Origin of the sequence: Micromonospora sp. WMMD1076 (genome assembly GCF_029581475.1) — a bacterium.
Lineage (GTDB): Bacteria > Actinomycetota > Actinomycetes > Mycobacteriales > Micromonosporaceae > Micromonospora > Micromonospora aurantiaca.
In genome coordinates this window covers 3,333,015-3,390,685 of record NZ_CP120862.1, presented here as the reverse complement: position 1 = coordinate 3,390,685, position 57,671 = coordinate 3,333,015, and the positions used below count along the sequence as shown (strand labels likewise).

Below are 57,671 nucleotides of genomic sequence, written 5' to 3'. Positions count from 1 at the left end.
ACCCTCGGCTTCACGATGAGCCGCCTCGCACCGCGTCCTCACCGCGCTTGATCGAGGCCCGCACTTCCCGGTTCGACGTCGTGGGGTCGGCGCCGGCGGCCCGGAGCAGATCACTCGCCGCGGTACGCAGCTGGGTCACCACCGCCTCGCCGAAGGCGTCGAGCCCGTGCGCCTGCGCCCGGCCGGCCGCCTGTACGGCGTCGTCGATCTTCTGCTGCGTCCGCCCGCGGTGACGCGCGGACCGGTGCTCACGGCGTAGCAGTTCGACGGCGTCGGCGAGCTGGCCGACGCCGGCGCAGAGATCGGCCGGGATCCGTTCGTCGTACTGCAGGGCCATCGCAGACCGGCGGGCCACGCCACGGGCGTGCTCGATCACCCGCTCCAGGTACAGGCTCGCATCAGCGAAGCGCTCCACATCCTCTCGACGCCGCCAGCGGGCAGGCGCCAGCCGGACGACCTCCTCGGCGCCGTTGAGCGACTGGTGCATCCGGGACAGGTCAGGACCCAGGCCGCGCAGCGTGTCCAGCGCCCGGATCGCTCGCGGCTGGTCATGGGTGCGCAGGGCCGCGGCGACCTCCCGGAACTGGTCGGCGAGACACCGGTAGATCGGCGCCGCGTCGCGGTCCAGGATCCGCATCGGGTTGAACGGCAGCAGCAGCACGACCACCACCAGGCCGACCACGCCGCCGACCGTCGCCTCGACGATGCGGGGCAGTTCGACGTCCTTCTGGACCGGCCCCAGGGTTGCCAGCAGCACGGCCGTGCCGCCGGCCTGCCCGACCGCCGATCCGCTGCGGCCGAAGAGGACGAGCGTGGCGAGGATGGCGCCGGCGACGGTGACCCCGACCTGCCAGAATCCGTCGCCCAGGAGGGCCAGGAGGAAGTCGCTCGCCGCGATCCCCAGCCCCACCCCGATGAGCAGTTCGAAGGTACGCCGGGCGCGTTGCCCGAGTGCGGCGACGATCGTGCCCACAGCGGCGGAGGGGGCGAAGACCGGCGAGGGGTTGCCGAGCACGTTGTGCCCGATCCACCAGGCCAGCGCGGCGGCGAGCCCGGCCTGCACGGAGATCACCAGGGCGACCTCCATCTGGTGCAACCGGAGCCGACCGGCCCGGCCGCCGCGCTGGCGGAACCGCGTCGTGCCGGTCCTCACCCGCTGCGCGGCCCGCGCGGACCAGTAGCCACCGGCGCCGGGTTCAGCACTCACCAAGCACTCGTATCACGGCGAGCGCGGACGTCCCCGGCGAACTTCACCGGCTTCCACCGTACGGCGCCGCGGCCGAAGCATTCGGTGGCCCGGACCGTCCAGCCTGTAGCCGGTCACGGGTGACCCACCGGCTGTCCGCGTCGACGATCTGCTTCACTGCGCCGGGACCGCTGTCGCCCGCCGAGGCCATCGATCGCGGCCACGGCCACCGCAGGTTGTTCGGTACCCTCTTACACGCCCTGACACCGCCTGACGACGGCTTCGGACTGGGGGTTGGATGGAAGGCCAGCGCGCTGCCGCCGGGTCGGTTCACGACGGCATGGCCACCGAGCGATTCGCCGAGCAACTGCGGGCACTGCGGACCGCGGTGGGCAACCCGTCGTTCCGGAAGATGGCGGGGCGGTCGGGCCGGATCTCCCATACGACGCTGCACGAGGCTGCCGCCGGGACCAGGTTTCCCTCCTGGGAGACCACCCGCGAGTTCGTCCGGGCCTGCGACGCGGACGAGGTCCAGTGGCGGTGCCGTTGGGAGGACGCCCAGCGCGCCGGGCCGATCCAGACCCTCCCGGAGGGCGGTCTCGCACCGGCCGGCACCGACTCCCCGGACGGGGAGGGCGCTCCGGGGACCACCGACGCGACGACGGTCGGCGCGGTGGCCGTCCAGACGTCCGGCGCCGTGGGGATGGCCGCCGTCGACGGGCCCGCCGGGTCCGGCGTCGCCGCGTCCCCGGACCTCCCGCCGGCGGGCGAGCGCGCGCCGCGGGCGCGGCGGGCCCGGTTGCCGTGGCTCGTGACGGCAGCGACGGTGGTGGTGTCGACGGCCGTCGTCCTGGGTGTCACCGTCCGCGACCGGTCGTCCCTCGACGGCTCCGGTGCCGCTGCGGCGCCGACGTCGGCGGCGGCGTTCTCGGACTCGATGGTTCCCGGGGACTCGAGCCAGTTCGTCGCCGACGTCACCATCCCCGACGGTGCACGGGTGAAGGTGAACGCCCAGTTCGTCAAGGTGTGGGCGCTTGCGAACGTGGGCACGGTCCACTGGCACAACCGCTTCCTGGCGCGGACGAGCCCCGCTCCGGAGGAGGACGGTTGCCAGGTGCCGGACCGGGTGGCGATCGGCGACACGCCACCCGGCGCACAGGTGATGATCAGTGTTCCGGTCACCGCGCCGAGCCGTCCCGGGCAGTGCTGGGTCAGCTGGAAGATGGTCGACGAGCACGGGCAGGCGTACTTCCCCAGCCGCCGGCCGGTCTACTTCATGGTCACCGTCACGGACTGACCGCGCCCGGCGGCGGCCGCGGCCAGGGTCCGCCGGGCCCTCGACGGGCCGGCGTGCGGTGTCAGTCCGCACGCGCTCCATGTCAGTCCCGCGCGTAGTCAAGCTGACAACGCCGCATCCATCGAGGTCGGTGATGATCTGACAGATCTGACGGATCGGCGGGGTACCGAACAGCAGGTCCCTTCTCGCAGGGTGAGGTCCGATCCGAACAGGGCTCACCATCACGGAGGAGGACCGAGCATGCGCCGTCTCTGGTCAGCCGTCGGGCTCACCGCGCTCTGCGTCGCGGTCGGTGTCCCGGCCCCGGCGGGGGCCGCAAGGTCCGGCGCACCGGTACAGCGGACCGCCGCCGCGCGCCCCGTCGTGGACATGGCGGTCACCGTCCTGGCCGCCCAGATCGACCCCCGCCGCGACGACCACACACTGACCCCGGGTGCGAAGGGTTCCGTGCTCGCCGTCGAGCAGGCGCTCCAGGCCAGGAAGCTGCTGAACGCGCAGTGGGTCGACGGCTACTTCGGCACCGAGACCATCTCGGCGTACGCGGCCTACCAGCGCTCGCTCGGTTACACCGGACTGGCCGCGAACGGGCTGCCCGGCATCACCTCGCTGACGAAGCTCGGGCAGGACCGGTACACAGTGGCCAATCCGATCGGCCCGGGCCCGAAGGTTCCGCGTGACGGGTACGTCGTCAACACCCGCACCCAGGCGATGCTCGCCGAGGCCCAGCGTCTGCTCGGCCGAACCCTGGTGCTCGACCAGGGTTCCTACAACCCCGGGGGCGATCCGACCTCGGCCGGCACGCACGACGGCGGAGGCGTGGTGGACATCTCGGTCACCGGCATGACCTCGGCCACCCGCACGACAGTCGCCCGGGTCCTGCGCCAGGTCGGCTTCGCCGCCTGGGTACGCAACCCGGGCCAGGGTGACTGGCCGTGGCACATCCACGCCGTGGCGATCAACGACACGGACCTGTCCAGCCAGGCGCAGCACCAGGTCGGCGACTACCACCTCGGCATGAACGGCCTGGCCAACCGTGGCCCGGACGACGGCCCCCGGGTGCCGATCAGCACCTGGGAGCAGTACCAGAGCGGGAAGTGACCCGCACCGGGTCCCATCCCGTCCGCAACCACCCCCAACCGTCCGGAGAGGACACCATGACCATCCGCAGGAGCCTCGCCGCCGTCGGCGCCACACTCGCCATGACCACCTCCATCCTCATCGTCGCCACGCCGGCGTCGGCCGCGTCCCGGGACGGGGTCTGCGACAGCGGCGAGTTCTGCTACTACTACAACAGCAACCAGGCCGGCTCCGTCTCCGACTTCACCACGTCGATCGACGACTACGGCACCACGCAGCCGACGTGCTACGAGTTCAAGGGCGCGGGCAACGGCAAGGGCCTGTGCGTGAAGAACAACGCCGCCTCGGTGTGGAACCGGACCAGCAAAACCGTACGGGTCTACTACAACAGCAACTTCGCCGGCGCCACCCAGGACTTCGCCGCCGGCGCGAAGGGCAACCTCAACGCCACGCTGAAGAACAACAACGCCTCGCACGACATCGGCGGCGGCGGCACGTTCCCCGCCGACCCGCGGGCGGCCGAGGCCGTCGCGTTCGCCAAGGCGCGACTCGGCCACACCGACTGGAACAACCAGTGCGAGCTCTTCGTCGAGCGGGCGTTCGGCACCAGCGGCCGGTTCGCCACGGCGCGCACCCACTACCAGTGGCAGCGGGACAACGGCCGCATCCACACCGGCTCGGTGCCGCCGGCCGGCACGGCGGTGTTCTTCACCTCCACGACGTCCGCCGGGCACGTGATGCTCTCCATCGGGGGAAACAGCGCCATCAGCACGGGGCCGACCGTCTACCAGACCAACTCGTTCCGGGACCGGTCCGACTACCTGGGCTGGGCGTACGTCCCGAGCGGCTGGTGACCCGGCATGCGCTCACGGATACCGATCGGCGGCCGCGGGTGACCGTCCTGAAACGAGTTTCGAGCGTCCTGACGGTTCTGGTGGTGGCGCTCGGCGGGGTCGCGGTGGCGCCGGGAGCGGCCTCCGCCGCCCCCCGCGACGGGGTCTGCGACAGCGGCGAGTTCTGCTACTACTACAACAGCAACCAGGCCGGCTCGATCTCCGACTTCACCGACTCGCAGGACGACTACGGCACGACCCAGCCGACGTGCTACGAGTTCAAGGGCGCGGGCAACGGCAAGGGCCTGTGCGTGAAGAACAACGCCGCCTCGGTGTGGAACCGGACCAGCAAAACCGTACGGGTCTACTACAACAGCAACTTCGCCGGCGCCACCCAGGACTTCGCCGCCGGCGCGAAGGGCAACCTCAACGCCACGCTGAAGAACAACAACGCCTCGCACGAGCTGCTGTCCGGAGGGCCGACGGGTTGCAGCACCGACGGCACCAACAGCAAACTACCGAGCACCATCCTGGTCTACCGGGTCGGTCTCGGACGGGTCGACCGGGTCGACTTCAAGACGTACGTCAAGAACGTCCTCCCGAACGAGTGGGTGCCGAGCTGGCCGAACGCCTCGCTGGACGCCGGTGCCGTGGCCGTCAAGAGCTACGGCTGGTACTGGGCGCTGCACTCGACCCGGAAGACCTCCGGCGGACAGTGCTACGACGTCCGTGACGACACCGGCGACCAGGTCTACCGGCCGTCGTCGGCGCAGGCGTCGACGTCCTCCGCGGTGGACCGCACCTGGTCGACCCGGCTGACCCGCAGCGGCAACATCCTGCGGGCGCACTACTGCGCGACCACGACCGCCTGCGGTGGCTGGGTGGACGGGGACTGGATGTCACAGTACGGCTCGCGTGACCTCGCGAACGCGGGCAAGACCTACCAGGCGATCCTGCGCTACTACTACAGGGACGTGACCGTTTCCTGACGCCGTCCACCAACCGTGCCGCCCGCCGCAGTCCGCGGCGGGCGGCCTGCCGGTGACGACGGCACCTCCCCCGGACGCCGGGTGGCACCGGAGACCCGCCTAGGCCATCGTCGCAGGTGACCTGCGCAGGGTCGCGGCCGTGACGACGGTGATGACGGCGGTGATGACCGCGAGGGAGTAGAACGCGTTGGCGATCTCCGTGTGATCGGCGACCGCAGCGACCAGCACGGTGACCACGGCACTCAGGCCGAGACCGGCCGCGTTGGCGGCGCCGAAGACCTGGCCGGCCCTGCGCTCGGGCACGCTGGCCAGCAGCAGGCTGCGGGTCGCCACCCGGGCCAGCCCGACCAGAGCGCCGGCGAAGGGGATGCCGGCCAGAAGAACGGTCAGGTGCAGCGGCTCCACAGCCACGATGACCGCACAGCCGACGATGCAGACGACGGCGATCCGGAGATGACCGAACCGGGCGGGAAGCCGGGTGTAGAGGGCGGCGGCGGCCACGAACCCGACCCCGGCCAGCGCGTCCACCAGCCCGTAGATGCCCGCGCCCCGGTGAAAGCCCTGGTACACCAAGACGATCAAGACGGTGTTGCCGACCATGGTCAGCACCGTGCAGGTGGCATAGAGAAGGCCGAGGCGCAGCAGCGGTGCGGTGGTCCGGCCGGTCGGCGTGCCGGTGCCGGTGGCCGCCGGCTGGGCACGCTCGGTGTGGGCAGGGCCGCGGCCGAGCAGATACATGGCCAGCGCCGAGACGAGGAAGGTGACGCCGTTGAAGAAGAACAGCGGCGTGGGCCCGAACAGGTGGATGGCGAGCCCGCCCACCGCTGCGGAGAGCAGGCTTCCGGCCTGTAGGGCGATCTCGTAGTGCGCGCTGAACCGCACCAGCCGGCCCGGGGCCACCCGCTCCTTCACCAGCGCGTTGCTCGCCGGCATGAACATCGCGGACAGCGCGGCGAGCGAGAGACTCACCAGGTAGGCAACCGGAGTGCTACCCCCGCCCAGCAGCAGCCAGACCGGCAACACCAGTGCCGCCAGGGCGCTGGCCACATCCGCGATCAGGCAGAGCGTCCGCCTGTCGTAACGGTCAGCGATCCGCCCGAACACCAGCGACAGTAACGCCGGTGGCACCGACGCCGCGATGAACAGCCACCCCACCGACAGTGCGCTGCCCGCGGTCGTGAAGACCAGAATCGCCGAGGCGACGAGCTGGATGCCGTTGCCCAGGCTCGTGACGAAGGTGGCCGGCAGGAGCAGCCGCTCGGCCCGGCGTCCCGTCGGGGGCGCAGCCGACGATCCGACGAGCGGTACGCGGGGACCGATCGATGCGGTCGGCGTCCCCCGCATCGGCGTGGGCGGGGTGGTGGTGGTCATGCGGACAGCCTCGGCAGCTTCCCTGACAGGCTGCGTCAGTGAAGTGGGGTGGCCTCGGCCACCCCGGGCGTTCGACGGCGGGACGACCTCTTGACTTCAGGTCGACCTGAAGTCGGACCCCGCTGCGGCACTGCAGGACCGGGACGCGCTGATGATCGACTCCTCGACGCCGGATTCCCGGACGTCACGGTCGAGGCGCAGACCGGGTGCGACCAGGTCCACGCGGTGACGGAGCACTGTCTCCCGCCGCGCCGACACTAGTCCCTTCGACATGCGCCGAGCCGATTGACGAGCCCGGATCGTGTGGTGAACCTGATGTCGGGAAGCGCCCGGAGACGCGCGATCGTCTCCTGGTCGGCGTTGCGGGTCCGGGCGTGTCGGATCAGGTCGTGCCGGTGCACGGGAAGCTCGAGATCGTCCAGGTAGCTCGTGATGTCCTGCGGGGTTGCCGTCACCGGATCGGGCTACCCGTCGTCGACACCGGTACACCGCACGGGAAGGTTTCAGGCCGGCGGGTCGGGGTGCTTCCCGTCCGTGCCGACATCCTCCGTGGCGCCGTCGGCGTTCACGTAACGCGAGGGCAGGTGCTCGTCCGGCTGCCCGGCCTGCGCCACCGTGTGGTGCGGGTCGCCGTCGGGCGAGAACAGCACCTGATCGGTCTTGGCGCTCTTCTCCTGCTCTTCCTCCGGTGCGGTCACGGGTATCCCCTCCAATGCGCGGGTCGGCACCCTTGAGCGTAGGCAACGCGCGACGGCAGAACAGCCGATCCGGCAAGGCGCCGCGGATCCCTCGCCGTGGACGCGCCGGTTGGTCAGTTGTCCTGACCCGGCTCGTGCCTGACGGCCCGGCGGACGAGACGGTTGGCGTCCGTGCGGGGGACCGTGGTGGCGCGGAGCAGGTCGCCGGCGATGGTGGCCACGTGGGCCATGACGACGGCGCCGGACAGGCCGAGTCCGTCGCGTCCGGCCTGCCCGGCCTTCGACACGGCGATGAGTGCCGTCCGCCGGGCGATGGTGGGTCTGCGGCCGGCGACGAAGTCGGTGTGCAGCCTGCTGACCGCCGTGCCGAGCGTGACGACGGCGCCGCCGAGGACGTCGAGGTTCCGTTCGTGGTCATCGATCGCGGTCTGGGCGCGGCGGGCGAGGCCCCGGCTGGTCTGGATCGCCCGGACGAGATACTCGGTGCCGTCGACATACTGCCGCAGCGTGTTGCGCAAGCGGCGCCGTTGCGGGGAATACTGCACCACCTCGCCGGCCCCCTGAAGCGCCTCGGACAGCTGCTGCAGTTGCCCGTCGATGGCCCGCAGCCGCAGCAGCGCCGACTGCACCGCGTCCGCATCACGGCGGCGCAGGGCGTTGCCCGTGGCGGTGAGTTCCTGCGACAGGGTGGCCAGGGCGGGGCCGGCGGCCCGCTCGACGGTGCGCAACGGGTTCAGCGGCAGCAGGAGAATCACGACGGCGAGCGCGGTGATCCCGCCGATGACCGCGTTGACGATCTGCGGGCCCTCGACACGCGTGCCGGCGGGCGTCACCGTCGACACCAGCACGGCGGTTCCGCCAGCCTGCGTGATCAGCCCGCCGCGCCCGGACAGGGCGATGGCCAGCAGGATGGCGGCGGTCACGATTCCCCCGGTCTGCCGCGTCCCACGGCCGGTGAGCTGGATCAGCACGTCGGCGACACCGATGCCCAGCGCCACGCCGAGGATCAGCTCGACCGTACGGCGCAGCCGCTGACCCACCGCGGCGGCCACGGTGCTCACGGCGGCGATCGGCGCGAACACCGGATTCGTGCTCACACCCACTTTCCGCGCCACCGCCCATGCCGCGGCGGCGGCCAGCCCGGCCTGCACCGCGACGATGCAGTACATGCGCAACTGCCGCCACCGGTCTCGCTCGGTGGACCTGCTCCGCGCCTCCCACCGCCGTAGCAGCGCATCGGCCCGAGCGGCGTGGACGTTCCCGTCCTGCGGGTGCGCCCGCGCCGAGGACCACACCGTCGCCGGCCATCGCATGCGCGCTACTACCCGGTGAACAGGCCGGCTATGACTCGACGAGCCGACGGCTTGGTCCTCGCACCGGCGGACGGCCCGGCCCACCACGGCGGAGCGGGAGGCACCTGCCCCGGCCGAGTGCGGCGAGGGCTGCCGGCGCGGCGGCGGAGACCACCGCGCGACCAGGTCAGGCCGGTTGCGGGCGGGGGCGCGGCTGGCGCAGCGCCCCGACGAGCGCGACGGCCCCGAACACCGACAGGAACAGCCCGGCGCCGACGCCGGTGACTGTGCTCGGCGCGACCGCGGTGGCGAGGCCCGCGATCAGGGCCGCGACCGCCGTCGCGGTGAGCAGGACGCCGAGCGCGATGAGGTTGCGGTCCCGCAGTACCGCCGTCAGCGGCAGGAAATGGACCCCGACCACGGCGCAGATCCATACCGGGATGTACGCCGGCAGGCCGAGCACGCCCAGGAGCGCCGCGCCGAGGCCGGCCAGCGCGAACTCGACGCCCACGATGATCCCGTAGCGCCGGCCGGCGGCCCGGTTGTTGATCGCGGCGGTCGAGGCCGGGCTGGTGAAGCCGACCACCGCGCCCACGGCCGCGACCAGCAGCGCCGCGATGCTACCGACGGTCAGCCACGGCGTCAGCCAAGCCGGCGGGTCCGCCTGCCCCCACCCGAACCAGCTCGCCGCGAAGAATCCCTCCACCAGAGCGGTGATTCCGCCGTCGCGGCGCGACTGGGGTGCTGTCTGCATGGCGGCCACTCTAGCGCCGTGCCCGAGCCGCGCGAGCGGGGTCATGTGCGGCCGGAGGAGTCAGGCGCCGAGCGACGGGGCGGCGGCCAGCAGGGCGAGGGCGGCCTGCTTGGCGTACCTGCCGGCGCCGGTCCGGTCGTGGTGCGCGGCGATCAGGGTCGCGCCCTCGACCAGGAGGAGCAACTGTCGCCCCACGGCGTCCGGGTCGGCGGCACCGGCGCGCCGGGCGACGGCGGTCAGGAGGTCGAGGCGGCGGTCCAGGTGGCGCGCGGTGATGCCCGTGACGGGCTGGGCCTGGTGTTGCGCCGCGGCGTTGTGCATGGCGCAGCCGCGGAACGCCGGCTCCTCGTACCACCGCTGGAGCTCGTCGAACACGGCGGCGAGCTGGGCGCGGGGATCCTCCCCGGCGGCGGCCGCGGCCGCGGCGATCCAGGAGGTCACCCGGTCGCTGCGCGCCTCCAGCACCGCTTCGATCAGGCCCTCCTTGGTGCCGAAGTGCCGGTAGAGAGTCTCCTTGGACACGCCGATGCGGGAGCACAGCTCGGCGACGCCGATGCCGTCGAGGCCCCGCTCGTACAGCAGCGGTGAGGCCGCGTCGATGATGCCCGAGCGGGTGCGCTCCGGGTCGATCGTTGATCCCTTGGGAACTGGCACGGGATAGATGGTACCGAGCGGTCCCTTCTGCTGCTAGCATCTCCCGGGTTCGTACCGATCGGTTCGATCAGGGGGGAGGGCAGATGACGTCGACGACGCCCATCGGGTGGTGGCCGGCCCTGCGGCTCGCCCTGGGCACCGCCTCCGCTCTCGGCTTCGCGCGCTTCGCCTACGGGCTGCTGCTGCCGGCGATGCGGGAGGACCTGAACTGGACGCTGGCAGCCGCCGGCGCGATGAGCACGGCCAACGGCTTCGGCTATCTGCTCGGCGCGCTGCTGACCCGCGGGCTGGTACGCCGCCTCGGTGCGGCCACCGCGTTCCGCCTCGCCATGGCGCTGACCGCCGCGTCGCTGGCCGTCACCGCCGTCAGCGGCGACTACCTGACGCTTGTGGTCCTCCGCACGCTGTCCGGTGCCACCGGCGCCGTGGTGTTCGTCGCGGGCGGGGTGCTCGCGTCGCACCTCGCGGCCGGAGCCGCGTCGGCAGTCCCCATCACCGTGTACTTCGCCGGCGCCGGGCTGGGCATCGTGCTCAGCGGCGTGGCCGTACCCCTGCTCGGCACGCACTGGCGGCTGGCCTGGCTGGTCCTCGGCGCCGCTGCGGCGCTGGCGACGGCGGTGAGCTGGACCGCGGCCCACAGCGAAGCCGGCGCGCCCGTGACCGGCCGGGCACGGCTCGGGCCGCTGCTGGCGCCCGCCCTGGCCTACCTGCTGTTCGCCGCCGGCTACATCACGTACATCACCTTTCTCTCCGCCTACCTGGCCGACCACGGCACCTCCGCGGGGCGGGTCGTCCTCACCTGGGCCGTGCTGGGCTCGGCCGTCGCGGCGGCACCCGCGGTGTGGAGTCGCCCGATCGCCAGGTGGCCCGGCAACCGGGCGCTGGCCACGCTCCTCGCCGTTCTGAGCGGCGGTGCGGCGCTGCTGCTGGTGTCGTCCGCGACACCTGTCGTCCTGGCCTCCGCGCTCCTGTACGGCGCGACCTTCATGGGCGTGCCGGCCGCGGTCACCGCCCTCATCAGGGCCCGCACGCCGGCCGCCGACTGGACCGCCACGCTCGCCCTCTTCACCGCCGTGTTCGCCGCCGGTCAGACGGCCGGCCCGTGGCTCGCCGGCCTGATCGCCGACCACACCTCGACCACCGCCACCCTCGCGTGGACCGCCGTCCTGGGCACCGTTGCCGCACTGACCGCCCTCGTCGGCGCCCCGACGCGCCGCACCCGCACCACTCACGACCACCCGAAGGAGCAGGATCATGACGAACTTCGTACTCGTCCCCGGGATGTGCCACGGCGGTTGGTGCTTCGAGCACCTCACCCGACGGTTGCGCGGCCTCGGGCACAGCGTCCACCCGCTGACGTTGACCGGCGTGAGTGAACGCAGGCACCTGTTGCAGGGCACGGTGAACCTCGACACCCACATCCAGGACGTGGTGGCGGCTCTCGACGTCGAGGACCTGCGGGACACCGTGCTGGTCGGGCACAGCTACGGCGGGATGGTGATCACCGGAGCCGCGGACCGGGCACCCGACCGGGTCGACTCCCTGGTCTACCTGGACGCCGTGGTGCCCGGCGACGGCGACTCCTGCTGGTCGCTGGTGTCGGAGCAGGAGCGGAGGTGGTACCTGGACGTGGACGAGACCGGCTGCGCGTCCCGGCCCCTGCCGTTCTTCGACGCCCGGGCGACGCCCCACCCGATCGCCTCGTTGCTCCAGCCACTCCGGCTCACCGGCGGACCGGCGCCCGTCAGGCGCCGGGACTACGTGTACGCCGCCGGCTGGGCGGACCAGTCCCCGTTCACCCCGACCTACCAGAGGCTGAGTGCGGACCCCGGCTGGACCACCCACGCCCTGCCCGGAGGACACAACCTCATGCGCGACACGCCGGACGAACTGGCGAAGATCCTGCTCGACGTCGCCGGCTCCCGCTGAGCCGCTCGTCCCCCACGGCCGGTGGGGATGCTGCCAAGATCTCCGTCGACTATGGTACGGGTGCGGTCAGCCAGGGTAGGTGGACGGCATGGACTCGGTGCGGATGCACTTCGACGACGGCGCGGACAGCGCGCTCGTCCGTCAGGCCGCCCGGGAGGTCCTCGCCGGCTGGGAGGCCGCGCACGTCGCCGACGACGCGCTCACCGTCATCACGGAGCTGATCCACAACGTCATCAAGCACACCGACACCGGAGGCAGACTCGATCTGACCCGCCAGGCGGACGCGATCCTCATCGAGGTGTTCGACGGCTCCACCCAACCACCCCGGCGCTTCGAACCGGACTCGCATCGCATCGGCGGGCGTGGCCTGCTGATCGTCGACGCCATGGCACGCGACTGGGGCACGCAGGCGATCCCTCACGGCCGGCCCGGCAAGGTGGTGTGGGCAGAGATCCCCCTCGACCAGTCCGCCTGACTCCTCACGTGCCCGGCACGGCGGGACGCCGGTGCACCGGTCACGTCCGGGTCCGTCGAGACGGACGATAATGGCCAGGGTCCACACGGGGCGTGATCACGTGTCGTGCTCGTGTCGACGTGCGGCCGGGGAGGGAGCTGCCGTGATCAGTGAGGCCGACCTGCCGGCGGCGCCGTCGGCCGAGGCGTCGCCGGCTCCGGTGGCGGCGGATCTGGCGGTGCTGCTCATCGAGGACGATCCCGGTGACGCGCTGCTCACCCGCGAGATGCTGACCGACAGCGGTATCAGCAGCCGGTTCGCGCAGGCCAGCAGCATGGCCGAGGCGTCGGTCTCACCGGTGGCGCCAGACTGTGTCCTGCTCGATCTGCACCTGCCGGACTGTCGCGGGCTGGAGGCGCTGCGCCGGGTGCTGCACCGGTGGCCGGACGCGGCCGTGGTGGTGCTGACCGGTCTGGACGACGCCGCCACCGGCACCGCCGCGGTCGCCGCCGGCGCCCAGGACTACCTCGTCAAGGGCCACATCGACGGTGCGCTGCTGGGCCGCACGATCGAGTACGCCATCCAGCGCCGGCGTGCCGTCATCACGGAACGGCAGCTACGGGACAGCCGCATGCAGGCCAGCGAGAACATCCGGTTGCAGCGCGGCCTCCTCCCCACACCGCTGACCACCGATCCCACACTGGTGGTCGTCAGCAGATACGTACCGGGGCGGGGGCGGTCGCTGCTCGGCGGCGACTTCTTCGACCTGGTGCAGGACGACGACCACACGATCCACGCCGTCATCGGTGACGTCTGCGGCAACGGCCCGGACGAGGCCGCGATCGGCGTCGGCCTGCGGGTCGGCTGGCGCACCCTGACGCTGGCCGGGGTGGACAAGACCTCCCGCATGAGGCTGCTGGAGCAGGTGCTGGTCGCCGAGCGGCCGCACGAGGCGATGTTCGCGACCGCCTGCACGATCCGGATCGCGCCGGACCGCTCGACGGCTGTCGTCGTCAGCGCCGGTCATCCCCCGCCGCTGGTGATCACCCCCGGCCGCGCCCACCCCGCACCGATCCGCCACCACCTCGGGCTGGGCATGTTCCCCGGCCTGGGCCGATGGCACGAATCCGTCGTCACGCTGCCGCCCGGCGCGGGTCTGCTGCTCTACACCGACGGCGTCTACGAGGGGTTCAGCGAGGACGGCACCCGCCTCGGCGAGCAGCGCTTCGTCGAACTCGCCGGCGAGCTGAGCACCGTCACCGACCCGGGCCGCTACCTCACGGCCCTGCTCGACGAGATCCGGCGCGGCGACGGCGGCCGGCACAGCGACGACACCGCCCTGCTCTACCTGGCCTGGCCGTCATCGCCGACCGGCCACGCCTGACACGCCGAGACACCTCGCGGCGGCGGTGCGCCACAACGGCGGCCGAGCACATTCCGAGTACATTCTCCGCCCATCAGCGGTCAGCGTCTTGACTTCGTTTTCGTGCGCCCAGATAGTCGAGCGACGGCGAAATGAGATTCGCCTGGATGAATAGTTCGTGGCGATCCCCCACCCCCGACGGAGGGCACGTGATTACGAGAAGGAGCCTGCTCCTCGCCGCCGGCGCAGCCGTGGCCACCGCCGGGCCCCTGGCCCGTCCGGCCGCGGCCGCGCTGCCTCAGGTCGACATGGAGGCGCTCATCAAGGCGGCGCAGATCGACCCGCGCCGGGCCGACACCGCGCTCACCGCGGGAGCCCGGGACAGCGTCCTCGAGGTCGAGCGCGCCCTCCAGGCCAGAGGGCTGCTGTCGGCCACGTACGTCGACGGGCATTTCGGCACCAGCACGATCGCGGCGTACGCGGCGTACCAACGGTCGCTCGGCTACACCGGTCTCGATGCCACCGGCCTGCCCGGCCCGACGTCGCTGCGGCTGCTCGGCGAGGGGCGCTACACAGTGGTCAGGGCGATCTCGCCCGGCAGTGTGGTGACGTTGCGAGGCGTGCTGGTCAACACCCGGACCAGGTCGATGCTGTTCGAGGCCGAGCGTCTCCTCGGCCGCCAGCTCGGCATCACGCAGGGCTCGTACAACACCGGCGTGGGCACGTCCGCGGGCACGCACGACGGCGGGGGCGCCCTCGACCTGTCGGTCAGCGGGCTCTCCTCGGCCACCCGGACGGAGGTGCTGCGCCGGCTGCGCACGGTGGGCTTCGCCGCCTGGCTGCGCACCCCGGCCCAGGGTGACTGGGGCTACCACATCCACGCCATCGCGCTCGCCGACACCGACCAGTCGACAGGCGCGCAGAACCAGGCCGGCGACTACTACCTCGGCCGCAACGGACTGGCCAACCGTGGCGCGGACGACGGCCCGGCGGTCAACCCCAAGCGGACCTGGGAGGAATACCAGCGAACGCGCTGACGGCGGCGCCGAGCAATTCGCCACAAGTGCCGTCCTCTTTCTCTCCTATTGATGCCGACGATCCCGGAGGAAAAATTGTCCATGCGCAGCAGCCGCATCCTGCGTGGCGTCGTGGCCGTGCTGACCACGGCTCTCACGACCGCCGCGGTCGGGGCCGTCAGCGCCACCGCCGCCTCGGCAGCCGTCAACACGTCCCCCGCCTTCCTGGTGGTCTACAACAACAACATCGAGAACTGGCTGCCCAGTTCCTGCGCCGACGGCAAGATCTGGGACCGGCTGATCACCTACATCAAGGGCCGGCCGTTGAGCCCGGACATCTTCACAGTGCAGCAGGTCTCGAACCAGACACAGCTCAACGCGCTGACGCAGCGTCTCTCCGACGAGCTGCCCGGCACGTACGCCGGCCAGATCGCGATCGCGAGCCCGGGGTCGATGGGCTACACGAGCACCTGCGGCAAGATGAAGAACCAGCAGACCAACGCGGTCGTCTACCGCTCGGACCGGTTCACCTACGAGGACGCCACCCGGTGGCGCTCCGACGCACCGGCGAACTACGACGCGGGCACCGGCGGGTGCCAGAACCTCGAACCCACCAGGAGTAGCCAGGACCGGGTGCACAACATCGCCGTCCGCCTGCACGACAAGGTCGCCAACCAGGACGTCTCGGTGGCCTCGATCCACTGGCCGACCAACACCTGGCACGGGCCCAAGTGCGCGGACGAGAACATCAAGGAGGCCGACGAGGCGATGGGCCGGCTCGGCGGTGACCTGAAGATCGTCGCGGGTGACGCCAACGCCGAACCCGACGCCGCGGGCTGGTGGAACGACGCCAAGGCCGACGGCTACCGTGACCCGATCGCCGAGAAGTGCGGCAGCCGCAACTGCTCCTCGGCGTACGACACCAACGGCAGCCGACGGATCGACTTCCTGCTGGTCAAGAGCGGAGGCGGCTTCAACAACGCCGGCACCATCAATACGTCGCTGACCGGCGGCGCGTACTCGGATCACCTCGCCGTCGCCGCCTACGTCAACTACTGACGACCGGCCACGCGGCACCGCACCGCCCGCCGACCGCCCCGGAGCCGGTCGGCGGGCGGTCGCGGCCGTCCGGCGGCGGCGATCTCCCTGCCACGCCGCGCGCGCCAAGGAGTACCGGCCGGGCCGGCACCGCACCTTGACCGGGCGTCTAGGCTCACCACGTCCGTGCGTGGACGGCGGTCCAGGGGTCGTGGGGGTTCGCGGGTATGGCGCTCGGTTTCGGCCTGCTGGGGCCGGTCACCCTGTGCGTCGACGGCGTCCCCGCCGCGCTGCCGAGCGGCCGCCCGCAACTGCTGCTGGCCGCGCTGCTGCTGAGCCGGAATCGGCGGGTGCCGGCCGACCGGCTGCGGGCCGGCCTGTGGGCCGCGCCACCACCGTCGGCCCAGGTCAACCTGAGGACCTACGTGAACCGGCTGCGCGTCGCGCTGGGGCCCTACCGCGATCGGCTGACCTGGGTGAACTCGGGTTACCTGCTCGTCGTCGAGCCGGCCGAGCTGGACGTGGACCGGTTCGAGTCCGATGTGCAGGACGCCCTCGACGCGGGCCACCAGGGCGATCCCGGCCGCTCCGCGGACCTCCTGGCCGCCGGGCTGCGACGGTGGTCCGGCGAGGCGGCCGAGGGACTCCCCCGCCACGGCGCGCTCGGCCGGCGCCTCGACGCGCTGGACGAGAGCCGGTGGGCGGCGGTCGAGCGGTACGCGGTCGCCTGCACCGCCGCCGGCCGCTTCCGCGAGGCCGCCACCACCCTCCGTTCGCTGCTCGCCGAGCATCCGGCGCGCGGGTCCGCCTGGGAGGCGCTGGTCCGGGTCCTGATCCGCGCCGGTGAGCAGCCCGAAGCCTGGGCGGCGCTGGCCGCCGCGGAGGCCGCGACGGCCGCCGACGCGGACGGGAGTGCGGGGCGCCGCCTCCGCGACCTCGCGGACGAGTTGCGCGGTGCCGCATCGGGCCCGGTCGCCGGGCCGCCGCCGGTCCACGGCGGCACCTCCGAGCGGGACGCGCCGTGCACGCTGCCGCCGCCGGTCGTCCTCGTCGGACGGGAACGCGTCCTGGCGGACCTCGAGGCCGAGGTCGTCCGGGCGAACATGATCCTGTTGCACGGGCCCGCCGGGGTGGGCAAGTCGGCGCTGGCCGTGGCCCTGGCTGCCCGGCTGGCCCCGGCCTGCCCGGGAGGGCGGCTCTACCTGGACCTCTGCGGTAGCAGCCCCGGCCTGTCCCCGATGACGGTCGAGGAGGCGATCGGCGGTCTGCTCCGCGCGCTCGGCGCCGATCGGACCGGCGGCACCCCGGGCGCCGAGGCGGCCGAGCTGCGGGTGCGCGTCGGCGGTCGCCGGGTCCTGGTGGTGCTGGACAACGTCGTCGACGCGGGACAGGTACGCCGGCTGCTGGCCGTACTGGTCGACGCCACGGTGATCGTGACGAGCCGGATGACGCTGCCCACGCTGGACATCGTCACGCTGCCGGTCGGTGAACTCGGCCCCGACGACTCGGTGGCGCTGCTCGCCCGCCACGCCGGCCCCGACCGGATCGCGGCGTCCCGGCCGGAGGCCGAGGTGCTGGCCACACTGTGTGGCCACCTCCCGCTCGCGCTGCGGATCGTCGGCGCCCGGCTGGCCGGCCGCCCCGATTGGACCATCTCGGCCATGATTGCGCGGCTCTCCGACGAGCAGTACCGCTTGGACGAGCTGAGGTGCGACGACCTGGCCGTGCGGGCCAGCCTCGCGGTCTCCGGCGACGTGCTCGTCGAGCGGCCGGGCGGGGCCGACGCGATGGAGGTGTTCGACCGCTGGGGGGCGGTCCGCTCGCCGACGCTCGGCCTCGACCTGGCCCGGGCGCTGACCGGGACCACCGAGCGGGAAGCGCGTGCGGCGCTGGACCGGCTCGCGGACGCCGGACTGGTCGAGGCGTGCGGACCGGACCGCTACCGGCTGCACGACCTGGTGCGCATCTACGCCATGGAGCGCGCTCGTCGTGATCCGGCGATCCGAGCGGCCACCGTGCACACCGCGAGGTGCTACTTCCTCGACACGGCACGGCGGGCCCGCGACCTCATCCGTCCCGCCACGGACCGGCTGTCCGACGGATTCGTCGAGGAGTCCGCCACAGTCACCCTCTCCGACCAGCGGGACGCGCTGCGTTGGTTCGAGCAGGAGCGGGAGAACCTCGTCGCGGCGGCCCGCACGTCGGCGGGCGAGGGCACGGCGGAGGCGGACCTGTTCGTCGTGCGACTGTGTGCCGAGCTGTATCCGTTCCTGCCGATGCGGGGACACTACCGTGCGTTGCGGGAGGTGGCCGAGGGCGCACTGGGCTGCGCCCGACGGCTCGGCAGCCGCCGGGACGAGGCGACCTCGCTCACCTACTTCGCGGTGGCCCAGTCCCGGCTCGGCGAGACCGACCAGGCCGTCGGGAGCCTTCGGATGGCACTCGCGTTGCACGAGGCCGGCGGGGAGGGCCGGGCGGTCGCCGTCACCCTCGACCACCTCGGCGTCCTGCAAGCCGCCGCCGGCCGGCTGGACGAGGCCGAGGCGGCCTTCCTGCGGGCGCTGGACATGCACCGCCGGCGCGACGACCGGCAGCGGCTGGGTGTCACGCTGAACAACCTGGCCGACGTGCTGTTGCAGCTCGATCGGACCGAGGCCGCGCTGGTTCATCTACAGGAGAGCCTGCGGTTGCGGCGGGAGCTCCGGGACGAACTCGGCCTCGGCATCACCATGCTCACCATCGGTCAGGCCCACGCCCGCGGCGGACGGTGTCAGCAGGCGTACGAGTGGCTCGGCACGGCGCTCACCACCGTTCGTGCCACCGGGAACCGCGAGGCCGAGTGGCGGGTGCTGACGGTGCGGGCCGACGTCCATCGCGCCGCGGGACGGGCGGCAGCGGCCCGCGACGACCTGCACCTGGCGCTGGCGCTCTCCGAGCAGATCGGCGACGCGAGCGGAGCCCGTGAGGTGCGCAGCGTGCTCGCCGGCCTGTCCGCCCAGGTTTGATCGACAGTAGCGGGCTCATAAACAGTTTTGATGTCACGAAACATCGACGACTGTTAACCGGCCTGCCCCCGTGGCGCGGCGCGCTCCTACCTTCGGCCCACGGCTCTCCCACGGTCGCCGTCACCGGGACGCGACAGCGGAGAGCACGTGGAGGAGGAACCCGTGTTGCAACGTCTCACCGCCACCGGCTTCGCGCTGGTCCTGGCGCTGGCCGGCACCATGGGCGCCGGTGGCCCGGCCCAGGCCGAGCCGACCGGTGTCATTCAGAACGCGGACGGCCCGGACGCGGTGGCCGGCCGGTACATCATCACGCTCAAGGACACCGCCCTGGCATCGACCACGGTCGGCGCGAAGGCTCGCGGGTTGACCGACCGCTTCGGCGGCCGCACCCGGCACGTGTACGGCAGCGCCCTCGCCGGCTTCTCGGCGGAGATGTCCGCCCAGCAGGCGCGGCGGCTGGCCGCCGACCCGTCCGTGGCATCCGTCGAGCAGGTCCAGCGCATCGGGGTGCTGGACACCCAGACGAACCCGCCGAACTGGGGCGACGATCGGATCGACCAGCGGAGCCTGCCCTTGAACCAGACTTTCACCTACCCGGCCAATCCGGGGCAGGGAGTCGCCGTCTACGTGCTCGACACCGGCATCAACGCCAACCACAACGAGTTCACCGGCCGGGTGCGGCAGGGCACCGACATCGTGGACAACGACAGCACCCCACAGGACTGCCACGGACACGGCACGCACGTCGCCGGCACCGCTGTCGGCACCACCTACGGCATCGCGAAGAAGGCCAGTGTGGTCGCCGTGCGGGTGCTCAACTGCCAGGGCACCGGCACGAACGACGACCTCATCGCCGGGATCAACTGGGTTCGCGCGAACGCGCAGAAGCCGGCGGTCGCCAACTACAGCATCGGCTGCGGCAGCCGGTGCACCAGCCAGGCGATGGACAGTGCCGTCACCAGCCTGATCAACTCGGGCGTGCAGTTCGTACAGGCGGCCGGCAACTCCTCGGACGACGCCTGCTACTACAGCCCGCAGGCGGTCGCCGCCGCCATCACGGTCGGCAACAGCACCAGCTCCGACGGGCGCAACAGCACCAGCAACTACGGTAGGTGCCTGGACCTCTTCGCCCCCGGCACCAGCATCGTCTCGGCCTCGTACGCGAGCAACAACGGCAGTGCCACGATGACGGGCACCTCCATGGCGTCGCCGCACACGGCCGGCGCGGCGGCGCTCTACCTGGGGGCCAATCCGGGTGCGACGCCCGCCCAGGTCCGCGCCGCGCTGGTGGACAACGGCACCACCGGAAAGATCACCAACCCGGGCAGTGGTTCGCCGAACGTGTTGCTCTACACCGGCTTCATCGGCGGAACCGATCCCGGCCCGGGTGATCCGACGGTGACCAGCCCGGGTAACCAGACCTCGGCGATCGGCCAGGCCGTCGACGTCCAGGTCAGTGGCAGCGGCGGCAGCACCCCGTACACCTGGAGCGCCTCCGGTCTGCCCGCGGGCCTGAGCATCGGGGCGTCGACCGGCCGGATCACCGGCAGCGCCACGACGGCGGGCACGTCCACCGTGACGGTGACCCTCACCGATGCCTCGCGCCGGACCGCCACCGCGAACTTCACCTGGACGGTGACCGACGGCGGCGGGTGCACGCCGGCACAACTGGTCGGCAATCCGGGCTTCGAGAGCGGGACCTCGCCGTGGACCGCCACGACCAACGTGATCGGCACCTGGTGGCAGTATCCCGCCCGCTCCGGTAGCCGCAACGCCTGGTTGAACGGCGGCGGCACCGTGCAGACCGACACCGTCGCGCAGCCGGTGACGATCCCGGCGGGATGCGCCAACGCCACGCTGCGCTTCTGGATCCGGATCACCACCGCCGAGTACGAGAACCTCGCCTACGACACACTGACCGTCTCACTCGGCGGGACGCGGGTGGCGACCTATTCGAACCTGGATCGGACCAGCGGTTACGTGGAGAAGGTGATCAACGTCGGCCAGTTCGCCGGACAGACCGCCACGCTGACCTTCAAGGGGGTGGAGGACTGGTCGTACCAGACCAGCTTCGTCATCGACGACGTGACCATCAGCGTGAGCTGACCCACCCTGCCGGGATGAGGGGAGTGAGCGGCGTCCGCTCACTCCCACTCCCAGCGCATTCCCACGATCCCCGGAGGCACGTCCCCGGCGATCAGATGAGCGCCGTGGGTGGAGCCGATCCACGCCTCCCAGACGCCCTGGTCCGGGGCGTTGAGGCCGCGTCGCTCGAAACGGTGGCACCGGGCCGGTACGGCGTCGTGGTCGAACTGAACCTGCAGCACGTACTCCCCGACCGGCGTCGAGAAGGCCCGGTAGTAGTTGTCTGTGGGACGCTGCGAGTCACTGACGAACTCGTACTCGATGACGACCGAGTCGCCCTGGGCCAGCATGCGGTCGAAGACGACCTCCGCGACGAGCAGGCCCGACCCCTGGTCGGAGCGGACCCGGCCGAGCCGGCAGTTGCGTACCGCGTTGATCCTGGTCGAGGCGGTGAGGTCGTCGCTGCGGAAGATGCCGACGGTGCGTGACACCCGGTCGGTGTTGGCCCGCAGCACCTGGCGGCAGGTCAGGCTGATCTCCTGGCGCCGGTCGCCCACCAGATAGAGATCGTGCAGGCTGAGCCGGGTCAGCTCGTGGTACTGCCACCGGTCCACCTCGGCGATCATCTTGACGACACTGGCGCCCTCGCGGAACAGCCGGTCGATCTCGATGGTCCCCGGCGGCTGCCGCAGCCAGCGGCCGCGCGGCCGGCGCGGGCCGAGCTGGACGATCAACGACTCGGACGGCAGGGAGAGGATCTCCTCCAGCAGCCGCACCGCCCGGATCGAGTCCGGGCGTTCGGGCCGGCTGCGGCCACGCCGCCAGTAGCTCAACGTGGTGAGGCTGACGCTCACTCCCGCCGCTGACAGCCGTTCCTGTATGTCCTCCAGCCTCATCCCGCGGTCCTCGATGGCGAGGTGAAGCGCAGCCGAGAACGGACCGGTACGCAACGCGTGCGCCAGGTCACGACCCACCTTCGAGGGCGCCTCCTCCATGATGGCCGAGTATCGCCATCGAACCGCCAACGCGCCAGCCGGGCCGGTGCGGGTCACGGGCTCCTCCTTCGGTCTCGAGAAGGCACTGAGCGCCACCCCGCCTGACGCCGCCGCCACCGCCACCGCCGCTCCCTGGTCGCGGTGATCGCGGGCCGGGAGATCGGCGCGAGTCCGGAGGAGCTTTTTCTCGATCTGGTCCTCGTGTACGGGTTCATCCACGAACTCCCCCTGCCGGTCGTCGGGACAGCGCGGATTGGACGCCGTTCTGCGAGGGGATACGGTCCCTCATGGGCAAGCTGGGTTGGCTACGGGCGAGGTCGCCGGTGAAGCGGCAGGTCCGCATGCCGAACGGGTGCAGGGCCTGCTGGACAGGTGGCGCCAGCAGACACGGACCACGCAGCGGGATCGCCCGCGACAGTTTCCCTGATCGATGACGGGGAGCCGCTCCCACCAGCGCTCTCGGATGCCGTGACCAGCCTCGGTTCGGCCGTCAGGATTCTGGACCGCGACTTCATCGCGGGCCGCGAACCCGATCAGTCGCGCCAGTACGCTCTGACCGCTGTCTGTCAGGCGAGTGAGGCATGCCGCAGTGGCCTCGGGTTGTCCGGCACAGTGGTCCTGGGACTGATACGGACCATCGCCGGGGAGCTCCTGCAGGCGACGACGATCGAGCGCGCCGACGCCAACCGCATGGTCCGCCAGGCGGCGAGCTGACACGCCGATCCGCCGTCGGTGGCGACGAACGGTGGTCCTGGCCGGGGTTCGGGGTGGGTGGCGGGTCAGGCTGGCCGGCTGCGCAGCCAGGTGCGGTATCGGCGGAGCGCGAGAGCCTGCAGCGCCGTCTCCCTGGCGAGGGCGAACGTGGGGTTGCCGCCGGGTCTCGTCCGCCGCCCCGCGCCGAGACGGCGTAGCTGCTGCCGCACACGCGCCATGCTCGCGGCCGAGGCGACCGCCTTGTCCTTGATCCGGACCGGCTTGAGCTCGACCCTGGCGTCCGCGTCGCTCCGCCACCTGGCCGGCAGGTCCGGATCGATGGCCAGGGCGCTGCCCATGCCGACGAGGTCGACACCGCTGGCCAACACCTCCTCTGCGACGGCACGGCGGGCCACCCCGCCGGTGAGCATCAGCGGGATCGCGCTCGTCCGCACGAGCTGTTCGGCGAGGGTCAAGAAGTAGGCCCCTCGCGCGCGGGTACGGTCGTCGCCGGACTGCCCGGTCATCGCCGGACTCTCGTAGCTGCCACCCGACAGTTCGACGACGTCCACGCCGAGCGGCGCCAGCATCGCGATGACCGACCGGGCGTCGTCGGCGTCGAAGCCGCCGCGCTGGAAGTCGGCGGAGTTGAGCTTCACGGCCACGGCGAACTCGGAGGGTACGACGGCACGCACCGCGCGGACGACGTCGAGCAGCAACCGGGCGCGGTTCTCCAGGCTGCCGCCCCACCGGTCGGCGCGCCGGTTGGCCAGCGGTGAGAGGAACTGGGAGAGCAGGTAGCCGTGTGCGGCGTGGATCTCCACACCGTCGAAGCCGGCCTCGTGGGCGCGCCTGGCCGTGGTGGCGAACCGGGCGATCGTCTCCTCGATCTGGTCCGGTGTCATCGCGACCGGCTCGGCGAACCGCTTGCTCTTCCGGCCGAGGTTAACGCGGATCGCCGACGGTCCCCAGGCGACGCCGGGCATGTCGGCGCGAACCTGCCGCCCGGGGTGGTTGATCTGCATCCAGACTCGCGCGCCACCGCTCCTGGCGGCAGCCGCCCACTGCCGGAAGGGCGCCAGCGGGGCGTGCGCGTCGAGGACGACGCCCGCCGGGCCGGTGAGCGCTTCGGCGTGGACCATGACGTTACCCGTGATGATCAGGCCCACCCCACCGTGACTCCAGCGTCGGTAGAGCCGGAACAGAGCATTGTCCGGGAGTTGGCCGTACGCGGCCATGTTCTCCTCCATGGCGGCCTTGACCAGGCGATTGGGAAGGACCGACCCGCTCGGGAGCGGGAACGGCGTGAAGATCGGTGAAGGGACCGCGGATGACATCGCTGCTCCTGGACTGCTGTATGTTTACGACGCTCACATAAGCGTAGGAGGCGATGTAAGCAGTGCCAACTTCGGCGAGGAGTGGCTACCATCACGGTGACCTACGTGCGTCGTTGCTGGTGACGGCGATGAACATGCTCGAAGCCGGCGCGCCGTTCTCGCTGCGCGCCGTGGCGCGAGAAGCGGGCGTCTCGGCGACCGCGCCGTACCGGCACTTCGCCGACCGCGAAGCCCTGGAGTCCGCCCTGGCCGCGCAGGGTCTGCGCGATCTGACAACGGATCTCACCGAGGGTCGTACGCGCCCGGCATCAGCGCAGGATCTCGGCAACCTCGCGGTGGTGTACGTCGAATTCGCGCTCCGCCGCCCCGCCCTGTTCCGGCTCATGTTCGGCAACGCCTGCGACGAGGGGAGCGAGGAGAGAGCCGAGGCCGCCGCCGAGATCCACGAGTTGCTCAGGCTCGCCATGGCGAACGTCTTCCCCGCCGGCGACGCCGAGAGCCTCGCCTCGGCCGGGTGGGCCCTCGCGCACGGGCTGGCCTACCTGTACCTGGACGGCAAGCTCGGAGCGGACTCGAACGCCGAGATCGCCGAGCACGTCCGCGCGGCGGTCGCCGCGATCCTGTCGGTCCGGGTCGGGTAGCCACGCCGGGCACCGGCACCGGGCCACCGGGCACATCCACGACGTGCCCGGCGACCCGGCGTGGCGTCAGCGCCGGCCGGTGAGACGGAAGGCGTCGAGGACGGTCTGCTCGACCGTGTTGCCGCCCGCGTCCTGCGCCCGGGCCCTGATGCTGACCGTGCCTGTGGTGTCGGCCAGCCGGGGTACCTGGTAGCTCGCCGTGTGGTTCCCACCGCCCGTGGCGGTCACCCGGAGCTTCTTCCAGGAGGCCCCGCCATCGGTGCTGATCGAGAGGTCGACGCTCCGCACCGCCGGCGCGCCGGCCACCTGGTGGTAGGCGGTGACCCGGATCCGGTGCCGGCCGGGGGCGGTGACCGCGTCACCGACGTCGGTGCCGGCGTCGTACCGCAGGAACAGCAGGGGGTCGGCGCGGCACGGGCTGCCCGATCCCTCGGGGCACAGGAACCCCTTCGGCGGCTCGTCCCGGGCGACAGCACCGGACGTGAAGGTCCACGCCGTCGTGGTCGTCCCGTTCTCGGCCGTCAGCCGGTAGCGCCGGGACTCGGCGGGGAGTTCGTAGGTGGCACCCCAGATCATCGAGCCGGCCTGGGGCAGTTCGCGGCCGTCGGCGTACAGGTGCAGGTTCTCAGGCTCGAACACGTACGCCCCGGTGGCGTGGTCCGGTTGCGCCCCGGAGACCAGGAACGTCAGCGGGTAGAACGTGTCGCCCTGCCGGCAGAAGCCGCAGACCTCGGTGGACCAGTCCCCCTCCCACTTGCCGGGCTGGGATCGGAAGACCCGCGGGGACAGCTCCGGCACGCCGGGCACGAGAGGCCGCGCGGTCCACCGCGTCGTGGCCGGCCCGGCCCGGTCCGTGACGTCGACGCTACGAGCACCCGGCTGTCCGCCGAAGGGCTCGTAGAACTGGTTCCGGACGAGGTCGGGTGAGACCGGACCCCGGTAGGTGGTGAACCGGACGCTGTCGGTGAGGTAGTTGTACGGGACTCCGGCGACAGCGGTCTCGTTCGGCCGGAAGGCCGAGTAGATCAGACTGGCCGGCTGCGCCTGGGTGCCGTGCAGCGCGGTGTCGGCCCGCACGAGCTGCCGGTCGGTGACCTGCGTGTGCAGGGCGGGCGGGATCCGTCCCTCGTGATAGACGTGCAGGGTGTAGACGTACGGGCTGACCGAGTCGTAGCCCGAGACGTCGATCTTCACGGGGCCCCGGCGCAACAGGCCGCGCAGGTTCTCGGCCTCCCTCGGTGAGACGGAGGCGTACGGGATGTCGGCCGCCTCCTGGGACTCGTCGTACCACCAGTCCGGCTCGGTCGGCAGGAGGCAGGTGGCGGTGGGCCAGGGCCCGCCGGTCGAGATCGGTTCGACGAGCACGCCGGCCGCGCCCGCTGCCCGCGCCCGCATCAGCTGCGCGGGTCCGATCTGGCACTGCCCACCGGCGGGCTTGGCGGCGTCGATGCGCACCAGGACCAGCCTGCCCCGGGCGTCGACCCGGCTGAGGTCGGCGTCCCGCCCCAGCCCGGCATCGACCAGTTCGAGGGTGTGCCGGCCGCTGAACCGGGCCACCTCCCAGCCGGGGCGCCGGTACCACTCGGCCGGCAGCGTGGCCTTCAGTTCGACCCGCTTCGGCCGGGTGACCGCCATGGTCACCATCGGCTTGCCGAGCACCCAGTTGACCCCGAGGTGGAAGGTGCCGACAGTCACCGGGGCACTGGGGATGGCCCAGAACCGGGAGTTGCCGTACCCGGTGAAGCTGAGGGTGCCGCCGCCCCGGCCGTCACCGTAGGTGCGGAAGGTGATCCGGGAGCCGATGAACGTCTCGGTCGGCCGGGGCGTACCGACGGTCAGCTCCCGGGCGGCGTCGGCGTCGCGCGTCAGGGTGGTGTCGCCGGTGACTGTGAACTCCGGCAGTTCCAGGTTGAGCTGCTGTTCCCGGCCGTCGAGCCGGAAGATCGCGTGGCCGCCGGCCTCGTAGGTGCCGGGCGGCACCTCGAAGGTCGCCTCGAACGTCGTGCACGGATCGCTGTCCAGGCACCGTGCGCTGACCGAGTCGTACGCGGACCCGGTCGCGGTGCCGGCGACCTGCACGAGCTGGAAGCCGAATATGGGGCAGATGGTCATGAGGAGGGTGCCGCACTGGAACGGCTCGCCGTTCTTCCTCTTGTAGACCTGGGTGACCCGGTACTTCGGCTGTCCCGTGTCGGTCTGCGGTGCGACCCGCTCGGACCTGAGCCCGGTGGGCCAGACCGCCACCGCGCCGCCGCCGAGCTTCGGGGTGACGCGGCCGAACAGGTAGTCACTCAGCCCGCCTGGCGAGTTCGTGCCGCGGAGTGCGGCCCAGAACGCGGTGGCCCGGCCCGGTTCGACGCCCAGGTCGACGGTGCCCTGGTCCGGGTGCTTCGCGGCAGTGGTCGCGCCGGGCAGGCCCGACACACGCTTGTCCAGCGCCGCCGCGTCCAGCCGGTCACCGAACTTGGCGGTGACGCCGAGCGGGGTGTTCTCGCCACGCTCCAGCCGGGCGGCGAGCCAGCCCACGTCGAAGATCTTCCGGTCGACGACGCCGCTGGTGACCAGCGCCTGCGCGTCGCTCGGCAGCGCGTGCAGGCGAGCGTCGGTGCCGCCCGGTCCGGTGCTGACGGTGACGTCGATGGTCGGGTGGGTTCCGTCGGCCCGTGCCGTCGGGAACGCGGTGACGGTGTACCGGCCGCCGTCCCGGGTCAGGGTGACCTCGTCGCCGGTGATCAGCGTGATCCGGTAGGTCTGCCGGGTGAGCCCGGGCAGCGAGAGCGCTCGCAGGCCGTCCTGGGCCACTCCGGCTCCCGCCGGGGCGGGACGTGCCGGCTCGTCGGGCCGCGCGGTCGCGGCGGTGGGCACGCTCATCAGGGTCACGATCGCCGTGGCGGCGGCGAGGAGGCGTGGCCGATGTCTCCGCCGGAGGTGACGGTCGGTGCGTGAGGTGTTCACGAATGGCTCCTTGGGGCAGGTGGGCTGGCGAAGTGGCGGAGCGCGGCGTCGTCCGGCACGTCAGCCGCCGGCCCGCACGAGTGACCAGTCCCGGGTCACGACCGCGTCCCTACGGACGAGGACCGTCGCGGTGGCGGTCCGGTAGCCGGTCGCGCTCGCGGTGAACGCGGTGCGGCCGATCGCTGAGGAGAACACCCAGTACAGGCCGTCGCCGACGGCAGGGTCCACGGGCGTGGTGACGCCGGTGCCGGCCTCCTGGGGCTGTCCGGTGCGGCCCACAGTCGCGAAGACCGGGGCGCCGCTGTCGTGGTCACCGGCGAACCCGACGACCAGTCCACCCTCGACCGGGCGGCAGGCGCGGGAACCCACGAACACGTCGTCGACCGCCCACCACCAGGCGTCGTGACCCCGGTAGTGGAACCGGATCCGGACGTCCTTGCGACCGGCCGCCTGCGGCAGCGGCAGACTGACGGTTCCGAACGCGTGACCGTTGGTCTGCCGCCACACCGTCGTCCAGGTCCGGCCGCCGTCGGTGCTCACGTCGACCTCGGCCCGCTGGCCGGTGCCGTCCGGGTAGTAGGAGGTGTCGAAGGTGAGCCGCGGCGCGGCGTCACCGGAGAGGTCGAGCGCCGGCGAGGTGAGGCTGGTGTCGAACCGCTGTCCGGCGCCGAACGCCGAGTCGGCGACGGCGAACCGGCCGCCACCGCCGTCGGGCACGGGTCGATGGCCGGGGTTGTCGAACCGCCAGCCCGGCCGGCCCGAGGTCTGCCAGCCGCCCCTCGTGCCGGTGTCGGACCAGTCGTCGAAGCTCACGCCGACGCCGCTGAAGCGGTAGCCCGGGGCGGTGCAGGCCGACACGTCGACGGTCAGCGCCACGTCCTGGACGAGGTCCGCCCCCGCCAGCTCGATCGTCCGCCGGGCGGTCTGGTAACCGGGGTACTGGGCGGTGACCTGCACGGTGTACGACGAGGCACGGGGCAGCCGGACGCGGTACCGCCCGGTCACCGGGTCGGTGAAGACCGGCCCGAGCGGATAGCCGCCGATGACGAGCTTGGCGTACAGCGGCCAGCCGTGTCCCGATCCGTCGGTGACGGTGCCGCTGACCGTGCTCATCGGCTGGGACACGAGCCCGACGTCGGCGGTAGTGGTCGCGCCCTCGCGGACCTGCGCCTGCGTCCTGCCGGAGGCGTAGCCGTACTTGCGCGCCTCGATCGTGTAGCTGCCGAGAGGCAGGGCGCCCGACTGGTACCCGCCGTCCGCGTCGGTGCTCACCTCGCGGCTGACCGGACCGGTGATGGTGACTGTGGCGCCGGGGACCGGCTTCGCCGTCGCGGCGTCGGTGACGGTGCCGCTCACCCTGCCCGTGGGGCCTCTCGGCGCCTGGTTGACCAGTGCGAGCGCGTCCAGCCGGCCCTCGCCGAAGGCGTTGTTGTCGTCGTCGGTGCCGCCGCACTGGCCGTCCGGGTTGTCGACGGCGGTGCCGTCCAGCAGGGACCTGGTGGCGTCGAGGTCCCCCACCATGGCCCCGGCCGCCGACCAGACCAGGGCGACTGCGCCCGCGACGTGCGGCGCGGCCATCGAGGTGCCGTTGAGGTTGCCGTACGCACCGCCCGGCATGCTCGACCGGACGTTCACGCCCGGTGCCGCGATGTTCGGCTTGATCTCGCCGTCCTGCCCCTCTCCGCGGGACGAGAACGGCGCGAGGGCGTGCGCCGAGTCGTACGCGCCGACCGAGTAGTTGATCTTCCGGCTGCCCGGGGCGCCACTGGTCCGGCAGCCCGGCCCGTTGTTGCCGTTGGCCCAGACAGAGAAGATGCCCGACGCGCTCCACGCCAGACTGATGTCCTCCAGGAACGGGTCGTTCGAGGGGCTGGTGGTGCCCCACGAGTTGTTGATGATGTGTGGCCGCTTGCCGGCATCCGGGTTCTGCCCGTTCAGGTCGGTCGGTTCGAGCAGCCACTGGCCGGAGCGGATCAGCGCGGCGTCGTCCGGGCAGCAGCCGTTGGCGGCGATCCAGCGGGCCTTCGGCGCCACCCCGATCCGGTTCCCGGCGCCGTCGTCGCCGACGATGGTGCCCATCGTGTGGGTGCCGTGCCCGTCGCCGTCGCAGGGCGCGGCGCCGCAGGTGCCGGCCGCGTCGAACCAGTTATAGTTGTGGTCGAACACCCCGTCGCCCCGGTTGCCGCGGTACTGCCGGACCAGGGCCGGGTGGTCGAACTGGACGCCGGTGTCGATCGAGGCCACCGTGATGTCCTCGCCGCGTACGCCGAGCTGTTCCCAGACGTCGTCGGCGTGGATGTTGGCGATCCCCCACTCGACCGCGTCGGCCGCCTGCCGGCCGGTGCCCCTGGTGACAGGTGGCGGGGCCACTGTGAACGACGGCAGCAGCGAGCCGACCTCGCTCCTGGCGGCCAGCCGCTCGGCGAGCGCCTCGTCACCGGTCACCTTGATCGCGTTCGTCGCCCAGAAGCTCTGGTACCGGACGCCCGATGCGGTGAGTTCCGTGCGTACCGCGCGCTGGCTCTGCTCGGCCGTGCGCTTCAGCGCCGCGGCCACCGCCGTGCCGCGCGCGTTCCAGTCCTTGATCACGCCGGCCTCGGCCAGGTCTGCCTTTCCGTCGAAGTAGACCCAGAAGTCCACCGAGGAGCTGGCGGTGCTCAGCTGGGCCTGCAACTGGGGACGGATCTTGGCTTTGATCGCGGCGGCCGCCCCCGGGTCCGGTGCGGCCGAGGGGATCGCGGTGGCGGCGCCGCTCAGGGTGAGCACCGTGGCGATGGTGGTCGCCACCACTGTCGTGAGTCTTCGTCGTGACGGATGGGCGGGGCGCATGCGGGTTCCTTCCCTGAACGGGCTGTGCGAGTTGCGGACTGTCACAACGGCAGGTAGCGGTCGTCGTCCTCGGCGTCGGTGGTGTCGCCCGGTCCGGCTCCGGCCGGGGATTCCCCAGGTGTGGCCGCGGGGCCGGTGGGCTCCGGCGATGTCGTCTCGTCCTCGTCCGGGTCGTCTCGTTGCGGCATGCCAGCATCGTGGTCAACCGCGGGATGGTGCTGCGATCCCCCAGGTGAGGGAAACAACCCCGAGCAGCCGGGGGGTCAGTCGGCCGCGGCGGTGCCGGACCCGGGGACCAGCCCCGCGGAGATCGCCCGCGCGGAGAGCGCCGCACGGGAGGACACCCCGAGCTTGCGCATCGCCGACTTCAGCTGGCTGGCCACCGTGTGGTGTGAGCGGTGCAGGGCAGCCGCTATCTCCCGGTTCGTCCGCCCCTCGGCCGCGAGGGCGACGGCTTCCAGCTCACGGGGCGACAGTTCGGATCCGTAGCCCTTCCGGCCACCACGCCAGACGCGCGGCACCGCGCGACCGTGTGCGCGGAGGGCACGGGCGACCCGGTCCACGTCGAGACCCGCCGGCAGGGCCGACAGCCGGCCCAGGACCTCGGTGAGCAGGTCGAGCCCTTCCGGGACGGCCCCGGCCCGGATCAGGCACCGTGCCTGCCGCTCCGCGGAGAGCGCCGCGCTGTACGGCCGGGGAAGCGCCGCCCATGCCGCCGCGGCTCGCGCGAACAGGCCGGCCGCCGAGTCGTAGCCGCCCGCGGCCTCGGCGAGCAGGCCGCGGCAGTCGAGCACGGCGGCACGCGGTGCCGGCAGCGGCCCGTCCCGCAGTCCCTCGGCGAACGTGTCGACCAGGTCCCTGGCCTGCGCCAGGGCGCCGGTGGCGAGCAGGGCCTGGACCCGTGCCGGCACCACATCCGTGCCCCAGAGCCACACCCCCTTCGCCAGGACGGCCTCGCAGGGGTCACGGGAGATCGCCACGGCCTCGTCGGGCCGTCCCTCGCGCAGCCGGATCTGTGCCAGCGTCGCCACCGCCTCCGCGACTGTGTCCCAGGCGCCGGCGTCCCGGGCGCCGGCCACGACGAGGTCGATGTCCCGGCCGGCCCGGACGAGGTCGCCGGCTGCCATGCGCAGGAGACCGCTGACCATGATCGGCTCGACCCGGCTCACCGGGTGGAGGTCGTCAGTGGCCGCCATAGCCGCCGCCCGCTCCGCGAGGCCGTCCCAGGCTCCCGTGAACCAGTCCAGGTGCAGCTTCGTGGAGTCGACGAGTTCGGTGATCCGGACCTGCTCGTACTCGACGGCGAGCCGGCGCCCGGCGGCGAGCCAGCGGCCGGCTTCCGCGTACCGGCCCCACCGCATGGCAGCGTCGCCGATGTTCAGGTGAGCGACGGTGATGATCCGGCGGTCCCGGGGGGCCTGCGCCACGGCGGGAATCTGCCCGGCCTCCACCCATCCTCGCCGGTCACCGAGTTGCAGCAGGGCGGCTGCCCGGCCGGCCGCGACCCGCAACCGGTCCGACGGCTCCAGGAAGCGCGCGAACTCCGCCGCCCGGTCCAGCCAGGTCAGGTGTCGCGCCGCCGGTGAGCGGCCACGCGGCCAGCCGAGCACCATCATGGCGACCGCGGGCGAGGCGCGCTCCCGGTCGAGGTGCGGTAGCGCCCGTTCCAGCTCGGCGTGCGCCCCGTCGAACTCCTCCATGTCGTTGAGGATCCGGGCGAGCTGGAATCGCAGGTTCGCCTCCACACCCGGATCGGGTACGCCCCGGCTGAGCACCCGGCGTACGGCGCCGACGAGATCCCGCAGACGGTCCGCGCCGGTGAAGGACCCGAACGGCACCTTGTCCACCAGCGCGCACATCTGCTCGGCCGGCACGTCACCGTTGGTCAGGACGTCGTGCAGCAGCGCGCCCGCGGTCGTCTCGTCGCCGGTCTCCAGCGCCACGTCGGCGGAGAGCTGCGCGTACCGGCTCCACCTCTGGCCGTCCCCGGCCTGGCGGAAATGCCTCGCGAGTTGCGCCAGCGGTCGTGGGGTCGAGCTTTCGAGCACCCGTCCAGCGCGTTCGTGCAACGTCCGGCGGTCCCGTTCCGCAATGGCGTCGTAGATGGACCGACCGGCCAGCACGTGGCGGAAGGACACCCGGAGGTGGTCCCGTTGGCGCAGCAGCCGATGCGCGACGGCTTCGGACAGTCCGTCGGCGAACTCGGCCGGCGGCAGGCCGCTGACCTGCGACAGCACGTGCTCGGCGACCGGGTCGCCGAGGACCGCGGCGGCGCGCAGCACCGCCTGGGTGGGCGGGGCGAGGCGGCCGGCGTGCTCGAGCACGGTGTCCCGCACGGTCGGCGGCACCACGATCTCGTCCAGCGGCAGCCGCTTCCAGTCCTGGCCGCGACGGATGAGGTCGCCTCGCCGGGCCATGAGCCGCACGCACTCCTCCACGGCGAGCGGCACCCCCTCGGTGTGCGCGTGCAGGTGCCGGGCGAACTCGTCGGAGACCTGCTGGTGGGCCAGCATCGACGAGGCGAGAGCCGCGGTCTCGGACAGGTCGAGCGGGCGGAGGACGAGCCGGAGCCGCGCGCGGTGCGGCCGGAGCCGCCCCGACAGGCGCAGCAACCAGGGGTCTCCCACCAGGTTCTCCGGACGGTAGGCCACCACCAGGCCGGGCCCCCGGGGATGCTCGGCCAGGAACAGGAGGAACTCCCGGGTCGCGTCGTCGGACCACTGCGCGTCGTCGACGACGAGCAGGGTCACCCCCAGCTTGTCGAGCAGTTCGGCGAGCGCCCGGAGCACCCGGTGCCGGGCGGTGCTCGCATCGGCCGCCGGCTCCGGAGCCGGCGGAAGGTGCTCGGCCCATTCGGGGAACAGCGGTCGCAGGGCTCCGGCCAGGCCACTGAGGCTCAGGCCGGCCACCGTCTCGACGTCGGTGGTGAGCAGCGCCTCGACGATCGGCCCCAACGTGTACGGCTCGCGAAAGGGCGGGCAGACCGCGGTCAGCGCCGAGTGCCGGGCACCCGCGGGCGACGACAGGAACTCGTCCAGGAGCCGGCTCTTGCCGACGCCGGCCTCGCCCTCGATGAGGACCAGCGCCGAGGTGCCGCTGAGCACCTGACCGAGTCGGAGCAGGTCCGGCTCGCGGCCGATGAGCAGGGGTGCCGCTACCCCACCCGCGTCCGGGTCGGCCGGTTGGACAGCGACCTCGTCGACCACCGCCGCCCCCTGCCGTCGCCTGCGCACGTCTCCACAACTGTCTTTGATCATCGCGGTGGCGGTGGCGGGCGACAAGAGCCTCGGCCCGATCCGCCCACCCGTCGGTGACGGCGCGCGCGCACCGCCGACTTGACACGCACCGGCACGACCGCCCTAATATTCATGATCTCGGATGCCACAGTGGCCGGGTCGTGAGCGAGGAGTCAGATGCGGACGCTCGGCGAGTCACCCCCACGGGACGGCGCGGCACCGGCCGGCATCAACCGTCGTCACCTGCTCGGCCTGGTCACCGCCGCGCTGGCGGCCGGCGTCATTCCGGAGGCGTGGCTCGCGGAGGCCGCGTACGGCGCGACGCCGCGATGGAACCGGCCGTTCGACAAGTGGGTTCCGGTGACGTCGCCCTTCGGCCCGCGGACGGACCCCATCACCGGTGAGTCCAGGATGCACAACGGCACGGACTACAGCCACTCGGGAATCCTCGGCTACCCGGTCCGGTCGATCGCGGCAGGCACCGTGACCGGTGTCTCGTACAGTGCGGGCGGCCTCGGCCACAACGCCACCATCACACACGCGGACGGCTGGCGGAGCGTCTACGGACACATGCGGGAAGCTCCCCGGGTCGGGACGGGCACCCAGGTCGCAGCCGGGCAGCACATCGGCAACGTGGGCTCCACCGGCCACTCCACCGGCCCGCACCTGCACCTCGAGGTCTTCCAGCCGAACGGTCAACGAGTCGACCCCGAGTCGGTTCTCAGAGGCGCCCCGTACGCCGGGGCGCCCGGATCACCCCCCGAGATCGTCACCAAGGACGGACTGATGTACCTCATCTGGAGCACCGGCGGAACCGGCTACCTGGTCACCCCCAACCGCGTCATCGGACTGCGGTCGATGGCGCACTACAACCTGTTCAAACGGATCATCAACTCGAACCAGGCCGCCGACCAGCCCGAGGTCTTCAACGCGCTGGAGATCGACCAGATCAACGCCTACCTCAACGGCACAGTGCCCGCCTGATCCGGCGCTTCCCGGTGCCGCACCTCGGCCGTCGTCGGAGGCGGCGGAAAAGCGCCCGTCCCTTCGTCGCCGCACACCGGCCGCCACAGGTGCGTCAGCCGGCCGGTGCGCCTGTCCGGCCGGCGAGGTCGCGTGTCGAGGTGACGCGGGCGACGTCGAGCGACTCGGCCGTCAGGCGGGCACCAAGTGCACGCCAAGTGCATTGCCGCAACGTCGAGTCCGACGACGAGCGGCCGCTGCGGGCGGCGGGGAGACGAGATGGACACCAGAACCGCACACACCACGCCGAACATGACCGGCTTCCAGGTCAACCACCGCACCATGCGGGCCGACACCCGGCGCCTGGCCGAGTTGCTGGCCCGGGTCGCCACCGGGCAGGTCGCGTACGACCGGCGCCGGGCGGTCGCGCTTCGGACGTACCTGCGGCTGCTCTGCGACGGCATCCACCACCATCACCGGATGGAGGACGAGGTGCTCTGGCCCGTGCTGGAACGCTCGGCCGGGGCCGAGGTGGATCTCCGGGAGCTCAGCGAGGACCACGTCGCGCTCGACCCGGTGCTGGACGAGATCCGGGCCGCCGCGCACGATCTCGTCGGGGCGTTCGCCGCCGCCGACCTGCCGGCGACCCGGCAGGTCGCGACGCGGCTCGCCGACGTCCTCGCCCGGCTGCGGGACCTCCTCGACGAGCACATCGAGGAGGAGGAGCGGTTGATCTTCCCGGTGATCCGGCGCTACGTCGGCGTCGACGACTGGAACACCGTCGAGGCGGCGGTGCGCAAGGGCGGGGCGCTGCGCTTCGAGCTTCCCCGCATGGAGCGGTACGCCCGGCCCGAGGAGCTGGCCGAGCTCAAGGCCGTCGCGGGTCCGGTGCTGCGGATCATGTTGGCCGTGCTGCGACCGGGGTTCCGGCGTCGGGAGGCTACGGTCTTCGTCGGGTGAACCGGCCGGCGGACACGGCCGTCATGTCAGCCGACACCGGCGTACGCCGACTCGTCCGCCCAGGGCACCGCGCCGACGGCACGGGCCAGCCTCAGCCCGGCGGCGCGGTGCGCCGCGGCGGCCGCCGGGTCGGCGAGGACGACGGCGAGCGCCGCCAGGGTCTGATCCACCGGGCCGAGCGAGATCGACCCGCACTCCAGCCCGGCGAAGTGCCCGGCCCACGGCAGCAGTTCCGCGTAGCAGCGACGGGCCGCCTCCTGGTCGGCCAGTCCGGCCGCCACCTGGCCGCGCAGCGTCATCCAGTAGAGCCACAGGTAGTCCGGGCGGATCGGCTGCCCGGGCCGCCACACCTCGCGGGCGCCCGCGACGTCACCGGCGGAGAGCAGCGCGTGGGCCAGCACGTCGTGGGTGTCCTCGGGAACCCGGCGGTGCACCCGCCGGAGCGGCTCGATCAGCTCGTGCCCCCGGCCCGCCGTGGTCAAGACCGTGAACTGGCCCATCAGCCCCATCGCCGCGGCGTTGGGTCCACCGATACGACCCATTCGTTCACTGACCTCGGTGTACCGGTGCATCGCCGCATCGAGGTCACCGGCGAACAGGGCGGTGAGGCCCTCGAACCAGCCCATCACCGCGAGGACCAGCCCCAACTGTCCCGAGGCGGCCTGGGCGACGGCCTGGTCGACGTGGTGCCGCGCCTCGGTCAGGTCCGCCCGCAGCAGAGCCGCCTGATAGAGGATGTGGTGGGCCTCGCACTGGTACGCGGTGAGCCCGGCCGCCTCGCCGACCGCGAGCAGTTCGGCACCGATCTCGGCCAGCTCCGCGCGGAACGACGGGGCGATCGCCACGAAGTAGCGGGCGTTCAGGGCCCGGCACAACAGCTCGGGATCCCCTGCGGATCGGGCCAGCGCCACCGCCTCCCGGGTGATCGTGTCCGCTCGTCCGAGGTCGGTGCCCTCGATCTCGAACGCGAGCGTGGCGAGCAGCCGGCTGCGCAGCCCGGCCCGATCCGGCCCGACCCGCCGCAACGCCTGCTCCAGCCGCCGCACCAACGGCTCGTCGACGATCCGGTCCGGCCGGATCGTCCAGGTGACCGGCGCGTCGAAGCAGGTCAGTGCGGTGTGCAGCGCGTCCGGCTCGCCGCCGTCCGCGGCCAGCCGGATCGCCCGGTCGCGGGCGTCGCGGGCCGCCAGCACGTCGCCCGCGAGCGCGCTCTGCCCGGCCAGCCCGCAGAGCACACCCAGCCGTACGTCCGCGGCGACGTCGTCGGGCGCGAGGTCGGCGGCGCGTAACGCCCCGGCCCACAGCGTCGCCGCCTCCCGGGGCGCGCCCAGCGCGGCGGCGTGTCGCGCGGCGCCGGCGGCGTGGCGTACCGCCTCCGGTGCGCTCGCCGGGGTCAGCGCGGCGAGCGCGTGACGGCCCAGTGCCGCGACGTCGTCCGGTCGCTGCTCGCGCAGCACCGCCAGGACACGGCTGTGCATGCGGGTGCGGCGCAGCAGCGGCACGGCGCCGTAGAGGGCGTCGTGCATCAGCGCGTGGGCGAACCGGACCCGGCCCGGTGCGGGTTCGACCAGCAGACCCGCTGTGATACCGGCCTCCAGGCCGTCCAGCACCGTGTCCTCCACGCCGCCGTCCACCGCCACCAGCACGTCGACCTCCGACTCCGGTCCGAGGACGGCGGCCTGCCGCAGCACGGTCTGGGCCGCCGCCGGCAGCCGGGCTAGCCGCCGGTGCAGGACGTGACTCAGCCCGGCCGGCACGCCGTCCAGTGCGGACTCCCGGCCCTCGGCGGCGATCAGCTTCGCCAGCTCCACCACGAAGAGTGGATTCCCGCCCGAGCGTTCGCGGACGGCGTGCAGCACCTCCGCGTCGGCTCCCGGTACACCGTGCCGGTGCAACAGGTCGACGACGGCACGGTCGGGCAGGCCGCCGAGGCTCAGCTCGACCGCCGGAGCGCCGGCCAGCGCCGCGCGGGCCGCGCGCAGCTCGTCGGTGACCTCGGTGGGGCGGTACGTGACAACGACCAGCACGGCGGTGGAGCCGATCGTCGTGGTGATGTGACGCAGGATGCGCAGGGTCTCTCCGTCGGCCCGGTGGACGTCCTCCACCACCACGAGCAGCGGCTGGTCGGTCGCCGTGCGACGGAGGTAGTCGGCGAGGCTGCGCCGCAGGTGGAACTCGGCGTGGCGGCCACCCGGCCCGTCACCGGCGGCGTCGGGCGTGCCCGGACCGGCCGGGCCGCCGGAGCCGTCCGGGACGTCGGAGCCCGGACCGGCCGGCCCGTCCCGTCCCAGCAGCAGCCGCAGGCCGCGCTGTTCGGCCGCGCCGAGCGGAACCTGGGCGTCGAGTCGCTCGACGATCTCGTGCCACGCCCATCCGGGCGGCGCGCCCGCCACGTCGGGGCACGTGCCGGCGGCGGCTGCCCAGCCGGCGGCGGTGAGTTCGTCGACGAGGTGGCGGACCAGCGTGGACTTGCCGGCGCCGGGATCGCCGTGCAACCAGCACACCGTCGCACCGGCGGTCCGGGCACGGTCGGCGGCCCCGCGCAGCCGGGCCAGTTCGCCGTCCCGGCCCAGGGGCTCGTCGGCGCGGCCGGGGCCGGGCGAGCGGTCCGGACGGACGGCCGCGGCGGGCAGGCGTACCGTCCGGGCCGGTGCCGCGACGGGCGCGGGACGCGACGGCGCGACGCGCAGCCGGGGGTGATGCTGCAGCAGGTCGACCTCCAGTGCCCGCAGCGCCGGGGTGGGGTCGACGCCGAGCTGCTCGGCGAGGGCCGCACGGGTCGCGCGCAGGACCGCCAGCGCGTCCGCCTGCCGGTCTACCCGGTAGAGCGCCGTGGCGAGCAGGCAGGCCGCTGCCTCGCGAAGCGGATGTTCACGGACGTGCGTGTCCAGGTCGAGGATCACCCGATCCGGCCGGTTCAGCGCGAGCAACGCCTCGGCCCGTCGCTCGAACGCGGTCGACCGCATCCCGGCGAGCCGGTCGCTCTCCCGGTCGGCCCACGGTTCGCCGGCGAACTCGGCGTAGGCGGCGGGGCCGGACCAGCAGGCCAGGGCGGCATCGACGGCGGCGAGCATGTCGGCCGGGTCCGCGTCGCCCGTGATCGCCGAGCGGCGCAACATAGCCTCGAAGCGCCACGCGTCCACCGCGTCGGCCGGCAGCCGCAGCGCGTAGCCGGGGGCGGCGGTCACCAGCAGCCGGGCGGGCACGCGTGGTGGCCGGCCCGGCTCGAGCACCCGGCGCAGGTTGGAGACGTAGACCTGCAGGGCCGCCTGCGCGCGGGGCGGCGGATCGGCGGACCACAGGTCGTCCACCAGCCGGTCGACCGAGACGACCTGCCCGTCGGCAGCAACGAGCCGGGCCAGCACCGCGCGTTGCCGCGGGGGGCCGAGGTCGATCGCCGTGCCGTCTCGGCCGGCCCGAATCGATCCCAGCACACCGATCGTCGTCACGCGAGAAACCGTAGTGGTCCGCGATCCGCCCGCACGATCCCCTTTCTGACTCGTGGCATCCGGCCGGCGCCGATCAGGGGCGCGCGGACCGGCCACGCACCACAGTGGCAATCGGAGGCCAAGGCGCCGTTAAGTGCCGGCCAAACGACGAGGTGCTTCATGGGTGTCACAGCGCACCCCTCCGGGTGCGGCCGGAAAGAGGACATCCATGAGAAGACAGCAACGCCACCGCCGCGGAAGCCGGCGGTGGCTCGCCGCGGTGACCGGCGTGAGCCTGGCCGTGTCGCTGACCGGACCGGCAATCGCGGCCGACCCGGTGCAGTACGACGAGCAGGAGGTGAACCACGCCCTGTTCGCCGCGGTCGTGCAGGTGCGCGACGGGGGCACGCAGGGCCTGGTGGACGCGGTGATCGCCGCCGAGCTGAGCGACTGGCGCGCGGTGCATCCGAATGCCGACGCCGCCACCGTCCGGGGTCACCTGGACACCGTCACCGGGCTGGTCACCGCCGCGGTCCCACCCGGCGACGAGTCGCCCGCGCGACTGCATCTGCTTGGCACGGCGATGGAGCGCCTGGCCGGCAGCGACGCGGCGCACCTCGGCGGGCCCACCGTGCGAGGTCTGCTACGGAGCACCACCGGTGAGGAGCTGAAGGGGATCGTCCCGCCGATCGAGCAGATCCGCAGCGGCACCCAGGACTACATGTGGGAGATCGTTTCCCGGGGCGCCCTCGGCACGGTGTGGGGCACGCTGCACCAGCAGGCCGCCGACGACCCGGTCCTCACGCAGGTGTGGAACGCCGCCGTCGGCTCCCGCATCGGCCTCGACCTGGACACCCCGCCCGCCGAGTTGGCGCAGTCGTCGGATCTCGCCGGGCACCTCGACCTGACCGCGATCACGGCGCGACTCGGCGACAGGACCGCGTACCGGGCGGAGGTGCAGAACCAACTGGACGTGGCGATCGCGGCGTTGCGGCAGCGGACCGTGCAGGCGGTGACCGACGCCGTCGCCCAGTCCGACCGGTTCCCGATCGACGGCCCGAACAAGCCGACCAGCGCGGACGAGGCGGCGGCGAAGGCCAAGGCGGAGTCGGACCGCAAGCTCAACGAGCAGCTCGGCCAGGCCGTCACAGTGCTCGGAAAGCTCGCCGGCATGGTCGACAAGCAGTTCGGCAAGCAGATCGAGACCATCGCGAAGGCGGTCGTCGGTGCGATCACCGCGATCACCACGTACACCGCCGCCATGTCCGCCGCCGGTCTCACCTTCGCGGCCGCGGCCATGTCGACGTTCACACTGGTCGGAGCACTGGTCGGCGTTGCGATGACGCTGCTTCCGCTGTTCACCTCCGGCGGCGGTGCGGACGACGGCACCGGCGGCCAGATCGCGGCCCTGCGCGACCAGATCAACCGGCTGGCGGTCGGGATGGATCGCCGGTTCGACCGGATCGAGAAGATGCTCGGGGTCATGTACGACGGGCTCACCGCACAGCTCGACGCGCTCGCCCGGGATCTGGCGGAGGTCCGCGTCCAGCTCGCGGTCATCGCCGGTCAGCTCATCGTGCTCGACCAGCGGGTGGACGCGCTCGCCCTGGCCAGCCAGGCGGCCTTCGAGCAGATCGCCGGTGCGCCGCTGCGCACCAGCGTGGACCTGTACGTGCACCGCGAGGCCCGGGGTGTGCCGGCCATCGACTCGTACGCCACCTACTTCGACAAGGCGGACTCGCCCACGCGCACCTTCGCCGCGGACGCGGCCCGGCAGGCGCCCTTCGTGGTCCCCACCGGCACCTCACTCGCCGACCCGGTCTCCACTGTGGGTCTCTCCCTGCCGTCCGGGGCGATCGACTACCTGGCGCAGTGGGCCGGCGCGCGGGGGATCGCGCTCACGCCCGCCCCCGGTGACGGCCCGGCTTCGGGAGTGGCCAATCCCTCCGCCTGGCTGCTCGGCGCCCGCGCCAACCTCATCCTGCAACTCCAGAACCCGCAGTACGCGGCCCAGCTGTCCGCGGCGGAGACGCAGACCACGGTCGCCGCCGGCGAGGCGGTCAACCGCCGGGTCCGGCAGTTCAGCGCCCCGGCCGCCAACGGCGGCACGAACGCGCTGTTCGAACGGCTGCTCGCCGACTACCGCACCGCGACGACCGGCTGGTCCACTGCCCTGGAGGACGTGGGCCGGGGCGTACGGTGGGTCGAAGGGGAGCGCTCGTACGACATCTGGGGCAGCCCCGACCAGGAGATCCCCGCGGCCGGCCGGATCGCGGACGTGGCCGGCATGCCCTACTGCGGCACCACCTTCTCGCAGTTCGCCACCCCGGCACCGGTCAACCGGTCCGCGCTGCCGAACGTCTACCACCTGGGCAACTACGGCATGGCTCCGGCGTACCGGCCGCAACTGCGCTCGTGCGTGGAGGCCGAGTTCGTCAACCTCGAGGTGATCGACGGGCCCCGTAGCCAGCGGACCAACGGTGACCTGCAGGTGATCGTCCACCAGCAGGCACAGTGGAACGGCGGCCAGTGGCAGGACGTGCGCACCGTCACCTGGAAGACCAGGCTGCTCGACATCTGCCTGTGGGATCAGCGCGCCAACCCGCCGTCCGGCTACTGCCGCGATCCGCACTACTACATGGCGGACAAGTGGGCGACCATGTACCGGGCCGCGGTGGAGGCGCACGGAACTGTGGTGGACAATCCCGCGGCGCTGGCCGAGGCTCGGACCAAGGTGCGGGCGATGCTGACGGGCAAGCAGCGCTACTTCTACCGGGTCGCGGCGCTCGGCACCGGTGTGGACCGTCCGCCGGCGGGAAGCTGGGGACTCTCCCAGCAGCTCTGGGACGCCGGCAAGAAGGTCTCCGACGCGGTACGGCTGTTGCAGATCTTCAGCGAGCTGGGGTGGTCATCGGCACTCGAGCGCGACGACGTACTGCACGGGCGGCTCTTCGGCGATCGGGCGCTGCCCGCCGACTTCCGGTTGCCCCGCAGCCAGAGCAGCTACAACACCGGCTCCCTGCACCTGCAGAACGCCTACCAGAAGGCGTCGACGAACTACGCCGGATGCACCCAGCAGGTGGACTGGGATCCGTGCCAGGGTGACGTCTCGGGGCTGAGCCCGCTGGCCGGGCAGGAGCAGTTCGGCACCGGCTGCGCGCCCGCGACGGGAGCGAACGCACCGCGTGATCCGCTCGCCTCCTGCATCGTCCAGGCGGCAGCGACGCGCAGCGACGAGCTGTCGCAGCGGTACGCGTACTGGTCCGGCCGGATCGCGGCCGGAAACCACCGGGAAGGGCTGGCGTCGGTGCGCAGCGTGGTGGGGCTGCTGCGGGCCACCAGCGCGGCACTGCATCCTGCGGCCTGAACCGAGCCGCACGGTGGCCGGGGCGGGACGGGCAACCGTACCGCCCCGGCCACCCGGCCACCCGGTCACCGGGTCACCGGGTCACCGGGTCACCGGGCCGACCGATGGAAAACGGCCGGGGTCTCCCGGAACGCGGGGTCATGTGATCAGGTCGGCATGGTGCGGCCCTCGACGCCGGTACGTCGTTCGGTCGAAGTCGGCGTACGCGTCGCCCCCGGTCAGGTCCTGAACCCACAGACCGAAGAAGGCTCCCGTGAAGCCCCACACCTCGGGCACGCCGTCGACGATCTCAGTGCCGTGCTCGTCGGAGAGAACGGTCGCGTCGAGCACCTCCGGCCACCAGGTCACCGCCGCGCCCGGAGCCGACCGTCCGAAGCGCAGGCGCGGGCCGTCCAGCGCGGCGTGCAGCTCGACCGGCCCGTGCACCGGCGCGGCTGATCGAGGCGGTGCAACCGTCCACGTCGGCAGGCCAGCACGTCGGCCACCACGCCGACCTGCTCAACCCGCAGTCGGGCAGGTGTCTGGACGCGGACGGCTGGGGCACCGCCAACGGCACCGAGCTGATCATCTGGGCGTGCGGCACGAACCAGTCGAACCAGATCTGGCGACTGGGCTGAGTCGCGGCGTGGATCCCTGCCGCCCGGCAGGGATCCGCGCCGGTCAGCCGACCGGGCCGGTGCTCTCTCGCTCGACCAGGCGGAACGCGGGTTGCACGTGCGCCGGCGGCCCACCGTCGCCCTCGATCCGTGCCACCAGCCGCCGGACCGCCAGCCGGCCGATCTCCCGCTTGTCCGGTGCGACGGTGGTCAACGTGGGATTGCTGAAGCGCCCTTCCTCGATGTCGTCGATCCCGGCCACCGCCACCTCGGCCGGCACGGCGATGCCCGCCCTGCTGAGCGCACGCAGGGCACCGATGGCGGTCAGGTCGTTGTACGCGAGCACGGCGTCGGGGGGGTCGTCCAGGCCCAGCAGGTGGCGCATGGCGTGCTCGCCGTCCGATCGGCCGAACTGCTCGGTGGATGCGACGAGGCGGAGGTCGATCGGAATTCCCGCTGCGGCGAGCGCCTCCCGGTAGCCCCGGATGCGCAGGTGCGCGGACTGCCGGTCGTCCCCGGGCGCGGCGCCGATGAACGCGATCCGCCGCCGCCCCAGCGACACCAGGTGCGCGGTCGCCGTCCGGCTCGCCGCGACGTTGTCGATGGCGATGTGGTCGTACGGCACGTCGTAGACGCCCTCACCGATCAGCACCAGCGGCAACTGGGCCCGGCGGCCCAGCACCTCCTCCCGGCCGATCGCCACCGGACTGAGGATGAGGCCGTCGATGATGTGCCGCTGCGCTCCGTCCAGCAGCGTCAGCTCCTCGGCCCGGTCGCCGGCGGTGTTCTCCATCAGCAGCGTGTACCCGAGACCGGCGGCCTCCCGGATGGCCACGTCGGCCAGCTCGGCGAAGTACGGGTTGGTCAACTCGGGAATGGCCAGCGCGATCAGCCCGGTGCGGCCGCGGCGCAGGTGCCGCGCGCTCAGGTTGGGGGTGTAGCCCAGCTCGTCGATGGCCTGCTGCACGCGCTGCCGGGTGCTCTCCCCCACCGGCCGGTAGCCGTTGACCACGTTGGAGACGGTGGCGAGTGAGACCCCCGCCCGCTCCGCGATGTCCTTCAGGCTCACCCCCATGTGCCGTCCCTTCCGCCCGCACCGCCCGCCGGTTCCCGGCTCGGCCTCACCGCAGCCGCCGGATCCGGCTGAGGTAGGTCTGTGTCACGACGACGACCACCAGGAACGCGCCGCTCACCACCGACTGCAGCGAGGAGGTGAGATTACCGATCTGGTTGATGACGTTCTGGATGACACCGAGCAGCAGCACACCGCAGAGACTTCCGCTGACGCTGCCCGCGCCCCCGATCAGCAGCGTCCCGCCGATGACCACCGCCGCGATCGCGTCCAGCTCCAGGCCGACGCCGAGGATGGTGACGCCCGAGCCGAGCCGGGCGGTGTTCAGCACGCCGGCGAGGCCGGCCAGCAGCCCGCTCAGCACGTAGGTCAGGACCTTCACCCGCGCGACGGGCAGACCCATCAGCGCCGCCGCCTCCGCGTTGCCACCCACGGCGAACACCGCCTGACCGTACCCGGTGCGTTGCAGCAGCAACGCCCCCAGCACGCAGAGCAGCGCGGCGACGAACACCGGGTACCCGACGCCGAGCAGCGTGCCGCGACCGACGTCGAGCAGCGCCGCGTCCTTCGGCACGAGGTAGGTCGTCGCCCCCTCACCGGTGATGGCGAGCAGCAGGCCGCGGGCGCCGAGCAGGCTGGCCAGCGTGACGATGAAGGGTTCGAGGCCGGTGCGGGCGATCACCAACCCGTTGAGCAGTCCGATCCCCCCGCACACGGCCAGCGGTACCAGCAACGCCGCCACGGTGCCGTACTGCGAGGCCCAGGCGGCCAGTACCCCGCCGAGGGCGAAGACGGAGCCGACCGACAGGTCGATGCCGCCACTGATGATCACGAAGGTCATGCCGAGCGCGACGATGGCGAGGGTCGCCGACTGGATGGCGATACCGGACAGGTTGTCCGCGGTGGCGAAGGCCGGGAACACCAGCGCCGAGACGGCGCCGGCGAGCAGGAGTACGGCTGGAGCGCCGTGCCGTTGCGCGAGCGCCGCGACGCGCTCGCTGGTCGCCGTACGCGCTCGGGGTGCCTGTGCCGCGACGGCGGTGAGTTCCGTGGTGTCGGTGACGCCGGTCATCGTGTCCTCCGCTGCCGGGCGAGGTAGACGGCGACCAGGATGATGACCGCCTGCACCATCTGTGCCGTGGAGTCGGGCAGATCATGTTTGATCATCGTGGCTCGCAGCAACTGCATGAGCAACGCGCCGGCCACGGTGCCGAGGACCCGGATCCGTCCGCCGCTCAGCGGAGTGCCGCCGACCACGACCGCGGTGATGGCCGACAGTTCGATGAGGTTGCCGATGGCGGACGGGTCACTGGCGGTGAGGCGGGCCGTCGCCAGCACGCCGGCCACGGCGGCGAACAGTCCACCCAGCACGTAGGCGACGACCAGGACCCGCCGTACCGGCAGACCGGCCAGCCGGGCGGCGGCCCGGTTGCCCCCGATCGCCACCAGTTGCCGGCCGTACGTGGTCCGGTTGACCAGCAGCCCCACGACGACCGCGAGCACGACGGCGATCAACGCCACGACCGGCAGGCCGAGGACCTCCTCGCTCCCTAGTGCGAGCAGGTCGGGGTTGCGGATCTGCTTGAGCTGACCGTCGGCGATGACCAGCGCGATCCCCCGGCCCGCCACGAGCAGGGCGAGGGTCGCCACGATCGGTTGCAGACCGACCACCGCGACGAGGGTGCCGTTCAGCGCGCCGGCGGCGACTCCGGCCAGCAGCGCCACGGCGATCGCCGGCACCGCGCCGAACCCCAGGTAGAGCGGCAGTACCGCGGCCGCCAATGCCATCACCGACCCCACCGACAGGTCGATGCCCTCGCTGCCGATGACCAGGGCCATGCCCAGCGCCACGATCAGGACCGGGGCGACCTGCACGAGCTGGGTGCGCAAGTTGCCGAGCTCGACGAAGTTCTCGGTGAACGCGGCGTTGAACAGCAGCAACGCGAGGACGGCCACGTAGACGCCGTAGTCCTGCACGTACCGGGTCAGCACCGCCCGGTCGAGAGGCCGATCGAGCGCGGGCCCCGCCTCAGCGGTCTTCATCGCGGTCCTCCCTGTCGGCGGCGAGCCGGGTCATGATGGCGTCCTCCGAGACGTCGTCGCCGGTCAGTTCGCCGACCACGGTGCCGGCTCGCAGCACGACCACCCGGTCGGCGCCCTCGACCAGTTCCTCGAGGTCGGAGGAGATGAGCACGACGGCCAGACCGTCCCGGGCGAGTTCGGCGACGAGCGCCTGCACCTCGGCCTTGGCACCCACGTCGATGCCCCGGGTCGGCTCGTCGAGCAGCAGCAGCCGCGGGTTGAGGCAGAGCCACCGGGCGAGCAGTACCTTCTGCTGGTTGCCGCCGGACAGCTCACCCACCCGTTGCTCGGGACCGGACGCCCGGATCCGCAGCCGCCGCATGAACGTCTCGACGATGCGGTCCTGACGCGCCCGGCTGATCATCCCGGCCCGGGCGAGCCGCGGCATCGCCGCCAGCACGATGTTCTCCCGTACCGACAGCTCGGGGATGATGCCCTCGGCCTTGCGGTCCTCGGGCAGCAGCGCGACGCCCGCGCGCAGCGCGGCGGCGGGCGTGGGCCGGCGGATCTGCCGGCCGTCCACGACGACGCGGCCGGCGTCCAGCGGCAGCTCGCCGACGATGGCCTTGACCGTCTCCGACCGGCCGGATCCGAGCAGCCCGCCGAGCCCGACCACCTCTCCACCGGCGACGGTGAACGAGACGTCGTCGAGCGCGTGCCGCTTGCGCAGACCGTCGGCGTGCAGGACCGGGGCGCCGTCTACCGGCCCGTGGCCGGTGAAGGCGGTGACGCCCTCCCGGGCGACCTGGGTCAGGCTGCGCCCCAGCATGTGCGCCACGAGCTGGAGCCGGTCCAGCTCGGCCAGTGTGCCGGTGTGTACGGTCCGGCCGTCGCGCAGGACGGTGATCCGGTCGCACAGGTCGTAGAGTTCGTCGAGGCGGTGACTGACGTAGAGCACAGCGATGCCTCGGGCGCTCAGCCGCCGCACCACCTCGAACAGGGTGGCCACCTCGTGCGGTTCGAGCGACGACGTCGGCTCGTCCATGATGAGCACGCGGGCGTCGACGGCCACCGCCCGGGCCAGCGCGACCATCTGCTGGGCGGCCAGGCTCAGCGAGCGCAGCGGGCGGGTGACGTCGACCTCGATGCCGTAGCGGGAGAGCACCTCGCCGGCCTGGCGGTTCATCCGCGCCACGTCGACCAGGCCGTACCGGCGAGGTTCCCGGCCGAGGAAGAGGTTGCGGGCCACGCTCATCAGCGGGATGAGGTTGACCTCCTGGTAGATGGTCGAGATGCCGGCGCGCTGCGCGTCCAGTGGCCGATCGAAGGCCACCGGTTCGCCGAGGTAACGCACGGCGCCGCCGTCCGGCTGGTAGACACCGGTGATCACCTTGATCAGTGTCGACTTGCCGGCGCCGTTCTCGCCGACCAGCGCGTGCACCTCGCCGGGGCGCAGTGTCAGTTCCACGCCGTCCAGCGCGAGCACACCCGGGAACTTCTTGGTGACGCCCCGCACCTCGAGCACGGACGCCACCGCGTCGTCAGTCATGTCGGTCTTCCCTCGTGAGACAGGACGACCGGGCCGGCGCGCCCGGCGGCGCACCGGCCCGGACCGGACGGTCAGTAGGCGTTGCCGAGCGACTCGCGGGCGTTGTCCGCGGCGTACTCCCGGTCGGAGATGATGACGTTCTCCGGTATCGGGGTGCCGGCGTAGAAGTCCTGCGCGGTCTTGAAGGCCAGCGGCCCGAATCGCGGGTTGGACTCGATCACCGCGTTGATGGTGCCGTCGACGATCCCCTGGACGGCGTTACGGGTGCCGTCGATCGATACGATCTTGACGTCCTTGCCCGGGTTCTTGCCCGCGGACCGCAGCGCCGTGACCGCGCCGAGGGCCATCTCGTCGTTCTCGGCGTACACCGCGGTGATGTCGGGGTTGCTGGAGATGAGCTGCTCCATCACCGCCTGGCCCTTGTCCCGGGCGAACTCGCCGGTCTGCTGGGCGACGATTTCGAGACCGGGCGCGGTCGCCTTGATCTGGTCGACGAAGCCGTTGGTCCGGTCGGTGGTCACGTTGTTGCCCGAGGAGCCGAGCAGGATGGCGACCTTGCCCTTGCCACCGGTGACCTTGATCATCGCGTCGGCGGCCCGCTTGCCCTGCGCGACGAAGTCCGAGCCCAGGAAGGCCAGGTAATCCTTGCAGCTCGTTGCGTTGATCTTGCGGTCGATGGTGAGGACCGGGACCTTCTTGGCCGCTGCCGCCTGCAGGGCCGGCTCCAGGCCGTCGCTGTTGAGTGGCGCGACGATGAGGAACTGGGCACCCTGCGCCAGCATGTCCTGGATGTCGCTGATCTGCTTGGAGAGCTGCGACTGCGCGTTGGTGACCAGCAGCTTCTTCACCCCGGCCCTGGCCGCCTCGTCCCGGATGGACTGCGTCTCGGCGATCCGGAAGGGATTGGCCTCCTTCTCCGACTGCGAGAAGCCCACGACGGCGTTGGCGAGGTCGAGCTTCGGCACGCCGTAGGCGTCCAACGTGCAGCTCGCTCCGCCCGGCGCGGCGGAGGCGACCTGCTGCTCACCGCCGCTGCCGGCCGGGGCGGGGGTGCCGTCGGTCTCGCTCTTGGTGCAGCCGGTCAGCAACGCCGAGGCGGCGAGCAGCGCGACCGACAGGTGGGTCAGGGCCTTCTTTCCGGTGCTCATGTGATGACTCCTCACGCATGGTGGACCAACCCGGCGACGGATGACGACGCGCGGAACGCGAGCCGGGCAGCCGGGGGCGATGGTGTGGTGATCACTGTCGGTGCGTTGTGACGCATCGATGAAAGAGGATTGACGGGTTGTCCGTCGGGCCTCTATAACGTTATACGGGTAGCCAAGGAAGTCAATACGATCGCCACCGTTCGCTCCCGGAGATCCCACCGACATCCGCGCCCGGCCGGGACCGGACCGAATGGCCGCCCCGACACCTCACCGCCAGCCGCCACGGCGCCACCCGGCCCTGACGGCCCACCCGATGGAGACGGCATGACACGTCCCGACCCCGTCCGCCGCACCGCATCCCTGCTGGCCGTCCTCGCCGTGGTCGCCGGGCTGCTCACGGCGCCGCCCGTGCCGGCCGGCGCCGCGCCGGCGAAGAACCCACCGCTGACCACACCGTGGACCGCCCAGGCGCTCAACGGCACACCACTGCCCGAGTACCCGAGACCGCAGATGACCCGGCCGGACTGGCTCAACCTCAACGGCGAGTGGCAGCTACGACAGTCCGCCACCGACGACGCCCCGCAGTTCAACACCGACCTGCCCGAGCGGGTCAACGTGCCCTTCCCGGTGGAGAGCGCGCTGTCCGGAGTGCAACGGTCCGCCGGCGACAACCGCAACTACCTGTTCTACCGGCGCACCGTGACGGTGCCCGCGAACTGGAGCGGACGCCGCGTCCTGCTGCACTTCGGCGCCGTCGACTGGCAGACCACCGTCTGGGTCAACGGCACCGCGGTCGGTGGCCACACCGGCGGCTACGACGCCTTCACCTTCGACGTCACCCCGCAACTGCGGGGCGGCGCCAACGAGATCGTGGTGAAGGTGTGGGATCCGACCGACAGCCGGCAGAACGGCAGCCTGCCGCCGATCGGCAAGCAGACCAAGCAGCCCGGCGGCATCTTCTACACGCCGAGTTCGGGCATCTGGCAGACGGTGTGGCTGGAACCGGTGCCGGCGGCCTCGATCAGCAGCGTCGACCTCTATCCGAGCCTGACCGACAACACCCTTCGTGTACGGGTCTTCAGCCGCGGCGATGTCGGTGGTCACAGCGTCCTGGCCGAGGCGCTCGACGGCACCACAGTGGTCGGATCCGCCACCGGCGGATTCACCGAGTTCAAGGTTCCCGTGCCGAACGCCCGCCGGTGGTCGCCCGACGACCCGTTCCTCTACAACCTGCGGGTCACCCTGCGCAACGCGGCGGGCGGTCAGGCCGACCGGACCACGCACTACTTCGGCATGCGCGAGATCAGCACCGGTGTGGTCAACGGTGTCCTGCGGCCCAAGCTCAACGGCCAGTTCGTCTTCCAGGTCGGCACGCTGGACCAGGGGTTCTGGCCGGACGGCATCTACACCGCGCCCACCGACGCCGCGCTCGCCTTCGACCTGCAGAAGCACAAGAACCTGGGCTTCAACATGGTGCGCAAACACATCAAGGTCGAACCGCAGCGCTGGTTCTACCACGCCGACCGGCTCGGCCTGCTGGTGTGGCAGGACGTCCCGTCGCTGACCGCGCAGGACATCAACGCGACCGACGCGCAGCAGGCGCAGCTCGAGACCGAGGCCCGCGAGATCGTCGACGAGCACCGCAGCTCACCGGCGGTGGTCACCTACACCGTCTACAACGAGGGGTGGGGCGAGCGCGCGCTGGCCGACACCCGCCGGGTCGCCCAGAACGTGAAGAACCAGGACCCGACCCGGCTCGTCAACGCGCACAGCGGTTACAACTGTTGCCAGTCGTTGGGTAACCCGGGCAACGGCGACATCGACGACTGGCACGTCTACCTGGGGCCGGACTCGCCGGTGCCGTCGAGCAGCCGGATCGCCGTGCTCGGTGAGTTCGGCGGCCTGGGCCTGCGTGCGCCCGGACACGAGTGGAGCCCGAACGGCAACTTCTTCGCCTACGAGTGGCAGCCGAACTCCACGGCGCTGACCAACCGGTACATCGGTCTGGTGCAGGGCACGCAGAACCTGATGCTCGGCAAGGGGCTGAGCGCCTCGGTCTACACCGAGATCGCCGACCAGGAGGGTGAGCTGAACGGCTTCCTCACCTACGACCGGCAGGTGGTCAAGATGGACCAGGCCCGGGTGCGGGCCGCCAATCTCGCGCTCATCAACGCGTCGAGGTCGATCGGCAGCTCGGCGCCGGTGGCACTGCCACTGAACATCCGTCGTTCCTTCCAGGTCACGACGCCCGGTTTCACCAACCGGTACCTGCGGCACCGGGACAGCCTGGCCTACACCGAAGTGGTCGACGCGGGCAGTTCCGCGCTGCTCAAGAACGACGCGACCTACACGGTCCGGGCCGGTCTGGCCGACCCGGCGTGCTACTCGTTCGAGTCGGTCAACTATCCGGGGCAGTTCCTCCGGCACCAGGACTCGCGCGTGCGCAACTCACCGAACGACGGCTCGGCGCTGCTGCGCGCGGATGCCACCTGGTGCGCCCGGGTCGGCGTCACGGGTAGCGGCGTCTCGTTGGAGTCCTACAACTTCCGCGGCAAGTACCTGCGGCACTACAACTCGGAGGTCTGGCTGAGCAACGGCACGGGCGGTGAGGCGTGGAACTCCCCCACGTCGTGGGCCGCGGACAGCACCTGGAACATCACGACACCCTGGGCGCCCTGAGGCGGACGGGTCCAGGACGCCGTTCGGCCACAGCGGGAATCGAGTTCGCTCTATTGACAAGGATTGTTTACGGTTTCACCCTGAGAGCGCTCTCCCGCGCCGTCTCCGGCGCGTCACGAACAACCGGAAGGAGTTCGATGATCAGGACAACTGCGCTGCTCACCGCCGCGTTGCTGGGGCTGTCTGCCCCGGCCGCCCCAGCGGCGGCCCACAGCGCCGACCACGCCGAAGCGCGATCGGCCGTGGCCGGCCTGCCGCTCGGCATGGCCGCCGCGATGCGCCGCGACCTGCACCTGACCGACGATCAACTCACCGCCCGGCTCACGGCCGAGGCCGCCGCGGCGGTGGTCGACCGACGGCTGCGCTCACGCCTCGGCACCGGGTACGCCGGCTCGTGGCTGGAGACGGACGGCCCGCTCACGGTCGCCGTCACCGACGCCGCCGCGGCGGACGCGGTGCGGGCCGAGGGAGCCCGGCCCAGGCTCGTCCCTCGGACGCTCACGAGCCTGACATCGGCGCGTACCGCCCTGGACCGGAGCGCCGCCGACCAACCGCCCGGGGCCGCCGTTCGCGGCTGGTACGTGGACGTCGCCGCCAACCAGGTGGTCGTGCGGGTCGCACCGGGGCAGGAACGCGCCGGCCGAGCGTTCGTGCGCGGCGCCGGTCTCGCCGACGCGCTCGTCCGCTACGCGCCGGCGCCCGACGCGCCGCGCCCGATGTACGACATCCGCGGCGGCGACCAGTTCGTCATCAACGGCAACGTGCTCTGCTCCGTCGGCTTCGCCGTGGTCGGCGGCTTCGTCACCGCAGGACACTGCGGAGCCGCCGGCAGCCCCACCCGCGGCTTCAACAACGCCGCCCAGGGCACCTTCGCCGGCTCGTCGTTCCCGGGCAACGACTACGCCTGGGTCCGCACCAACGCCGACTGGACGCCGCGGCCCTGGGTGAACAACTACGCCGGCGGCAACGCTCCCGTCGCCGGATCCCGGGACGCGGTGATCGGCAGTTCCGTGTGCCGGTCGGGACGCACGACCGGCTGGCGGTGCGGCACGCTGCTGGGCCGGGAGGAGACGGTCAACTACGCGCAGGGCGCAGTCCACGGGCTCAGCCGCAGCAACGCCTGCGCCGAGGGCGGTGACTCCGGCGGCGCCTGGCTCTCCGGCGACCAGGCCCAGGGAGTCACCTCCGGCGGATCCGGCAACTGCACCACCGGCGGCACCATGTGGTTCCAGCCGGTCAACGAGATCCTCGGTGTCTACGGACTCAGCCTGGTCACCACCGGCGGGGGCGGCTCCGGCACCCGGATCATCAGCAACTGGAACAACAAGTGCGTCGACGTGCCGAACTCGAACTTCTCCGACGGAGTCCCGCTGCAGGCGTGGAACTGCAACGGCACGGCCGCGCAGGGATGGACGTTCACCGGCGGCAGCCTGCGCACGCAGAACAACAAGTGCATGGACGTCGCCTGGGGCTCCCGGGACAACGGCGCGGTCATCCAGATCGCCACCTGCAGCGGCAACCCGGCCCAGCAGTTCGTGCTGTCCGCCGCCGGTGACCTGGTCAACCCGCAGGCCAACAAGTGCGTCGACATCAAGGACTGGAACGGCAACGACGGTGCCCGGTTGCAACTCTGGGAGTGCGCCGGCACCGCCAACCAGAAGTGGCGCACCGGCTGATCGCAGGCATGACACGGCGTCCCGTCCGGGCCGGTCCGAAGTGGGCCGACGGCGGGACGCCGTGCCGCTCAGGGGCAGTCAGCGCAGGCGCCACCCTTGGGTTCCACCCGGCGGCCGGCTGACGGCGCAGGAACCCGGTCCCGCGCCGACCAGCCGGCCGCCTACCGTTCAGGTCCCGAACACCTGCAGCTCGTACAGCCGGGCGGCCGGGTCACCGTTCTGGGTGGGGGTCAGCACGGCCACCCGGACGTACCGGCCACTGGCCGCGAGCGGGTGCTCCGTGGCGTCCGCGGTGTTGCCCCGTACCGCCGCCACCGTCGTCCACGTCGTACCGTCGCCGGACACCTGCAGGTCGAAGTCGCGCGTGTTCCACGCCCGGTTCTCACCGCCGGCACCGGCGTGGAACACGCCGATCGACGTGATCGCCCGGCTGGCCCCGAGGTCGACGCGGAGGAACCGGCTCGCACCGGTGGAGCACCACTTGTCGGCGGCGCCGCCCGCGACGCTGCCGTTGACGGCCTTCTCCGGCCCCTCGGTGGCGGCACACTGCGAGTCGGCCGTGGCCGGCCGGTTCAGCGCCAGATTGGTGCCGCCGTACACCTCGAACTCGTCGATGCGGGCGGCGCTGTTGCCGTTGTTGGTCGGCGCGGTGATCGCCAGGCGCACGTAGCGGGCGGTCGCCGACGCGATCGGGTGGTAGGTGCGGCTGGACCGGTTGCCGCTGACCGAGACCCGGTTCGTCCACGTCGTCCCGTCGGTGCTGGTCGCGATCGTATAGGCGCCGGTGTTCCAACCGGTGGTCTCGCCGCCGAGACCGGCGTGCTTGACCACGAAGGAACGCACGGCCTGCGCCGATCCGAGGTCCACCTGGAGGAACTTGTCGGCGGCGAGCGAGCACCACTTGCTGGCGCCGCCGAGGCGGCCGTCGAACGCCTTCTCCGGCCCCTCGGCGCCGGCGCAGGCTGCCGACCCGGTCGCCGGCCGGCCGGCGGCGAGGTTCGCGCCGAGTTCCGGGGCGGCCGGCGGCGGGGTGGCGCCGTCGGTGAACGACGGCGGCACGTCCGCCGGGTTCGTGCCCCACGCCGAGGGCGCGCCGCCCATGGTGTACGCGAGGGTGGCACCGTCCGCCAGGTCGGCGTACCGCAGCCAGGGACGCTGCCGTGCCGAGCCGTCGAGGGACAGGGCCTGGACGTACTGGTTCCCCTGCCCGGCGTTCGCGCCGGTGATCTGCACGTCCCCGGCCGGACGGTCGACCAGCACGGACGGGAACAGGGGCCCGTGCAGCGCCAGCGTGTCCGCGCCCGGTGTCGGAGGGTACATCCCGAGTGCCGACCAGACGAACCACGCCGACGTGGCGCCGAGGTCGTCGTTGCCGGGCAGGCCCCCCGCGCCGGTGGTGAACGACTCGTTCATGATCCGCCGGACGGCGGCGCTGGTGCCGGCCGGCGCCGCCGCGAAGTGGTAGGCCCACGGCACGCCGTGCTCCGGCTCGTTGCCGATGTAGAAGTAGGGCTGGGACTGCCCGCCGTTGGTCTGGGTGAAGTGGTGGTCCAACCGCTGGACGGCGGTCTGCCGGCCACCCATCAGGTTGATCAGCCCGGCGAAGTTGTACGGCACCATCCACGTGTACTGCGAGGCGTTGCCCTCGACGAAGTTCGACTGACTGGCGGGGTCCAACGGCCACGGCCAGCTCCCGTCGGCGTTGCGCGGGTGCACGTAGCCGGACTCGGTGTTGAAGACGTTGCGCCACCACTGCGCGCGACCCATGTGGGTGGTGTACGTCGCGGTGTCACCGAGGGCGCTGGCGAACCGGGCGACGGCGAAGTCGCTCGCCGAGTACTCCAGCGAGTCGGAGGGATCGCCGGCGATGTACTGCCGTTGCTCGTACGTGCTCTGGCGGCCCCGGATCGGGCTGCCCTGCATGGTGCCGCCCGCGGAGCTCTTCTTCATCAGCGCCAACGCCGCCGCGGTGTCGAAGTCGCGCACGCCGAACTGGTAGAGGCTGTCCACGATGATCGGCCCCGGGTCACCCGTCATCACGAACGCCTCGTTGGTGTTGTGCGACCACTTGGGCAGCAGGCCGCCCTGCTGGCCGTCGAGCACCATGGACTTGGCGATGTCGGCTGCCTCGCGCGGGGCGAGGAAGGCGATCAGGGCCGACCAGGAGCGGTAGATGTCCCATCCGGAGTAGTTCTGGTAGACGGGATGGCTCGCGCTGTGGATCGCGTTGTCGAAGCCGCGGTAGCGCCCGTCGACATCATTCGACAGGTTGGGGTTGATGAAGACGCGGTACAGCGCGGTGTAGAACTTCTGCAGGTCGGCCGCGGCCCCGCCGCTGACCTGCACCCGGTTGAGCAGCGTGTTCCACTCGGCGTCGGCGTCGCTCCGCACCTGGTCGAAGGCGAAGCCGGACTGCTCGGCGGCGAGGTTGGCCGCCGCGCCCGCCGCGCTGACGAACGAGATGCCGACCTTCATCTGCACGACCGCGTTCGACGAGGTGTCGAACGTGAGGTAGCCGCCGGAGTTCGTGCCACTGGCGGACGTGCTGCCGGCGGAGACCGTGCCGCCGAGCCAGGTGCCCACTCCGGTCGGCGCCCGGTCGAACTCGATCCGGTAGAAGATCTGGTAGGTCTTCGAGTTGCCGCAGAAGCCACCACCCGTGACGCTGCCGGTGACCGTGCTGCCGTTGATCGTGATGGTGCCGGATCGGTTGCCGGTGGCGCTGCGGCTGGTGTTGACCAGCACCCGGGCGCTGCTGGTCCCCGGGTAGGTCATCCGCAGGGCGGCGGTGCGGGTGGTGGCGGTGGCCTCCACCCGGGTGTTCCCGTAGTTGCTCAGCACCGCCCGGTAGAAGCCGGGCCGGGCCTGTTCCTGACTCTTGTCCTGGGTGGCCCGGTAGGAGGTCCAGGAGGTGCCGGGAGACGCGCCCAGCCCGCCGGTGATCGGCAGGATGCCGAGATCCTCGTTGTTCGCGCACCCGGCGCCGTTGAAGTGGGTGAGGCTGAACTCCTCGATCTGGGTGTCGCTGGCGCGGTAGCCGGACGGCGAGGCGGTCGGGGTGTCCGGGCTGAGCTGCACCATGCCGAACGGCTGGATCGGTCCCGGGACGGTGCTGCCACCGGCACCGCCGCCGACGGGGTTCGGGGCGTTGCTGTCGTCGGTGCCGATGAACGGGTTCACGTACGGGGTCAGGTTCAGCGGCGCCGCGGCGGCCGGAGCGGCGACCGCGACGAGCGCGGACGCGCCGGTGACGGCGGCGGCCAGGAGGCTGGGCAGACGGGACGGGCCTGATCGGGGCATGAGGCGGACCCTCCTTCGAGGCACACGGTGGACATCCGCCGGTGACATCGTTGTCATCGAAAGACGTCGACATCCTGTGTAGAGGTTCCGAGCGGGGGGTGTCAATGGCGGAGCTACCGGGCGTCGGCCCGGCCCGGCGGACGCTCCCCCGATCCCCGCGGCAGCAGCCGGGTCGGCAGCACCACGCGCCGGGGCGGCCCGGCCTCGCCGTCGAGCCGGCCGAGCAGCAGTTCCGCCGCCCGCCGACCCATGTCCACCGGATCGTGCGTGACCACGCTGATGCCCAGCACCTCACCGAGGTCGATGTCGTCGAAGCCGACCAGCGCCGGCGGTGCCGGATGCCCCCGCAACGCCCGGAGGGCACCGTGGGTGATGAGGTTGTTCATGGTGAACAGGGCGGTGGGAGCGGGCACCCGGCGCAACAGGTCACGGATGACCCGCTCGGCCGCGGGGACGTCGTGCGCGTTCTCGATCAGGTATTCGGCCCAGTCCGGACGTCCCGCCTCCCGCATCGCCCGGGCGAAGCCAGTCACCCGGTCCCGGTGCGTGCTCAGGCGGGACAGGTCACCGACCACACCGATCCGTCGGTGCCCGAGACCGACGAGGTGCCGGCCGACCTGGCGGGCGCCGTCACGGTTGTCGAACAGCACGGAGTCCGCCGCGAGGTTCACCGCCGGGCGGTCCACGAAGACGAACGGGATGCCGTGCCGTTGCTCGTCGGCGAAGTGGGCGTGTTCGGCGGCGGTGGAGGCGATGACGAGTGCGCGGACCCGCCGTTCGAGCAGGACGTCGGCCAAGCGGCGCTCCCGCCGCGGATCCTCGTCCGTGCTCGCGATGACCAGTTGCAGGCCGTGCGACCGGAGCTCCCGCTCCAGACCGCCGGCCAGCCGAGCATAGAACGGATTGGCCAGGTCGCCGATGAGCAGCCCGACCAGGGTCGAGGTGGCCGCCCCCCGACGCAGCTCCCGGGCGACCCCGTTGGGCCGGTACCCGAGCTGGTCCGCGACCGAGCGCACCCGGCTCCGGGTGACCTCAGCGACCCGGGGCTCACCGCTGAGCGCCCGGGAGGCGGTCTTGACCGACACCCCGGAGAGTTCCGCGACCTGGATGAGACTGGGTCGACCGGGTTTGCGCGCAGCGGCCATGGCCTCGATTGTCGCACCGGGGTCGCCGCTGTCGATCCA

At 72.1% G+C, this 57,671-nt stretch carries 41 protein-coding genes; 20 read left to right on the top strand and 21 right to left on the bottom strand.

The window, feature by feature from the left end:
- Positions 1-10 precede the first annotated feature (10 nt).
- On the bottom strand, positions 11-1,207 hold the full coding sequence (locus tag O7622_RS16240; RefSeq protein ID WP_282309013.1) for an FUSC family protein: 1,197 nt from the start codon (positions 1,205-1,207) through the stop codon (positions 11-13).
- A gap of 319 nt (positions 1,208-1,526) precedes the next feature.
- Between O7622_RS16240 and O7622_RS16235 the strand changes: the two genes are divergently transcribed.
- The 4 genes from O7622_RS16235 to O7622_RS16220 all read left to right on the top strand — a co-directional run bounded on the left by O7622_RS16235 (position 1,527) and on the right by O7622_RS16220 (position 5,382).
- Positions 1,527-2,483 carry an NBR1-Ig-like domain-containing protein gene (locus O7622_RS16235; protein WP_282309012.1) on the top strand — a complete coding sequence of 319 codons (957 nt, stop codon included), beginning with the start codon at positions 1,527-1,529 and terminating at the stop codon, positions 2,481-2,483.
- 240 nt (positions 2,484-2,723) lie between these two features.
- Positions 2,724-3,581, top strand: coding sequence for a peptidoglycan-binding protein (locus O7622_RS16230; RefSeq protein WP_282309011.1), 858 nt, complete (start codon positions 2,724-2,726; stop codon positions 3,579-3,581).
- A gap of 56 nt (positions 3,582-3,637) precedes the next feature.
- Positions 3,638-4,414 carry a peptidase inhibitor family I36 protein gene (locus tag O7622_RS16225; RefSeq protein WP_282309010.1) on the top strand — a complete coding sequence of 259 codons (777 nt, stop codon included), beginning with the start codon at positions 3,638-3,640 and terminating at the stop codon, positions 4,412-4,414.
- Positions 4,415-4,452: 38 nt separating this feature from the next.
- A complete protein-coding gene (locus O7622_RS16220; protein WP_282309009.1) occupies positions 4,453-5,382 on the top strand; it encodes a SpoIID/LytB domain-containing protein in 930 nt (309 codons plus the stop codon).
- 99 nt (positions 5,383-5,481) lie between these two features.
- Here the strand turns inward: O7622_RS16220 and O7622_RS16215 are convergent, their stop codons facing one another.
- From O7622_RS16215 to O7622_RS16195, 5 genes are all read right to left on the bottom strand, one after another.
- Positions 5,482-6,753, bottom strand: coding sequence for an MFS transporter (locus O7622_RS16215; RefSeq protein ID WP_282309008.1), 1,272 nt, complete (start codon positions 6,751-6,753; stop codon positions 5,482-5,484).
- Between the two features lie 503 nt (positions 6,754-7,256).
- The gene (locus tag O7622_RS16210; protein ID WP_282309007.1) at positions 7,257-7,451 is read right to left on the bottom strand and encodes a hypothetical protein; all 195 of its coding nucleotides are present in this window, start codon (positions 7,449-7,451) and stop codon (positions 7,257-7,259) included.
- Positions 7,452-7,564: 113 nt separating this feature from the next.
- A complete protein-coding gene (locus O7622_RS16205) occupies positions 7,565-8,620 on the bottom strand; it encodes an FUSC family protein (RefSeq protein ID WP_282309006.1) in 1,056 nt (351 codons plus the stop codon).
- 310 nt (positions 8,621-8,930) lie between these two features.
- The gene (locus O7622_RS16200; RefSeq protein WP_282309005.1) at positions 8,931-9,497 is read right to left on the bottom strand and encodes a hypothetical protein; all 567 of its coding nucleotides are present in this window, start codon (positions 9,495-9,497) and stop codon (positions 8,931-8,933) included.
- A gap of 60 nt (positions 9,498-9,557) precedes the next feature.
- Positions 9,558-10,151: a TetR/AcrR family transcriptional regulator gene (locus tag O7622_RS16195; protein WP_282309004.1), complete on the bottom strand. Its 594-nt coding sequence runs from the start codon at positions 10,149-10,151 to the stop codon at positions 9,558-9,560.
- A gap of 83 nt (positions 10,152-10,234) precedes the next feature.
- On the opposite strand from O7622_RS16195, the gene O7622_RS16190 reads away from it, so the two are divergent.
- The 8 genes from O7622_RS16190 (at position 10,235) to O7622_RS16155 (ending at position 21,062) form a co-directional block, all read left to right on the top strand.
- Positions 10,235-11,527, top strand: coding sequence for a YbfB/YjiJ family MFS transporter (locus tag O7622_RS16190; RefSeq protein ID WP_282309003.1), 1,293 nt, complete (start codon positions 10,235-10,237; stop codon positions 11,525-11,527).
- Positions 11,433-12,080, top strand: a complete 648-nt coding sequence (locus O7622_RS16185) for an alpha/beta hydrolase (RefSeq protein ID WP_282314154.1) — start codon at positions 11,433-11,435, stop codon at positions 12,078-12,080. The genes O7622_RS16190 and O7622_RS16185 overlap by 95 nt, the downstream gene beginning before the upstream one ends.
- An 88-nt stretch (positions 12,081-12,168) precedes the next feature.
- Complete coding sequence (locus tag O7622_RS16180; protein WP_282309002.1) at positions 12,169-12,555, top strand: ATP-binding protein; 387 nt, start codon at positions 12,169-12,171, stop codon at positions 12,553-12,555.
- Positions 12,556-12,697: 142 nt separating this feature from the next.
- The gene (locus O7622_RS16175; RefSeq protein ID WP_282309001.1) at positions 12,698-13,918 is read left to right on the top strand and encodes a SpoIIE family protein phosphatase; all 1,221 of its coding nucleotides are present in this window, start codon (positions 12,698-12,700) and stop codon (positions 13,916-13,918) included.
- A gap of 188 nt (positions 13,919-14,106) precedes the next feature.
- Positions 14,107-14,934, top strand: coding sequence for a peptidoglycan-binding domain-containing protein (locus O7622_RS16170; RefSeq protein WP_282309000.1), 828 nt, complete (start codon positions 14,107-14,109; stop codon positions 14,932-14,934).
- A gap of 81 nt (positions 14,935-15,015) precedes the next feature.
- The gene (locus O7622_RS16165) at positions 15,016-15,972 is read left to right on the top strand and encodes a hypothetical protein (protein WP_282308999.1); all 957 of its coding nucleotides are present in this window, start codon (positions 15,016-15,018) and stop codon (positions 15,970-15,972) included.
- A gap of 206 nt (positions 15,973-16,178) precedes the next feature.
- On the top strand, positions 16,179-18,956 hold the full coding sequence (locus O7622_RS16160) for a tetratricopeptide repeat protein (RefSeq protein ID WP_282308998.1): 2,778 nt from the start codon (positions 16,179-16,181) through the stop codon (positions 18,954-18,956).
- Between the two features lie 162 nt (positions 18,957-19,118).
- A complete protein-coding gene (locus O7622_RS16155) occupies positions 19,119-21,062 on the top strand; it encodes a S8 family peptidase (protein WP_282308997.1) in 1,944 nt (647 codons plus the stop codon).
- A gap of 38 nt (positions 21,063-21,100) precedes the next feature.
- Here the strand turns inward: O7622_RS16155 and O7622_RS16150 are convergent, their stop codons facing one another.
- The gene (locus tag O7622_RS16150; protein WP_282308996.1) at positions 21,101-22,036 is read right to left on the bottom strand and encodes a hypothetical protein; all 936 of its coding nucleotides are present in this window, start codon (positions 22,034-22,036) and stop codon (positions 21,101-21,103) included.
- Between the two features lie 468 nt (positions 22,037-22,504).
- Between O7622_RS16150 and O7622_RS16145 the strand changes: the two genes are divergently transcribed.
- The gene (locus tag O7622_RS16145; protein ID WP_282308995.1) at positions 22,505-22,750 is read left to right on the top strand and encodes a hypothetical protein; all 246 of its coding nucleotides are present in this window, start codon (positions 22,505-22,507) and stop codon (positions 22,748-22,750) included.
- A gap of 65 nt (positions 22,751-22,815) precedes the next feature.
- Here the strand turns inward: O7622_RS16145 and O7622_RS16140 are convergent, their stop codons facing one another.
- Entirely contained in the window at positions 22,816-24,066 is a 1,251-nt protein-coding gene (locus O7622_RS16140; protein WP_282308994.1) for an NADH:flavin oxidoreductase/NADH oxidase family protein, read from the bottom strand.
- A 128-nt stretch (positions 24,067-24,194) separates the two neighbouring features.
- Between O7622_RS16140 and O7622_RS16135 the strand changes: the two genes are divergently transcribed.
- Positions 24,195-24,707, top strand: coding sequence for a TetR/AcrR family transcriptional regulator (locus O7622_RS16135; RefSeq protein WP_282308993.1), 513 nt, complete (start codon positions 24,195-24,197; stop codon positions 24,705-24,707).
- Positions 24,708-24,773: 66 nt separating this feature from the next.
- On the opposite strand, the gene O7622_RS16130 is transcribed toward O7622_RS16135, so the two are convergent.
- From O7622_RS16130 to O7622_RS16115, 4 genes are all read right to left on the bottom strand, one after another.
- Complete coding sequence (locus O7622_RS16130) at positions 24,774-27,578, bottom strand: hypothetical protein (RefSeq protein WP_282308992.1); 2,805 nt, start codon at positions 27,576-27,578, stop codon at positions 24,774-24,776.
- Between the two features lie 144 nt (positions 27,579-27,722).
- On the bottom strand, positions 27,723-30,452 hold the full coding sequence (locus O7622_RS16125) for a S8 family serine peptidase (protein WP_282308991.1): 2,730 nt from the start codon (positions 30,450-30,452) through the stop codon (positions 27,723-27,725).
- An 80-nt stretch (positions 30,453-30,532) separates the two neighbouring features.
- On the bottom strand, positions 30,533-30,679 hold the full coding sequence (locus O7622_RS16120) for a hypothetical protein (protein ID WP_282308990.1): 147 nt from the start codon (positions 30,677-30,679) through the stop codon (positions 30,533-30,535).
- Positions 30,680-30,754: 75 nt separating this feature from the next.
- Positions 30,755-33,724, bottom strand: coding sequence for an AAA family ATPase (locus tag O7622_RS16115; protein ID WP_282308989.1), 2,970 nt, complete (start codon positions 33,722-33,724; stop codon positions 30,755-30,757).
- A 180-nt stretch (positions 33,725-33,904) separates the two neighbouring features.
- Between O7622_RS16115 and O7622_RS16110 the strand changes: the two genes are divergently transcribed.
- The gene (locus tag O7622_RS16110) at positions 33,905-34,711 is read left to right on the top strand and encodes a peptidoglycan DD-metalloendopeptidase family protein (protein WP_282308988.1); all 807 of its coding nucleotides are present in this window, start codon (positions 33,905-33,907) and stop codon (positions 34,709-34,711) included.
- A gap of 258 nt (positions 34,712-34,969) precedes the next feature.
- Complete coding sequence (locus O7622_RS16105) at positions 34,970-35,650, top strand: hemerythrin domain-containing protein (protein ID WP_282308987.1); 681 nt, start codon at positions 34,970-34,972, stop codon at positions 35,648-35,650.
- Positions 35,651-35,676: 26 nt separating this feature from the next.
- On the opposite strand, the gene O7622_RS16100 is transcribed toward O7622_RS16105, so the two are convergent.
- On the bottom strand, positions 35,677-39,099 hold the full coding sequence (locus O7622_RS16100) for a BTAD domain-containing putative transcriptional regulator (RefSeq protein WP_282308986.1): 3,423 nt from the start codon (positions 39,097-39,099) through the stop codon (positions 35,677-35,679).
- 208 nt (positions 39,100-39,307) lie between these two features.
- Here O7622_RS16100 and O7622_RS16095 point away from each other — a divergent pair, with 208 nt between their 5' ends.
- The gene (locus tag O7622_RS16095; RefSeq protein WP_282308985.1) at positions 39,308-42,445 is read left to right on the top strand and encodes a hypothetical protein; all 3,138 of its coding nucleotides are present in this window, start codon (positions 39,308-39,310) and stop codon (positions 42,443-42,445) included.
- A gap of 138 nt (positions 42,446-42,583) precedes the next feature.
- Here O7622_RS16095 and O7622_RS16090 read toward each other — a convergent pair whose 3' ends face one another.
- Positions 42,584-42,871, bottom strand: a complete 288-nt coding sequence (locus tag O7622_RS16090) for a hypothetical protein (RefSeq protein ID WP_282308984.1) — start codon at positions 42,869-42,871, stop codon at positions 42,584-42,586.
- A gap of 20 nt (positions 42,872-42,891) precedes the next feature.
- On the opposite strand from O7622_RS16090, the gene O7622_RS16085 reads away from it, so the two are divergent.
- Complete coding sequence (locus tag O7622_RS16085; protein ID WP_282308983.1) at positions 42,892-43,062, top strand: ricin-type beta-trefoil lectin domain protein; 171 nt, start codon at positions 42,892-42,894, stop codon at positions 43,060-43,062.
- Between the two features lie 43 nt (positions 43,063-43,105).
- Here O7622_RS16085 and O7622_RS16080 read toward each other — a convergent pair whose 3' ends face one another.
- The 5 genes from O7622_RS16080 to O7622_RS16060 form a co-directional block, all read right to left on the bottom strand.
- Positions 43,106-44,116, bottom strand: a complete 1,011-nt coding sequence (locus O7622_RS16080) for a LacI family DNA-binding transcriptional regulator (RefSeq protein ID WP_282308982.1) — start codon at positions 44,114-44,116, stop codon at positions 43,106-43,108.
- Between the two features lie 46 nt (positions 44,117-44,162).
- Complete coding sequence (locus O7622_RS16075) at positions 44,163-45,185, bottom strand: ABC transporter permease (protein WP_282308981.1); 1,023 nt, start codon at positions 45,183-45,185, stop codon at positions 44,163-44,165.
- A complete protein-coding gene (locus tag O7622_RS16070; protein ID WP_282308980.1) occupies positions 45,182-46,156 on the bottom strand; it encodes an ABC transporter permease in 975 nt (324 codons plus the stop codon). The genes O7622_RS16075 and O7622_RS16070 overlap by 4 nt, the downstream gene beginning before the upstream one ends.
- Complete coding sequence (locus O7622_RS16065) at positions 46,143-47,684, bottom strand: sugar ABC transporter ATP-binding protein (RefSeq protein WP_282308979.1); 1,542 nt, start codon at positions 47,682-47,684, stop codon at positions 46,143-46,145. The genes O7622_RS16070 and O7622_RS16065 overlap by 14 nt, the downstream gene beginning before the upstream one ends.
- 71 nt (positions 47,685-47,755) lie before the next feature.
- Positions 47,756-48,832, bottom strand: a complete 1,077-nt coding sequence (locus O7622_RS16060; RefSeq protein WP_282308978.1) for an ABC transporter substrate-binding protein — start codon at positions 48,830-48,832, stop codon at positions 47,756-47,758.
- Between the two features lie 324 nt (positions 48,833-49,156).
- Between O7622_RS16060 and O7622_RS16055 the strand changes: the two genes are divergently transcribed.
- A complete protein-coding gene (locus O7622_RS16055; RefSeq protein ID WP_282308977.1) occupies positions 49,157-51,511 on the top strand; it encodes an AbfB domain-containing protein in 2,355 nt (784 codons plus the stop codon).
- Between the two features lie 137 nt (positions 51,512-51,648).
- The gene (locus tag O7622_RS16050) at positions 51,649-53,187 is read left to right on the top strand and encodes a ricin-type beta-trefoil lectin domain protein (RefSeq protein WP_282308976.1); all 1,539 of its coding nucleotides are present in this window, start codon (positions 51,649-51,651) and stop codon (positions 53,185-53,187) included.
- Between the two features lie 168 nt (positions 53,188-53,355).
- On the opposite strand, the gene O7622_RS16045 is transcribed toward O7622_RS16050, so the two are convergent.
- Together O7622_RS16045 and O7622_RS16040 are read right to left on the bottom strand one after the other, a co-directional pair.
- Positions 53,356-56,487, bottom strand: coding sequence for a GH92 family glycosyl hydrolase (locus tag O7622_RS16045; RefSeq protein ID WP_282308975.1), 3,132 nt, complete (start codon positions 56,485-56,487; stop codon positions 53,356-53,358).
- Between the two features lie 113 nt (positions 56,488-56,600).
- Positions 56,601-57,632 carry a LacI family DNA-binding transcriptional regulator gene (locus tag O7622_RS16040; protein ID WP_282308974.1) on the bottom strand — a complete coding sequence of 344 codons (1,032 nt, stop codon included), beginning with the start codon at positions 57,630-57,632 and terminating at the stop codon, positions 56,601-56,603.
- Positions 57,633-57,671 lie beyond the last annotated feature (39 nt).

Bases quoted from the DNA above. Each gene is read 5' to 3' on its own strand.
- O7622_RS16235 (WP_282309012.1), top strand. From the start codon at position 1,527: ATGGCCACCGAGCGATTCGCCGAGCAACTGCGGGCACTGCGGACCGCG.
- O7622_RS16230 (WP_282309011.1), top strand. From the start codon at position 2,724: ATGCGCCGTCTCTGGTCAGCCGTCGGGCTCACCGCGCTCTGCGTCGCG.
- O7622_RS16225 (WP_282309010.1), top strand. From the start codon at position 3,638: ATGACCATCCGCAGGAGCCTCGCCGCCGTCGGCGCCACACTCGCCATG.
- O7622_RS16215 (WP_282309008.1), bottom strand. From the start codon at position 6,753: ATGACCACCACCACCCCGCCCACGCCGATGCGGGGGACGCCGACCGCA.
- O7622_RS16205 (WP_282309006.1), bottom strand. From the start codon at position 8,620: ATGTACTGCATCGTCGCGGTGCAGGCCGGGCTGGCCGCCGCCGCGGCA.
- O7622_RS16200 (WP_282309005.1), bottom strand. From the start codon at position 9,497: ATGCAGACAGCACCCCAGTCGCGCCGCGACGGCGGAATCACCGCTCTG.
- O7622_RS16190 (WP_282309003.1), top strand. From the start codon at position 10,235: ATGACGTCGACGACGCCCATCGGGTGGTGGCCGGCCCTGCGGCTCGCC.
- O7622_RS16185 (WP_282314154.1), top strand. From the start codon at position 11,433: ATGTGCCACGGCGGTTGGTGCTTCGAGCACCTCACCCGACGGTTGCGC.
- O7622_RS16180 (WP_282309002.1), top strand. From the start codon at position 12,169: ATGGACTCGGTGCGGATGCACTTCGACGACGGCGCGGACAGCGCGCTC.
- O7622_RS16165 (WP_282308999.1), top strand. From the start codon at position 15,016: ATGCGCAGCAGCCGCATCCTGCGTGGCGTCGTGGCCGTGCTGACCACG.
- O7622_RS16160 (WP_282308998.1), top strand. From the start codon at position 16,179: ATGGCGCTCGGTTTCGGCCTGCTGGGGCCGGTCACCCTGTGCGTCGAC.
- O7622_RS16150 (WP_282308996.1), bottom strand. From the start codon at position 22,036: ATGGAGGAGGCGCCCTCGAAGGTGGGTCGTGACCTGGCGCACGCGTTG.
- O7622_RS16140 (WP_282308994.1), bottom strand. From the start codon at position 24,066: ATGTCATCCGCGGTCCCTTCACCGATCTTCACGCCGTTCCCGCTCCCG.
- O7622_RS16135 (WP_282308993.1), top strand. From the start codon at position 24,195: ATGAACATGCTCGAAGCCGGCGCGCCGTTCTCGCTGCGCGCCGTGGCG.
- O7622_RS16130 (WP_282308992.1), bottom strand. From the start codon at position 27,578: ATGAGCGTGCCCACCGCCGCGACCGCGCGGCCCGACGAGCCGGCACGT.
- O7622_RS16120 (WP_282308990.1), bottom strand. From the start codon at position 30,679: ATGCCGCAACGAGACGACCCGGACGAGGACGAGACGACATCGCCGGAG.
- O7622_RS16110 (WP_282308988.1), top strand. From the start codon at position 33,905: ATGCGGACGCTCGGCGAGTCACCCCCACGGGACGGCGCGGCACCGGCC.
- O7622_RS16105 (WP_282308987.1), top strand. From the start codon at position 34,970: ATGGACACCAGAACCGCACACACCACGCCGAACATGACCGGCTTCCAG.
- O7622_RS16095 (WP_282308985.1), top strand. From the start codon at position 39,308: ATGAGAAGACAGCAACGCCACCGCCGCGGAAGCCGGCGGTGGCTCGCC.
- O7622_RS16080 (WP_282308982.1), bottom strand. From the start codon at position 44,116: ATGGGGGTGAGCCTGAAGGACATCGCGGAGCGGGCGGGGGTCTCACTC.
- O7622_RS16075 (WP_282308981.1), bottom strand. From the start codon at position 45,185: ATGACCGGCGTCACCGACACCACGGAACTCACCGCCGTCGCGGCACAG.
- O7622_RS16070 (WP_282308980.1), bottom strand. From the start codon at position 46,156: ATGAAGACCGCTGAGGCGGGGCCCGCGCTCGATCGGCCTCTCGACCGG.
- O7622_RS16065 (WP_282308979.1), bottom strand. From the start codon at position 47,684: ATGACTGACGACGCGGTGGCGTCCGTGCTCGAGGTGCGGGGCGTCACC.
- O7622_RS16060 (WP_282308978.1), bottom strand. From the start codon at position 48,832: ATGAGCACCGGAAAGAAGGCCCTGACCCACCTGTCGGTCGCGCTGCTC.
- O7622_RS16055 (WP_282308977.1), top strand. From the start codon at position 49,157: ATGACACGTCCCGACCCCGTCCGCCGCACCGCATCCCTGCTGGCCGTC.
- O7622_RS16050 (WP_282308976.1), top strand. From the start codon at position 51,649: ATGATCAGGACAACTGCGCTGCTCACCGCCGCGTTGCTGGGGCTGTCT.
- O7622_RS16045 (WP_282308975.1), bottom strand. From the start codon at position 56,487: ATGCCCCGATCAGGCCCGTCCCGTCTGCCCAGCCTCCTGGCCGCCGCC.
- O7622_RS16040 (WP_282308974.1), bottom strand. From the start codon at position 57,632: ATGGCCGCTGCGCGCAAACCCGGTCGACCCAGTCTCATCCAGGTCGCG.